General features: G+C 59.7%; 51 protein-coding genes (1 of these 51 only partly in view). 7 read left to right on the top strand and 44 right to left on the bottom strand.

The annotated features are described in order from the left end of the window. From AAEZ09_RS00735 to AAEZ09_RS00720, 4 genes are all read left to right on the top strand, one after another. A protein-coding gene (locus tag AAEZ09_RS00735) for a BatD family protein (protein WP_350597604.1) crosses the window boundary here: on the top strand, window positions 1–179 show its 3' portion. It extends 1,462 nt beyond the left edge of the window; only the last 179 of its 1,641 coding nucleotides appear in the window; the start codon falls outside the window, past its left edge; its stop codon occupies window positions 177–179. A 180-nt stretch (window positions 180–359) separates the two neighbouring features. Next, window positions 360–1,604, top strand: a complete 1,245-nt coding sequence (locus tag AAEZ09_RS00730; protein ID WP_350597602.1) for an exonuclease SbcCD subunit D C-terminal domain-containing protein — start codon at window positions 360–362, stop codon at window positions 1,602–1,604. Then, window positions 1,601–5,242 carry an AAA family ATPase gene (locus tag AAEZ09_RS00725; protein WP_350597599.1) on the top strand — a complete coding sequence of 1,214 codons (3,642 nt, stop codon included), beginning with the start codon at window positions 1,601–1,603 and terminating at the stop codon, window positions 5,240–5,242. Before AAEZ09_RS00730 ends, AAEZ09_RS00725 begins: the two co-directional genes overlap by 4 nt. Further along, the gene (locus AAEZ09_RS00720; RefSeq protein ID WP_350597598.1) at window positions 5,239–5,835 is read left to right on the top strand and encodes a glutathione S-transferase; all 597 of its coding nucleotides are present in this window, start codon (window positions 5,239–5,241) and stop codon (window positions 5,833–5,835) included. The genes AAEZ09_RS00725 and AAEZ09_RS00720 overlap by 4 nt, the downstream gene beginning before the upstream one ends. Before the next feature lie 36 nt (window positions 5,836–5,871). Here the strand turns inward: AAEZ09_RS00720 and AAEZ09_RS00715 are convergent, their stop codons facing one another. The 8 genes from AAEZ09_RS00715 to AAEZ09_RS00680 all read right to left on the bottom strand — a co-directional run bounded on the left by AAEZ09_RS00715 (window position 5,872) and on the right by AAEZ09_RS00680 (window position 12,690). Next, window positions 5,872–6,129 carry a hypothetical protein gene (locus AAEZ09_RS00715; RefSeq protein ID WP_350597595.1) on the bottom strand — a complete coding sequence of 86 codons (258 nt, stop codon included), beginning with the start codon at window positions 6,127–6,129 and terminating at the stop codon, window positions 5,872–5,874. Next, a complete protein-coding gene (locus AAEZ09_RS00710) occupies window positions 6,126–6,338 on the bottom strand; it encodes a hypothetical protein (RefSeq protein ID WP_045058646.1) in 213 nt (70 codons plus the stop codon). Before AAEZ09_RS00710 ends, AAEZ09_RS00715 begins: the two co-directional genes overlap by 4 nt. Window positions 6,339–6,610: 272 nt before the next feature. Then, entirely contained in the window at window positions 6,611–6,790 is a 180-nt protein-coding gene (locus AAEZ09_RS00705) for a hypothetical protein (protein ID WP_045058647.1), read from the bottom strand. Window positions 6,791–6,946: 156 nt separating this feature from the next. After that, the gene (locus AAEZ09_RS00700; protein ID WP_350597593.1) at window positions 6,947–8,122 is read right to left on the bottom strand and encodes a lactonase family protein; all 1,176 of its coding nucleotides are present in this window, start codon (window positions 8,120–8,122) and stop codon (window positions 6,947–6,949) included. Continuing rightward, on the bottom strand, window positions 8,109–8,405 hold the full coding sequence (locus AAEZ09_RS00695) for a DUF5629 family protein (RefSeq protein ID WP_045058649.1): 297 nt from the start codon (window positions 8,403–8,405) through the stop codon (window positions 8,109–8,111). Before AAEZ09_RS00695 ends, AAEZ09_RS00700 begins: the two co-directional genes overlap by 14 nt. Window positions 8,406–8,626: 221 nt before the next feature. Beyond that, window positions 8,627–10,207 carry an aldehyde dehydrogenase (NADP(+)) gene (locus AAEZ09_RS00690; RefSeq protein WP_350597590.1) on the bottom strand — a complete coding sequence of 527 codons (1,581 nt, stop codon included), beginning with the start codon at window positions 10,205–10,207 and terminating at the stop codon, window positions 8,627–8,629. A gap of 10 nt (window positions 10,208–10,217) precedes the next feature. Continuing rightward, window positions 10,218–11,216: an AraD1 family protein gene (araD1, locus tag AAEZ09_RS00685; protein WP_350597588.1), complete on the bottom strand. Its 999-nt coding sequence runs from the start codon at window positions 11,214–11,216 to the stop codon at window positions 10,218–10,220. Window positions 11,217–11,367: 151 nt separating this feature from the next. Continuing rightward, complete coding sequence (locus AAEZ09_RS00680; RefSeq protein ID WP_350597587.1) at window positions 11,368–12,690, bottom strand: MFS transporter; 1,323 nt, start codon at window positions 12,688–12,690, stop codon at window positions 11,368–11,370. A gap of 193 nt (window positions 12,691–12,883) precedes the next feature. Here AAEZ09_RS00680 and AAEZ09_RS00675 point away from each other — a divergent pair, with 193 nt between their 5' ends. Beyond that, window positions 12,884–14,620: an IlvD/Edd family dehydratase gene (locus AAEZ09_RS00675; protein WP_350597586.1), complete on the top strand. Its 1,737-nt coding sequence runs from the start codon at window positions 12,884–12,886 to the stop codon at window positions 14,618–14,620. Between the two features lie 233 nt (window positions 14,621–14,853). On the opposite strand, the gene AAEZ09_RS00670 is transcribed toward AAEZ09_RS00675, so the two are convergent. The 33 genes from AAEZ09_RS00670 to AAEZ09_RS00510 form a co-directional block, all read right to left on the bottom strand. Continuing rightward, complete coding sequence (locus AAEZ09_RS00670; protein ID WP_350597583.1) at window positions 14,854–16,008, bottom strand: hypothetical protein; 1,155 nt, start codon at window positions 16,006–16,008, stop codon at window positions 14,854–14,856. Between the two features lie 303 nt (window positions 16,009–16,311). After that, on the bottom strand, window positions 16,312–16,785 hold the full coding sequence (locus AAEZ09_RS00665) for a hypothetical protein (protein ID WP_350597581.1): 474 nt from the start codon (window positions 16,783–16,785) through the stop codon (window positions 16,312–16,314). Then, on the bottom strand, window positions 16,782–17,489 hold the full coding sequence (locus tag AAEZ09_RS00660; protein WP_350597580.1) for an oxygen-regulated invasion protein OrgB: 708 nt from the start codon (window positions 17,487–17,489) through the stop codon (window positions 16,782–16,784). Before AAEZ09_RS00660 ends, AAEZ09_RS00665 begins: the two co-directional genes overlap by 4 nt. Next, window positions 17,461–18,030 (bottom strand): OrgA/MxiK family T3SS sorting platform protein, encoded by a 570-nt coding sequence (locus AAEZ09_RS00655; protein ID WP_350597577.1) that lies wholly within the window; start codon window positions 18,028–18,030, stop codon window positions 17,461–17,463. Before AAEZ09_RS00655 ends, AAEZ09_RS00660 begins: the two co-directional genes overlap by 29 nt. After that, window positions 18,014–18,742, bottom strand: a complete 729-nt coding sequence (locus tag AAEZ09_RS00650; RefSeq protein WP_350597575.1) for an EscJ/YscJ/HrcJ family type III secretion inner membrane ring protein — start codon at window positions 18,740–18,742, stop codon at window positions 18,014–18,016. The genes AAEZ09_RS00655 and AAEZ09_RS00650 overlap by 17 nt, the downstream gene beginning before the upstream one ends. Continuing rightward, entirely contained in the window at window positions 18,739–19,047 is a 309-nt protein-coding gene (gene sctI / locus AAEZ09_RS00645; RefSeq protein WP_350597573.1) for a type III secretion system inner rod subunit SctI, read from the bottom strand. The genes AAEZ09_RS00650 and sctI overlap by 4 nt, the downstream gene beginning before the upstream one ends. A gap of 64 nt (window positions 19,048–19,111) precedes the next feature. Then, window positions 19,112–19,372, bottom strand: a complete 261-nt coding sequence (locus tag AAEZ09_RS00640; protein ID WP_350597571.1) for an EscF/YscF/HrpA family type III secretion system needle major subunit — start codon at window positions 19,370–19,372, stop codon at window positions 19,112–19,114. 21 nt (window positions 19,373–19,393) lie between these two features. Then, window positions 19,394–20,560 (bottom strand): PrgH/EprH family type III secretion apparatus protein, encoded by a 1,167-nt coding sequence (locus AAEZ09_RS00635; protein WP_350597570.1) that lies wholly within the window; start codon window positions 20,558–20,560, stop codon window positions 19,394–19,396. Between the two features lie 120 nt (window positions 20,561–20,680). Further along, window positions 20,681–21,145, bottom strand: a complete 465-nt coding sequence (locus tag AAEZ09_RS00630; RefSeq protein ID WP_350597568.1) for a transglycosylase SLT domain-containing protein — start codon at window positions 21,143–21,145, stop codon at window positions 20,681–20,683. After that, entirely contained in the window at window positions 21,142–22,809 is a 1,668-nt protein-coding gene (locus tag AAEZ09_RS00625; RefSeq protein WP_350597565.1) for a winged helix-turn-helix domain-containing protein, read from the bottom strand. Before AAEZ09_RS00625 ends, AAEZ09_RS00630 begins: the two co-directional genes overlap by 4 nt. 228 nt (window positions 22,810–23,037) lie before the next feature. Continuing rightward, window positions 23,038–23,304: a phosphopantetheine-binding protein gene (locus tag AAEZ09_RS00620; RefSeq protein ID WP_350597563.1), complete on the bottom strand. Its 267-nt coding sequence runs from the start codon at window positions 23,302–23,304 to the stop codon at window positions 23,038–23,040. Beyond that, a complete protein-coding gene (locus tag AAEZ09_RS00615) occupies window positions 23,301–25,523 on the bottom strand; it encodes a hypothetical protein (RefSeq protein ID WP_350597561.1) in 2,223 nt (740 codons plus the stop codon). The genes AAEZ09_RS00620 and AAEZ09_RS00615 overlap by 4 nt, the downstream gene beginning before the upstream one ends. A gap of 1 nt (window position 25,524) precedes the next feature. Then, on the bottom strand, window positions 25,525–26,586 hold the full coding sequence (locus tag AAEZ09_RS00610; protein ID WP_350597558.1) for an IpaD/SipD/SspD family type III secretion system needle tip protein: 1,062 nt from the start codon (window positions 26,584–26,586) through the stop codon (window positions 25,525–25,527). A gap of 11 nt (window positions 26,587–26,597) precedes the next feature. Further along, window positions 26,598–26,900 (bottom strand): hypothetical protein, encoded by a 303-nt coding sequence (locus tag AAEZ09_RS00605; protein ID WP_350597556.1) that lies wholly within the window; start codon window positions 26,898–26,900, stop codon window positions 26,598–26,600. Between the two features lie 20 nt (window positions 26,901–26,920). After that, window positions 26,921–27,703, bottom strand: coding sequence for an IpaC/SipC family type III secretion system effector (locus tag AAEZ09_RS00600; RefSeq protein ID WP_350597554.1), 783 nt, complete (start codon window positions 27,701–27,703; stop codon window positions 26,921–26,923). A gap of 23 nt (window positions 27,704–27,726) precedes the next feature. After that, window positions 27,727–29,481: a type III secretion system translocon subunit SseC family protein gene (sctE, locus tag AAEZ09_RS00595; protein ID WP_350597551.1), complete on the bottom strand. Its 1,755-nt coding sequence runs from the start codon at window positions 29,479–29,481 to the stop codon at window positions 27,727–27,729. Then, window positions 29,481–29,978, bottom strand: coding sequence for a type III secretion system translocator chaperone SicA (gene sicA / locus AAEZ09_RS00590; RefSeq protein WP_350597549.1), 498 nt, complete (start codon window positions 29,976–29,978; stop codon window positions 29,481–29,483). The genes sctE and sicA overlap by 1 nt, the downstream gene beginning before the upstream one ends. A gap of 149 nt (window positions 29,979–30,127) precedes the next feature. After that, on the bottom strand, window positions 30,128–31,159 hold the full coding sequence (locus AAEZ09_RS00585; protein WP_350597547.1) for an EscU/YscU/HrcU family type III secretion system export apparatus switch protein: 1,032 nt from the start codon (window positions 31,157–31,159) through the stop codon (window positions 30,128–30,130). Between the two features lies 1 nt (window position 31,160). Continuing rightward, the gene (gene sctT / locus AAEZ09_RS00580; RefSeq protein WP_350597545.1) at window positions 31,161–31,943 is read right to left on the bottom strand and encodes a type III secretion system export apparatus subunit SctT; all 783 of its coding nucleotides are present in this window, start codon (window positions 31,941–31,943) and stop codon (window positions 31,161–31,163) included. A 6-nt stretch (window positions 31,944–31,949) separates the two neighbouring features. Then, the gene (locus AAEZ09_RS00575; protein WP_205894011.1) at window positions 31,950–32,204 is read right to left on the bottom strand and encodes an EscS/YscS/HrcS family type III secretion system export apparatus protein; all 255 of its coding nucleotides are present in this window, start codon (window positions 32,202–32,204) and stop codon (window positions 31,950–31,952) included. A 9-nt stretch (window positions 32,205–32,213) separates the two neighbouring features. Beyond that, complete coding sequence (locus AAEZ09_RS00570) at window positions 32,214–32,876, bottom strand: EscR/YscR/HrcR family type III secretion system export apparatus protein (protein WP_350597543.1); 663 nt, start codon at window positions 32,874–32,876, stop codon at window positions 32,214–32,216. Next, complete coding sequence (locus tag AAEZ09_RS00565; RefSeq protein ID WP_350597540.1) at window positions 32,869–33,774, bottom strand: FliM/FliN family flagellar motor switch protein; 906 nt, start codon at window positions 33,772–33,774, stop codon at window positions 32,869–32,871. Before AAEZ09_RS00565 ends, AAEZ09_RS00570 begins: the two co-directional genes overlap by 8 nt. Then, window positions 33,771–34,874: a SpaN/EivJ family type III secretion system needle length determinant gene (locus AAEZ09_RS00560; protein ID WP_350597538.1), complete on the bottom strand. Its 1,104-nt coding sequence runs from the start codon at window positions 34,872–34,874 to the stop codon at window positions 33,771–33,773. The genes AAEZ09_RS00565 and AAEZ09_RS00560 overlap by 4 nt, the downstream gene beginning before the upstream one ends. Next, complete coding sequence (locus AAEZ09_RS00555) at window positions 34,871–35,326, bottom strand: SpaM family type III secretion system protein (RefSeq protein ID WP_350597535.1); 456 nt, start codon at window positions 35,324–35,326, stop codon at window positions 34,871–34,873. Before AAEZ09_RS00555 ends, AAEZ09_RS00560 begins: the two co-directional genes overlap by 4 nt. Next, complete coding sequence (sctN, locus tag AAEZ09_RS00550) at window positions 35,310–36,599, bottom strand: type III secretion system ATPase SctN (RefSeq protein WP_350597533.1); 1,290 nt, start codon at window positions 36,597–36,599, stop codon at window positions 35,310–35,312. The genes AAEZ09_RS00555 and sctN overlap by 17 nt, the downstream gene beginning before the upstream one ends. After that, complete coding sequence (locus AAEZ09_RS00545; protein ID WP_350597531.1) at window positions 36,596–37,003, bottom strand: InvB/SpaK family type III secretion system chaperone; 408 nt, start codon at window positions 37,001–37,003, stop codon at window positions 36,596–36,598. Before AAEZ09_RS00545 ends, sctN begins: the two co-directional genes overlap by 4 nt. A 13-nt stretch (window positions 37,004–37,016) precedes the next feature. Next, window positions 37,017–39,068, bottom strand: a complete 2,052-nt coding sequence (locus tag AAEZ09_RS00540) for an EscV/YscV/HrcV family type III secretion system export apparatus protein (protein ID WP_350597528.1) — start codon at window positions 39,066–39,068, stop codon at window positions 37,017–37,019. A 17-nt stretch (window positions 39,069–39,085) separates the two neighbouring features. Then, window positions 39,086–40,186, bottom strand: a complete 1,101-nt coding sequence (gene sctW / locus AAEZ09_RS00535) for a type III secretion system gatekeeper subunit SctW (protein WP_350597526.1) — start codon at window positions 40,184–40,186, stop codon at window positions 39,086–39,088. A 1-nt stretch (window position 40,187) separates the two neighbouring features. Next, window positions 40,188–41,837, bottom strand: a complete 1,650-nt coding sequence (sctC, locus tag AAEZ09_RS00530) for a type III secretion system outer membrane ring subunit SctC (RefSeq protein ID WP_350597525.1) — start codon at window positions 41,835–41,837, stop codon at window positions 40,188–40,190. Next, window positions 41,827–42,597 (bottom strand): helix-turn-helix domain-containing protein, encoded by a 771-nt coding sequence (locus tag AAEZ09_RS00525; protein WP_350597523.1) that lies wholly within the window; start codon window positions 42,595–42,597, stop codon window positions 41,827–41,829. Before AAEZ09_RS00525 ends, sctC begins: the two co-directional genes overlap by 11 nt. Window positions 42,598–42,745: 148 nt before the next feature. Beyond that, window positions 42,746–43,345: a hypothetical protein gene (locus AAEZ09_RS00520; protein ID WP_350597520.1), complete on the bottom strand. Its 600-nt coding sequence runs from the start codon at window positions 43,343–43,345 to the stop codon at window positions 42,746–42,748. Window positions 43,346–43,425: 80 nt separating this feature from the next. Beyond that, window positions 43,426–49,791: an NEL-type E3 ubiquitin ligase domain-containing protein gene (locus AAEZ09_RS00515; protein ID WP_350597518.1), complete on the bottom strand. Its 6,366-nt coding sequence runs from the start codon at window positions 49,789–49,791 to the stop codon at window positions 43,426–43,428. A 1,383-nt stretch (window positions 49,792–51,174) separates the two neighbouring features. Continuing rightward, complete coding sequence (locus tag AAEZ09_RS00510; RefSeq protein WP_350597516.1) at window positions 51,175–52,269, bottom strand: NEL-type E3 ubiquitin ligase domain-containing protein; 1,095 nt, start codon at window positions 52,267–52,269, stop codon at window positions 51,175–51,177. A 441-nt stretch (window positions 52,270–52,710) separates the two neighbouring features. On the opposite strand from AAEZ09_RS00510, the gene AAEZ09_RS00505 reads away from it, so the two are divergent. Both AAEZ09_RS00505 and AAEZ09_RS00500 read left to right on the top strand, forming a co-directional pair. Next, a complete protein-coding gene (locus AAEZ09_RS00505) occupies window positions 52,711–53,220 on the top strand; it encodes a hypothetical protein (RefSeq protein ID WP_350597514.1) in 510 nt (169 codons plus the stop codon). A gap of 120 nt (window positions 53,221–53,340) precedes the next feature. Continuing rightward, the gene (locus AAEZ09_RS00500; RefSeq protein WP_350597512.1) at window positions 53,341–54,336 is read left to right on the top strand and encodes a hypothetical protein; all 996 of its coding nucleotides are present in this window, start codon (window positions 53,341–53,343) and stop codon (window positions 54,334–54,336) included. 79 nt (window positions 54,337–54,415) lie between these two features. Here AAEZ09_RS00500 and AAEZ09_RS00495 read toward each other — a convergent pair whose 3' ends face one another. The 3 genes from AAEZ09_RS00495 to AAEZ09_RS00485 all read right to left on the bottom strand — a co-directional run bounded on the left by AAEZ09_RS00495 (window position 54,416) and on the right by AAEZ09_RS00485 (window position 57,365). Then, entirely contained in the window at window positions 54,416–56,176 is a 1,761-nt protein-coding gene (locus AAEZ09_RS00495) for a hypothetical protein (RefSeq protein ID WP_350597510.1), read from the bottom strand. A 374-nt stretch (window positions 56,177–56,550) separates the two neighbouring features. Continuing rightward, window positions 56,551–56,796 carry a hypothetical protein gene (locus tag AAEZ09_RS00490; RefSeq protein ID WP_350597508.1) on the bottom strand — a complete coding sequence of 82 codons (246 nt, stop codon included), beginning with the start codon at window positions 56,794–56,796 and terminating at the stop codon, window positions 56,551–56,553. Between the two features lie 32 nt (window positions 56,797–56,828). Further along, window positions 56,829–57,365, bottom strand: coding sequence for a hypothetical protein (locus tag AAEZ09_RS00485; RefSeq protein ID WP_350597506.1), 537 nt, complete (start codon window positions 57,363–57,365; stop codon window positions 56,829–56,831). Window positions 57,366–57,671 lie beyond the last annotated feature (306 nt).

Raw genomic sequence — 57,671 nt, 5'->3', positions numbered from 1 at the left:
CCGCACGCTTCGTCCCGCTGTCCGATGCCCTGGACGGCCTCAACGGCGCCCTGTACAGCGAGACCGGCCAGTATTGGCAAGGTGATGACCTGTGGCGGGCGATCAAGGCGATCCCGATTGCCGAGCGGGTCCAGGACCCGGTGGGCGACAGTGGGTTGCCGCCGTTGTATCCCAAATAAGATCAAAAGATCGCAGCCTGCAGCAGCTCCTGCAAAGGGACGGCGTACACCCGTAGGAGCTGCCGCAGGCTGCGATCTTTTCTGCCTTACGGCATTCCTGACTTTTTGCCAGTAAACTCTCCCCCTTTCGCCGCTTTCATTGTTCACGCGGCCATCACCTTATCTCCAACGGAGTTTGCCTTGCGTCTGTTCCACACCTCCGACTGGCACCTTGGGCAAAACCTGCACGGGCAGGAACGCGATTTCGAACACGGCTGCTTTCTTGACTGGCTGCTGCGCCAACTGAAACTCGACCAGCCTGATGTGCTGCTGATCGCCGGCGACGTGTTCGACACCGTCAACCCGCCGGTCAAGGCCCAGGAACGCCTCTACGACTTCATCGTCAGCGCCCATGAGCAGCAACCCAAGCTGACCATTGTGATGATCGCCGGCAACCACGATTCCGGTTCACGTATCGAACTGCCCGCCCCCTTGATGCGCCGCTTGCGCACGCATGCCCTGGGTCGGGTGCTGTGGCTCGACGACGGCCAGCTCGACGCCGAACGCCTGCTGCTGCCGCTGCCCAATGCCAAAGGCAAGGTCGTAGGCTGGTGCCTGGCGCTGCCGTTCCTGCGCCCGGCGGAAGTCACCGGCGCGCAGTTGGGCGACAACTACCTGCGCGGGATCGGCCAGGTGCACGAATGGCTGATCGCCGCCGCCAATGCCAAGCGCAAGCCCGGGCAGGCGCTGATCGCCATCAGCCACGCCCACATGGCGGGCGGCTCGGTGTCCGAAGACTCCGAGCGCAGCCTGATCATCGGCAATGCCGAAGCGCTGCCGGCCAGCCTGTTCGGCCCAAGCATCAGCTACGTGGCACTGGGTCACCTGCACAAGCCGCAGAAGGTCAACGGCGAAGAACGGATCCGCTACAGCGGCTCGCCGATCCCCTTGTCGTTTTCCGAAATCGGTTATCGGCACCAGATCCTCGACATCACGCTGGATGGCGAGGTCCTGGTCAGCGTCGAACCCAAGCTCATTCCCCGTGCGGTCAACCTGCAGCGCATCGGCCCCGCGCCGCTGGCGGACATTCTCCTGCAACTGGCCGACTTGCCCAACATCGACCTTCTGGCCGACGTCCAGCGCCAGCCCTGGCTGGAGGTGCGCGTGCGTCTCGACGAGCCGCAGCCGGACTTGCGCCACCAGCTCGAGACCGCCCTGCAAGGCAAGGCCGTACGCCTGGTGCGCATCGCCGCCGAGTATGCCGGCAATGGCGGGCGCGACGGTGCCGATGACGCCATGGCACTGATCGAGCTGGACCAGCTCACGCCGCAGGAACTGTTCAGCCGCGCCTGGCAGGACAACTACGGGAGTGAGGTCGATGAGAAGACGCTCAACGACTTCGCCGAGTTATTGCAGGACGTTCAGACCGAGAGCGAACAGCCATGAAGATCCTCGCGATCCGCCTGAAAAACCTCGCCTCCCTGGCCGGGCCATTTGAAATCGACTTTACCGCCGAGCCGTTGGCCAGCGCGGGTCTGTTCGCCATCACCGGGCCTACCGGTGCCGGCAAAAGCACCTTGCTCGATGCCCTGTGCCTGGCGTTGTTCGGCGCCGTGCCAAGGCTGAGCAACGCCCAGGTGTCCGCCAAGGCCCCCGACGCCGACGGCGAAATCAGTACCGGCGACCCACGCACCCTGCTGCGTCGCGGTACGGGCGAAGGCTATGCCGAAGTCGACTTCGTCGGCATCGACGGCCGCCGCTACCGCGCGCGCTGGGAAGCCAATCGCGCCCGGGAGAAAGCCGGTGGCAAGCTGCAGGCCAGTCGCCAGAGCCTGCGCGACCTCGACCAGGATCAATTGCTGGCCAGTCAGAAGGTCGAATTCAAGGTCCAGCTTGAAGCCGTTCTGGGCCTGAATTTCGAGCAGTTTACCCGCGCCGTCCTGCTCGCCCAGAGCGAATTCAGCGCCTTCCTCAAGGCCAACGACAACGAACGCAGCGAACTGCTGGAGAAACTCACCGACACCGCCTTGTACACCCGCCTCGGTCGTCGCGCGTTCGACAAGACCAGGGACGCCCGTGAGGCCCACAAGCTGCTGCAGGACCAGGCCACCGGCGTAACGCCGTTGCCGCCCGAAGCTCGCGCCGAACTCGATGAACGTTTCAACCAGGCGCAGCAGCAACTCAAGCACCAGCAGGGGCAACTCAAGCAGCTTGAGTTGCAGCACACCTGGCTCAAGGAACTGCGCCAGTTGCAGGACGAACAATGGGGCGCCACCGAACAATTGACCAGAGCCCAACAGGATTGGCAGCACCTGGCCGGCGATCGTTTGAAGTTGACCCGCCTGGAGCAACTGGCGCCACAAAGGCACCAGTTCGCCCGCCAGAGCGAACTCAAGGCCCGGCTTGCGCCGTTGGCTGCACAGATTCAGCAGCAGACCCGGCAACAACAGGATCTGCAGGCGCGCCAGGCACAACTCGAACAGAGCCTGGGCAATGCACAAGCAGCGCTGAGCGAGGCACAGGCTCAGCACACATCTGGCGCGCCACTGCTGCGCCAGGCCTTCGAAGCACAAAGCAGCCTCGCCCGCCTGATCAAGGACACCGGCCTCAGCGCCGAACGCAAGCAGCAAGCCGAACAGGCCTGCAGCGAAGGTCAAAACACCATTCAAGGGCTGCTCGATCAGCAGCAACGAGTGGTCGAACGCCTGCAGCGCATTGGCGCCGAGCTTGAGCAAAGCACTCACCTGGCCCCGCTGAGCGAAGCCTGGAATGCCTACCGCGACCGCTTGCAGCAATTGATGCTGATCGGTAATCGCCTGAACAAGGGCCAGGCGGAGCTGGCGTCCCTGGAGCAACACGCCAGCCAGGCCGCTGCAGAATGGGCCGGGCAAAAACACAATCTGGAAGTGCTCTACAAAGAGGCTGGTGCCGAGCCGGAGGCGGTGGCCGAACAGATCCAGTTGCTCGGCAATCTGTTGCAGGACAACCGCAAGCAACTGCGTGCATTCGAGGAACTGACGCGACTGTGGGCCAGCCAGCAGGCGCTCGACCAACGTGTCGCCGAACTGCAGCAGCGCCAGGGCGCAGCCCAGCAGGAACGCGAGCGGCTGACCCAGGACGGGGTCAAGACCAGGAACGAACTGGCTGTCGCCGAACAGACCCTGACCGTCACCCGTGAACTGCTCGAGCGCCAGCGCCTGGCCCGCAGCGCCAGTGTCGAAGAGCTGCGCGAGCAATTGCAGGACGATCAGCCCTGCCCGGTCTGCGGCAGCCCCGACCATCCTTATCATCAGCCCGAGGCGTTGTTGCAAAGCCTGGGCCGCCACGATGAGAGTGAACAGGCCAACGCCCAGCAAGCGGTGGATGCGCTCAAGGAAAAACTCACGGACCTGCGCACCGAGGTCGGCGGCGTCATCGCCCAGCAAAAGGAGTTGCTGCAACAGCAGGAGCAACTGGTCGCGCAACAAGGCAGCCTGGCGCCGAGCCTCCAAGCGCACCCACTGTCGGCCCAACTGTTCAACCAGGACGGCGCTCGGCGCGATGCCTGGCTGGCCCAGCAAAACAGCCAGTTAAACCAGAGCATCAGCCAGGACGAACTGCGCCAAACCGCCCTGCTCACCCTGCAACAGGACGCCGCGCGCCTGCAACAGCAGCTGCGCAACGCCGAGACCGTGAGCCAGCAGGCGACCCAGCACCTGGCCAATCAGCAACGCGAGCTGGCCAATGATCGCCAGCGCCTGGATGAGGAACTGACCGCCTTCAGCAGCCTGCTCCCCATCGCTACGCTGGACGCATTGCGCAATGAGCCGGCCGCGACCTTCATGCAGCTGGACCGGCAGATCACCCAGCGCCTGGAACAGCTTGATCAGCAACGCGACGAACTCAGTGAGCAGCAACAACGCCAGCAGACGCTGGAGAAGGAACAGGATCGCCAACTGACGCGCGTCCAGCAGCTGGAAGCGGCGCTGCAGCAGTTCAACTCACTCGCCGAGCAGCAACAAGCCTGTCAGCAGCAGCTTGCCCAGTTGTTGGGTGCCCATGACAGCGCCGAACACTGGCAGCAGCAACTGGACCAGGCGGTTGAGCAGGCGCGCAATACCCAAGCGACAGTCAGCCAGGCGCTGCAATCGGTGCGCACGGGGCTGGTGCAGTTGGCCGCCGAGCTCAAGGCGCAGCAGGAGCACCTGATCGCCCTGGAAACCGAAGAGCGCGAGCTGAGTGCGAAGATCGTCGACTGGCGCGCCTTGCACCCGGAGCTGGATGACGGCGGGCTTGAACAGCTACTGGGCGTCGACGACCAGCAGCTCGGCCAATTACGTCAACGCTTGCAGCTCAATGAAAAAGCCCTGGAGCAAGCCAAAGTACTGCTGCATGAGCGCGACAAGCGCCTGGCCAGTCATCAGGCGCAGCACAACGGCAATCTTGACGCGGAGCAACTGGTGACCGCGCTCGCCGAGCTGCAGGGCCAGCTCGCCGCCAGCGAACACCTTTGCGCTGAATTGCGCGCCGAGCAGGCGGAGGACCAACGCCGGCAAGCCGCCAATCAGGCACTGGCGCAACGAATTGCCGACGCCTATGCCGAGTACCAGCGCTGGGCGCGGCTCAGCGCCCTGATCGGCTCGGCCACCGGCGACACCTTCCGCAAGATCGCCCAGGCCTACAACCTCGACTTGCTGGTGCACCACGCCAACGTGCAATTGCGCCAGCTGGTGCGGCGCTACCGCTTGAAGCGCGGTGGCAGCATGCTCGGTTTGCTGGTGATGGACACCGAGATGGGCGATGAGCTGCGGTCAGTGCATTCCTTGTCCGGCGGCGAGACCTTCCTGGTGTCATTGGCCCTGGCCCTGGGCCTGGCATCGATGGCCTCGAGCACCCTGAAGATCGAATCGCTGTTCATCGACGAAGGGTTCGGCAGCCTCGATCCGGAATCCCTGCAACTGGCCATGGACGCCCTCGACGGCCTGCAGGCCCAGGGGCGCAAGGTCGCGGTGATCTCCCACGTGCAGGAAATGCATGAGCGGATTCCGGTGCAGATCCAGGTCCACCGCCAGGGTAATGGCCTGAGCACCCTGGAGGTGAAATGACCACGCTCTACTCCTTCCGCCGCTGCCCCTACGCCATGCGCGCTCGCATGGCCCTGCGCTACTCGTCGGTTGCCGTGGACATCGTCGAGGTGAGCCTGAAGGCCAAGCCACCGGAAATGCTGGCACTGTCACCCAAGGGCACGGTGCCGGTGCTGAGCATTGACGGCGCGGTGATTGATGAGAGCCTGGCGATTATGCGCTGGGCACTGGAACAGAACGATCCGGCGGACTGGTTGCTCAAGGATGATCCTGCCAGTCGGGCGCAGACCTGTACGTTGATCGAGGAGAACGACCAGGTGTTCAAGGTGCACCTCAATCACTACAAGTACGCCGAGCGTTATCCCGAACAGCCGATGGCGTTCTACCGGGCCGAGGGTGAGAAATTCTTGAGCAAACTGGATGAGATGCTGGAGCGTAATGACTACTTGTTGGCCGGCCATCCATGTCTGGCGGATGTGGCATTGATGCCGTTCGTGCGGCAGTTTGCGCACGTGGACAGGGAGTGGTTTGCGCAGACGCCGTATGTTCGGTTGCAGGCCTGGTTGCAGCGCTTTATCGAATCAGAGTTGTTCACCTCAATCATGCACAAATGAACTCCCGTGTACCCGTAGGCCCGCGGGTTCGGTGGGTTAGGCCAACACTTCACACATCCGCAGCACCGCGCAATCCACCTGGAACGGCCCGAAAAAATCACCAGCGCGCTTGGCAGGAGGGTTTCCAGCCATGAGCCCCAAGGACTTGGCGGTCTGAATATTGTGAGCCATGTTGTGATTGGCTTCGATTGACCGTGCTACAGCGCCAGCCGAGCCTTGCCCGACGCCTGCCAATGACGTGCCGTTGGTCATGAACGCCAAAAAAGCCACGACCCCGAGTTTGCTGCCTTTCATGACCCTGCCACTCCCGCCACGTCTGGGTGATCAACCACGGCGTTCTGCACGCGGTGTTCAAACTGGATGGCGGGATACGCGACCTGAATCGGTGCTTCGAAATCGTGCTGCATGTGCGCCGAGATACTGACGAACGACACCAGGACCACGTACAGACCGATGGCCAGGTAGGCGCCGTGTTTGGCGGAAGTGAGGATTGCGCTGGCCATGGTGTTCTCCCGTGGGCATGTTTCAGAGCCCACAGGATCAATCAGAAAACCCTGGCCAACCACTCAGCGTTTCCCATAGTGATCATCAGCTTGCTTGATCATTAAACCCGTCTATCACGACGCTTGATAAAACCAATGACCATCGAAAACACACACGTGCGTAACACCCACGCGCGTAGGAGCTGCCGAAGGCTGCGATCTTTTGATTTTATAAAGTCAAAAGATCGCAGCCTTCGGCAGCTCCTACGGGGGGAGCGCGATGAAATTGGATTTCAGGCTTGGGTTTTGTGATCCAGGGCAGCGTAGAAATTGGCGCTCTGCTGCAGGTATTTCTGGGTGTAGCTCTGGGTGTGGGATTTTTTGTTGCTGATTTCCACGCTGGCGCTGGTTGGCAACACAACGGTCGCGGAAATGGCGGATGCGGCAATCACGGAGAAGAGATTGAAGTTCATGGCGGTCGTCCTCGGAGTCAGTTGGCTTGCTTGCCCGGTGGGGCCGTGAAGCCAACTTAACCTCCGAGGGTTGCCGTCCTGAAATGCTTTGTAGCACTTCCAGATATCAGCCTCATTGATAGAACAGCGCAAGCCCCATCAACCGGGGGCTGCGGCCTATTGACGCACCAGGAACTTGAGATCGCTGGGGGCATCCATTGGCAGCTTCTGCACGGTTTTACCCAGCAGACCGCTTTGGGCATCGCGTTCGACCACGACAATCTGGTTGCTCTTCTGATTGGCAATAAGCAGGAACTTTCCGCTTGGGTCGAGGGCGAACTCGCGCGGATGATCGCCTTCCACCGAGCGCCGCTGCAGCTCCTTGAGCTGGCCAGTGGCCGGATCGATGGCGAACACCAGCAGCTGATTGGCGGTACCCCGGTTGCTGACGTACAGGAACTTGCCATCCGCCGAAGCATGCAGCGCAGCGGCGGCTTTGTCCGACGCCGGCTGGCCGGCGGCCAGCTCGACCAGTTGCGTCTGCGCAAGCTTGCCGTCCTGATAATCAAAGACCGCGACTTGCGCGCTCATTTCCATGGTCAGCCAGGCATGCTTGCCATTGCCGCTGAACAGCAAGTGCCGCGGCCCACTACCGGGCGGTAACTGGACGGACGCGGGGGTGGCTGCCACCAGCGGCAGCTCCGGATTGGCCTTGGGGTCGAAGCGGTAGACAAACACCTTGTCGGCGCCCAGGTCGTTGGAAAAGACGTAGTGACCGTCTGGCGAGGACACCGTCGAATGCACGTGCGCCGACATCTGCCGCTCGGGGTTGACCCGACTGGAGGCATGGCTGCTCAACTGCACCACGGTTTTCAGTTTGCCATCAGCGCCCACCGGCAACACCGCCAGAGTGCCGCCCGGGTCTTCGACCACGGAATAATTGCTGACGAACAAGTGAGTGGCGTCTGCGCTGAGGCTTGAATGAGTCGGCTCGTTGCCCAGGCTCTGCACTTGATTGATCAAGGTCAGGGCATGGGTTTTCGGATCGATTGAGTAGCTGCTGACGCGCCCGACCGGGTCCTTCTGGCCGGGGCCGTTTTCGTTGACCACGAACAGGTGACGCTGGTCTCGGGACAAGGTCAGCCAGGAAGGGTTTTCACTCTCGACCACCTGCAGCGGCTTGGCGTCGATCTGGCCGGTGGCGCTGTCGAAGTTCAGGCGGTAGAGGCCCTGACTCGCGCCGGCGGTGTAACTGCCTACCAGCAACGGGTAATCCGTCGTGGGTGCCGCCTGCACACCCATGGCCCCCACACTGCCGGCCATCAGCAACGGCCAGAAATTACGCATCCGCATGCTCGTCGTCCTCCTCATTGTCACCGCCGATGGCTTCCATCGGCACCAGGCGGTGCTCGCCGGAGTCGCCGGTGATGATCCAGCTTTTCAAGGCAGCGTCAAACGTCGCCGCCTGGATTTGCGCCATGCTGAACGCCCACCGCTTGAGCGCACGGCCGTCCATGCATTCGATATGCAGGTTATCGTCGTCATCGAGAGAGAAATCGAAGGCATGCAGCCCGTCGATTTCCAGCATGTCGCAGTGTTCAAGGGCGTTGAGCAAGGTATCGGTCATGGCAGTCAATCTTGAGAAGAAAGACGCAATGATAGCTCAATGCGGTGGTCGGGATTATCCCTGCCACCCCAACCCCGTATCACACACCCTCCCCGTAGGAGCTGCCGCAGGCTGCGATCTTTTGACCTGGCTTTTCGCGATTTCAAAACATCCAAGATCTAAAGATCTAAAGATCAAAAGATCAAAAGATCAAAAGATCGCAGCCTGCGGCAGCTCCTACCGGGGATGTGTCAGAGGGCGTTGCGGGAAGGCTGGCCATCCACCAGGCGCTGAATGCCCAATGGGTTGGCATTTTTCAGTGCATCCGGTAGCAGGCTGTCCGGGTAGTTCTGGAAGCACACCGGCCGCAGGAAGCGGTCGATTGCCAGCGTACCGACCGAGGTACCACGGGCATCGGAAGTCGCCGGGTATGGCCCGCCATGCACCATCGAATCGCAGACCTCGACACCCGTCGGGTAGCCGTTGAGCAGGATCCGTCCGACCTTCTGTTCCAGCAACGCCGTCAGCTCGCCAAACTGCTCGAAGTCAGCAGTTTCGCCGATGATCGTTGCCGTCAACTGGCCGCGCAGCCCATTGAGTGCGGCACCGAGTTGCGCCTGGTCCGCCACTTCGACAAACACCGTGGTCGGGCCGAAGACTTCTTCCTGCAAGACTTCATCACCGTCGACCAGCAGGCTGGCATCGGCCTTGAACAATTGCGGCCGCGCCTGGTTGCCCTGCTGCGTCTGACCCGCCAGGTGCGTCACGCCCGGGTGCGCGAGGAGTCTCTGCAGGCCTTTGCCATAACTGCTCAGAGTGCCGGCGTTGAGCATGGTTTGCGCCGGTTGGTCAGCGATCAAACCGGCAACCTGTTGCATGAAGGCTGTGAATTGCGGCGATTTGATGCCAATCACCAGACCAGGGTTGGTGCAGAACTGACCACAGCCCTGGACCACTGAAGCGGTCAGGTCACGGGCGACGTTTTCTGCGCGCACTTGCAAGGCCAGGGGCAGGACGATCACCGGGTTGATGCTCGACATCTCGGCGAATACCGGAATCGGCTGTGGACGCGCCGCCGCCATGTCGCACAATGCGCGCCCGCCTTTGAGCGAGCCGGTAAAGCCCACCGCCTGGATCGCCGGATGCTTGACCAGCGCCTCACCCACGCCGCCACCGTAAATCATGTTGAAAACACCAGCGGGCATGGCGGTTTTCTCTGCCGCGCGAATCAGCGCGCAGGCCACCAGCTCGGCGGTTGCCATGTGGCCGCTGTGGGCCTTGAACACGACGGTACAACCGGCGGCCAGGGCCGATGCGGTGTCGCCACCGGCCGTGGAAAATGCCAAGGGAAAATTGCTCGCGCCGAACACGGCGACCGGTCCCAGGCCGATGCGGTATTGACGCAGGTCGGGGCGCGGCAACGGCTGGCGATCCGGCAACGCCTGATCGATTCGCGCGCCGTAGAAGTCACCGCGGCGCAGCACCTTGGCGAACAAGCGCATCTGCCCACTGGTGCGCCCGCGCTCGCCCTGGATTCGCCCCGCAGGCAGCGCGGTTTCACGGCAGACCACGGCGACGAAGTGGTCGCCCAATGCATCCAGTTCATCGGCGATGGCATCAAGAAATTGCGCCCGCCGTTCGGCACTCAGGCTGCGATACGCCGGGTATGCGGCAGCGGCAGCATGGGCGGCGGCATCCACTTCTTCGGGGGTGGCTTGGTAAAACTCATGGGGCAACGCCTCACCGGTGGTAGCGTCAACGCTCTGCAGTTTCAGGGTGCCGGCGGCGCTGCGTTGGCCGCCGATGTAGTTGTGGCCAAGAATGCTGCTCATGAATATCTCCTTAAAGAGTGCCAATAGTGCCGGGCGTGAATGCCGCTTCGACGGGCTCAATGCCGTTGATCAGCGGTGCGCCAAACTCGGCCTGGCTGATCTCGAAAACGTCGCCTGGCTGAGTGCGAATACCGTCGGCAAACGACAGGGTCGCGGTACCGAAAAAGTGGATGTGCACATCCCCGGGGCGCAGGAACTGGCTGTACTTGAAATGGTGGTACTCGAGGTTTTCCAGGCTGTGGCACATGTTGGCCTCGCCGCTGAGAAACTCGTTCTGCCACACCACCTCGCCATTGCGCAGGATGCGGCTGGTACCGGCCAGGTGGTGAGGCAATGGTCCGACCCGAAGTTCCGGACCATAGCTGCAACTGCGCAATTTGGAGTGTGCCAGGTACAGGTAATTCTTGCGTTCCATCACATGATCGGAGAATTCGTTGCCGATCGCGAACCCGAGCCGATAAGGCTTGCAGTCGTAACCTATCACATAGAGGCCGCTGAGCTCGGGCTCTTCGCCGGCGTCTTCGGCGAACGGCGGCAGCGCAAACGGTTGGCCCGGGCGCACGACAATGCTGCCATCGCCCTTGTAGAACCACTCCGGTTGCACACCGGCCTGCCCCGCTGCCGGCTTGCCGCCCTCCACGCCCCATTTGAAGATGCGCATGGTGTCGGTCAGCGCCGCTTCATCGCCCGCCTGCTGGTGCATCTTGTCCCGTGCCGAGGCGCTGCCCAGGTGAGTCAGGCCAGTACCGCTGACCAGCAGGTGCGCTGGGTCCGGATGATCCAGGGGTGGCAGGATGCGCAGTGTGGCCAGCAGCTGCGCGTAATCATGGCTGATGCCCAGGCCCAGGCCCAGGCTGCTGGCCTGCTGTTCCAGGCTGACGCCAGCCTCGATCGCCGCCAGCGCCAGGTCACGCATCGTGCGGGCGCCCTGTACTTCACGGACCAGACCAGCCTCGACCACGCCGACCCGGCGTTCGCCGTTACTCAATTCGAATTGAACCAAACGCATGAAACCTCTCCTGTTATTACAACACCACAGTTCCCTGTGGGAGCGGGCTTGCCCGCGATGGCAACGGCACATTCAACAGTGATGTGTCAGGCAGATTGCTATCGCGGGCAAGCCCGCTCCCACAGGGTCAGTGGTGATTTCGTGTTTTGTGTCAGGTACGGGTAGCGCCCCGGGCACTCGCCGCAAACTCACCCACCGGCAGCACATGCTTGCGTTCCAGCAAGCGATAAACCACGCCCGTCAACACCAGGCCGAACACCATCACACCCGACAGGAAGTACAGCCCCGACGCCAGGTTGCCGGTGTACTCCTTCAACGCACCAATCACGAACGGGCCTATGTAGCCGCCCAGGTTGCCCACCGAGTTGATCAACGCGATCCCCGCCGCCGCACTCGCGCCAGCGAAGAACCGCCCCGGCAAGGTCCAGAACACGGCGGTGCAGGAAAACAGGGCAAACGCCACCAGGCACAGCGCCGCCAATTGCGCCACCGGCAGCGTCAGCCAGGCGCTGAGAAACAGGCCGATGGCACCCAGCACATAGAGCACAGCCAGGTGACCGTAGCGGTCATTCAGGCGGTCGGAACTGCGCGGGATAATCAGCAGGCCGATGATGCCGAAGATGTACGGCACCGATGACACGAAGCCGGTGGTCAGGTCACTGCCGCCGAATTGTTTGATCAGCGTCGGCAGCCACAACCCCAAGCCGTAAATGCTCAGGGTTACCGGCAGATAGAACAGCGCCAGGAGTAACACCCGTTTGTCCTTCAGCGCGTGCAGCGGATTACCGTGGCGGGTCTGGCCGTACGCCTGAAGGTCCTTTTGCAACTCACCGGTGAGCCAGTCCTTTTCGGCCTGGTCCATCCATTTGACTTGCTGCGGACCATCCGGCAACCAGCGCAGCACCGGCCAGGTCAGCAGGATCGCCGGGGTGCCGATGACGATGAACAGCCACTGCCAGCCGTGCAGACCCAACACGCCGTCCATGCCAAGCAAGCCACCGGACACCGGGCCGGTGATCATCATCGCGATCGGCTGGGAGAGGATGAACAGGCCGAGGATCTTGCCGCGATGGCGCACCGGGAACCACTGGGTGATGTAGTACAGCACGCCCGGGAAGAAGCCTGCTTCGGCCGCACCGAGGAGGAAGCGCATCACGTAGAAACTGTGCGGCCCCTGGACGAATGCCATGCCGATGGTGATAGCGCCCCAGGTCAGCATGATCCGTGCGAACCATCGCCGCGCACCAAAGCGTTCGAGCATCAGGTTGCTGGGGATTTCCAGGAGGAAATAGCCGATGAAGAACAGCCCGGCGCCCAACCCGTAGGCGGCATCGCCAATGCCGATATCGGCGCCCATGTGCAGCTTGGCAAAGCCCACGGCGGAGCGATCCACATAGGCGATCAAGTACAGCAGGATCAGGAAGGGAATCAGTTTGAGTGTGATGCGACGAATAAGCCGCAGTTCCTGGCTCATGAGATCGGTCTCCGATTGTTGTTGTTATGGAACCTCGGGGGACGCCTCTCGCAGAAAACCGCCAGGGCCATCCCTCCGTTGAAAGCGACTATATAGTAATACTATTTACTCAACAACACTTCCAAACACCGACATTAACGCTTATGTTAAGCGTCAGCTTGGACACTATAGTCATACAATAAGAGAATCGATCATGTCTGATAAAAAACCCACCCTGCGCTCCGCCCAATGGTTTGGCACCGCCGACAAGAACGGCTTCATGTACCGCAGCTGGATGAAGAATCAGGGCATCGCCGACCACCAGTTCCACGGCAAGCCGATCATCGGCATCTGCAACACCTGGTCGGAACTGACCCCGTGCAACGCGCACTTCCGGCAGATTGCCGAGCACGTCAAACGCGGGGTGATCGAGGCTGGCGGCTGGCCGGTTGAGTTTCCGGTGTTCTCCAACGGTGAATCGAACCTGCGCCCGACCGCCATGTTCACCCGTAACCTGACCAGCATGGACGTTGAAGAAGCGATTCGCGGCAACCCGATTGACGGCGTCGTACTGTTGACCGGTTGCGACAAAACCACCCCGGCGCTGCTGATGGGCGCGGCCAGTTGCGACGTGCCGGCCATCGTCGTCACCGGCGGGCCGATGCTCAACGGCAAGCACAAGGGCCAGGACATTGGCTCGGGCACCGTGGTGTGGCAGCTCAGCGAACAGGTCAAGGCCGGCACCATTACCCTCGACGATTTCCTCGCGGCCGAGGGCGGCATGTCCCGTTCGGCCGGCACCTGCAACACCATGGGCACTGCCTCGACCATGGCCTGCATGGCCGAAGCCCTCGGCACTTCCCTGCCTCACAATGCGGCGATTCCGGCGGTGGATGCGCGGCGTTATGTGCTGGCACACATGTCCGGCATGCGCGCGGTGGAGATGGTTCGCGAAGACTTGAAGCTGTCGAAGATCCTGACCAAGGAAGCCTTCGAAAACGCCATCCGCGTCAACGCCGCGATTGGTGGTTCGACCAACGCCGTCATCCACTTGAAAGCCATCGCCGGGCGCATCGGTGTCGCCCTTGAACTGGACGACTGGACCCGCATCGGTCGCGGCATGCCGACCATCGTCGACCTGCAGCCGTCCGGGCGTTTCCTGATGGAAGAGTTCTATTACGCCGGTGGATTGCCCGCCGTGCTGCGCCGCCTTGGTGAGGCCAATCTGATCCCACACCCTAACGCCCTGACGGTCAACGGCAAGACCCTCGGCGAGAACACCAAAGACGCGCCAATTTATGGCCAGGACGAAGTGATCCGAACCCTCGACAACCCGATCCGCGCCGACGGCGGCATCTGCGTGCTGCGCGGCAACCTTGCGCCGCTCGGCGCCGTGCTCAAGCCCTCCGCCGCCAGCGCCGAATTGATGCAGCATCGCGGCCGTGCGGTGGTGTTCGAGAACTTCGACATGTACAAGGCGCGGATCAACGACCCGGAACTGGACGTCGATGCGAATTCGATCCTGGTGATGAAAAACTGCGGGCCGAAGGGTTATCCAGGCATGGCCGAAGTCGGCAACATGGGCTTGCCGGCCAAGCTGCTGGCCCAGGGCGTGACGGACATGGTGCGCATTTCCGATGCGCGCATGAGCGGCACGGCGTATGGCACCGTTGTGTTGCACGTGGCACCGGAAGCGGCGGCTGGCGGGCCGTTGGCGGTGGTGCAGGAAGGTGACTTCATAGAGCTCGATTGCGCCAGCGGGCGGCTGCACCTGGACATCCCGGACGCGGAGCTCACGGCGCGCATGGCAGACCTGCAACCGCCGCAGCAGATGATCCTCGGCGGCTATCGGCAGCTGTATATCGACCATGTGTTGCAAGCGGACCAAGGCTGTGACTTCGACTTCCTGGTCGGCTGCCGAGGTGCCGAAGTGCCACGCCACTCCCACTGATCCCACCCACCCCCTGTGGGAGCGAGCCTGCTCGCGATAGCGGAGTATCAGTCAACAACGTGTTGAAGGTTAAACCACTATCGCGAGCAACCAGGTCGCCATCGTTCGCTTAATGCCTTACCGGAGCGTGAGAAGTTACACACGGCTCTCGCGACGGCCCGATCAAGAGAGCATGCCCCAAGGTACAACAACCAGAACAGTTTGCATCAAGCCTTATTGTGCGTTTAAAAAAATCAATCCGGCAGAGCCCGTTGAACAGCACCCCAAAGAGTTGGACGACCACCATGATAATCGCATATTTCGACAAACTCGTAGTTAATCCCTTGATGCGTGTTAGTGAGTTTTACGAATAACCGCCAGGGTCCTTTTTTAAAGCTATCACCCATGCTCACATGATAAACACAATATCTATTTATTTTCTTTTGCGTTTCTCGACTAAGTTTAAGATCTTGCTTTATTTGCGCCAACCTCTTATTGCACACATCTGGAAATCCCAGTGCACGTTGCCGATTAAACGTCGGACTATAAATAATGCCAGGCTCTTTTTGCGATTCTTCTTTGGAGATACTGTGAACAGGCTCGACAGGAGTGCTTGCCACATCGGTTTTTTTGGAAATAGCACGCTTCCTTAACTTAGTAGCTACCTCTAACGTCTCAGACTCCCCACTCCGCTGAGAAGGCAAGCTCGGTTTCGCATAATCCCAATACTGATGAATGGGCAAATCAGGGTTTACGTGGAAGAAGGGAATATCATGAGCCGTTAGATACCCAAGCAAGGAGCCTCCAGTATCGCTCGGAACTTCTTCATATTGTTCCTTCACCGCCTCCCATTTTGCTCGGAGAGCTTGCATCGCAGGACCTGCGGGAAAGCGAGTTATATAAATATTCGTCTTGGCAAGCGAGTCACTCAAAACTTCAGCCTGACAGAAAAAGCCCATCTCGTTATCTGCAAAATGCTTTCTGACATATTGCCGTATGCTTTCAATCTGGTTTTCCTCAAGAGGAACAAAATTTGAATTTTTATACTGTTGTCGAGACTTCTCAATGGCGTGATTAATATCATTAACAAATTCTGTTGCCGCCTGATCGGCACTAATACAACCTGGTCTGTTGTGATAGTCCTTATAAACCTGATTAACATTTTTTACCAACCTCCCGATCTCGCTTGAGTCCAGGCTGAAAATGTTATCTGGAATGTATTGTTCTATTGCAGACCATAAAGGGGTATCCCGTAACTCTTCGACTTGTTTCTGATAGTTTTCGACAATTTTTTTTCGACCTGAATGGAACGATTGGTAGATGCACTCTGCCAGCGCGCCTCCCGCTGCTCCGACCACGGCGCCTGCAGTAATACAATTCAACATAGATGTTTGGGTCAATGCGGCCATACCCGCCGCGCCCATTACGCCTAAGGTACCTCCTACGAGGGCGTTACCAACTATAGAGGCTTTGCTGCTGTCGCTGTTAGATGCTGAAACTGTTTGCTCCGCCAACCTGTTGGGTCTTGATGCACTCGGTGACGCTACCCTACGGCTTCCCGCTCGTCGCTGAACAAGGGCATTGCCTCCACCATTGCGCCCTACCCGATCCATGACATGCCTCCCCTTGGCAAAGGTTTTTATCTGCGCACCGGACGAGAAATACTGCCATTCCAGTTACGGGCAGGCGCTTTGACCGGCCCACACAGCGGATTACCAGTCCACATTCTCCCGGCTGTCCTCATCCTCTTCGGTCTTGAACACGTCCTGCAAAAACTCCTGAAAAAACATGTGCGCTGCCGACACCGAGGCAAATGCGCCACTGAGTTCCTTGTAAATATCTTCGCCTTCCAGCCCCTCGGCCTTCATGCGTTGCATAATCTTGACCAGCACATCCTGCTGATACTGGGTGGTGTGGTAGATTTTTTCGCCTGCGCCATTGGTGTATTGCTTCAGGTAGTCAACGATGGCTTTTTTACCCGGCCCGTCGGCTGCCCAGGCGATAAACTCGTTATAAAACGCATCGAATTCGGGGTCGGGGCGGACCGTCGACTGGGTGCCTTGAATGCCGGAAATGCCTTTGGCATCCTGTATGCCCAGGCGCTGCACCAACGGCACGACGGCTTCGGCTACCAGCCCTGCGCCAGGCAGCGCTGCGTTCAACAGGATTTTACTGATGTCCGTCATTCAAGCTCCGCTTCCACTTCAGAGGGCGCGCCACTTTGCGTGTCGAGGTTGGCGGCCCATTCAACGAATAATTGCACCGAGGCGTCGTCGAGTTCGCGCACGCTCTCCGGCAACTGCTTGAGCCGGGCCAGCAGGCGGGGCGCCAGGCGCTGTTGGGTCGTTTCGATATCGAGTTCGATGACCTGGTCGCCCTGGCGAAACAGGTAGCACTCACGCTCATGAAAACTGATCCGGGCATCATCCACCCCCTGTTCGGCCAAGGTAGCCTGCAGGGCCGCCAGCGCCGCTTTGCAGCGGCGCGGTAAAATGATTTGCAGCGCACCAGGCAGCCCCGCGCCATGCCGGGTCGACCAGCGTTGCACCAGGCTCTCGAGCAATTGCTCGTCCATCAACCACTCGCCGAGCAACTCACGCGCTGCCTGTAGCAATTGCGCCTGCAACTCGGTTGCCAGCAACCGCGAAGTCAACAACAGCTGGCTGAGATCGCCGGCCACCTGCAACACCCCTTGCGAGTAGCCTTCCTGGAAGGCCTGGGCGCGGATCACGTCGGCCTCGGCCTCGGCTTCGGCCACACAATCTTTGGCCCGCTCCTGCGCCTGCTGCATCAACTGCCGGCGCTCGCGGGCGGCGCTGCGGTCGGCACGGACGATCAGCGGATCATCCGCCGCCGGGGGGTCAATCAGGGTTCGGATGGAGTCGAGCATGTTGTACCGCCAAGACAAAAAGTGACGCATTCGGCTGCTGCGCGGGCATGGCCTGCTGCAACGCGACGACGCGGGGGGAAAACTGCAGGGCCAGGCGCTGCAGCAGCGCCGGAGGAATGTGCGCCTGCCAGGCCAGCAAGGCATTGAGGCCCAGGGCATCGAGCGTTTCCAGCACCCCGTCGGCTTCACGGATCGGGCTGGCGCAACGCTCGCCCAGGCCCAGCCGCGCAAAGCGGCGGGTGGGTTCGTCGAGCACGCGCACGCGCGCGCCGATGGCAAGCTGTGCCCAGCCCAACTGGGCACCCATCAGCCGGGCGACCGCCGGCAGCCGCCGCCAATGCCGCACCCACGCCTCGGCCCAGGAATGCGCCGGCAGCGTCACTGGCTCGGCACTCAGCCCCAGGCCCAGCACCAATGCCTGATCAAGCAGCGCCCGGGCGGCGGGCGCGGTGAACAACGCAGGCAGCCCCCCACGCTCGGCATGCAGGTAGGCAAAAGGCTGGTGCAGAATCAACTCGAGCGCTTCACTGGCCTGCGACATCACCGGCCTCGTCCGCACGTTTGCGTTGATACAGCCACAGCGCCCATGCCGCGGCCAGCACCAGGCCCAGGCCCAGCAACAGATAGAGCGGCGTCAAGTCCCGCGAGCGCGGCTCCGGCGAAGGCGCGGCATGCTGGATCGGCGCACGGCGCGACAGCACCACGGAAATATCTTCGTAGTCGATACCGGCGAAGCTGTTCTTGAGAAAACGCTTGATGTCGCTGATCAGCAATTGCGGCTCGATGTCCGGCTCGTGGGTCACCAGCGCCGATAAATGCACTGGCGCCGCCTTGCGCTTGCTCTCCCCGGACTCCAGGTCGTAGCTGACATGCAGGCGCGCCGAGACCACGCCGCCGATGGTCGCCAGTGACTGCTCCAGGCGTTGTTCCAGGGCGCTGTACAGGCGGGCTTTTTCGGCGCGAGGCGAAGCCACCAGCGAATCCGCTGGAAACATCTGCGCGACTTCGACCCGCGGTTTGGAGGGCAATGCATACAGGGTCAACAGGTCCACCGCCGCGGCAAAATCGGCCTGAGCGATCTGCACCGAATAGCCGACCTTGCCATTGTCGATCTTGCTGGCGCTGATATTGTTGCGCTGCAGCACCGACACCACTTCATTGACCTGCTGCTGGTCCAGGCCTTCGAGCAGGCTCGGTTGACGACAGCCCACCAGCGCCAGGCACAGCAACACCACACAACCGACTGATCTCATGACGAACGCAACAAGGTTTCAGCCGTGCTCACGGTTTTGCGCACCAGGACATTGAGCAGGGAAACGTCGATGTTGTACTGCGCCATCATGATCTGCATCTGACTGAGCACTTCCGGGTTGGTGATGTCCGGGCGCTCGAGCATGCCATTGATCTTCGCGTAGTCCTGTTCGGTGCCCACCGCAGATGTGGCGAAACTTTGAATCAGGCGACTTTCCAGGGAAACCACCGCATTCGGCGCCGGGGTCGACAGTTCAGCTATTTGTAACGAGCTGAGTCCCGCCGGGGCAATAGCGTAATTTGACATAAACAACTCTCATGAGAATCGCCGACAAGTCACCGACCTGTCGACGATGAAACGAATATGACGTTTAGCGGGCGGCGGCAATGATCGCCGAATCGATTTCCTTGAAGCCCTTGATGGTATTGGTCGCCGCATTACGGAAAATATTGTAGGAAGAAAATGCGGCCTGATAAGCAGCCAGGAGTACTGGGCTGGAAGCATCTCCATGCAGCGCTGTTAATGCTTCATCCAATGCGACTTTCAACCCCGTTGCGCCCTTCTCAAACCCATCCGCCTGCTTCCCAAGAAAGTCATCGTGGAACTTGATTGGATTTACTACATCACCCATACATCACCTACCTTTTATAAATTACAGCGGTTTTGGAAAGTACCAGGATGACGGCGTCATCTTGATGTAGCCCTGCGGGCCATATTGAAAAGACTTGCCCTTGAGCCAGTCATCTTTCAATTCGATTGCAAAGTTCACGTAGCGGTCGCCCCACTGTTGATTGAAGCGGGTGACATAACTGTTCAGCGCCTGCAACTCGACATCTTCCAGGCTGCCTTCGACCCGGTAGGTCACGCTGTCGCCATTGGCCTGGCGGGTAAACGGCAGCGCCAGGCGTTGCAGCCCTTGTTCGGCCTGACGCGCCAACAGCCCGTCGTCACTGCTGACAATCGCTACGTCACCGGCGTAGGGTGCGGCTTCGCGCAGCAAGCCTTGCAGCCGCAGTTGATCCTGGGGCGTCAGTACATTGCGCTGGGCACTGACCAGCAACCGCGGCTGCGCCGGGTCAGCCAGGTCGATGCGATGAAACGCCAGGTGCGGCTCCTGCTCCAGCAACAAGGCCTCCAGCCGGGCGCGCTCGCCGTAGGTGGTCAGCAGCTGGGTGGCCGAATAGCCGTTGCGCACCAGCACCTGGCGGCCCCAACTGGCCTGACGCTCGGTAGCGGCGAAGACGTACACCGCCCGATCCCGGCCGTAGAGCACGGTCATCTCGGCGTCGGCGCCACGGATCAGGGCTTCAACGTTCGACACCGGGCCGGGCCTGGACACCTGCCAGGCGAACACCGCGCCCCCCAGCGCCAGCAACAGCGCCAGCCCAAAGCCCAATTGCTGCGCCCGACTGCCTGGTACCTGCACCAAGTCCGGCACGCGCGGCGCGGGCATCACCGGCAGCAGCAGCGCTTCGAGCCATGGCTCATCCGCCGGGCGCACGGCAATCTGCAGGCCCTCGATGTTTTCCAACACCTGAAACGCCAGGCTACGTTCTTCAACCCCTAGCGGGCCGAGCACCCGCAGCCGACAGCCGCTGCGGGCATTCTCTTCAAGCAACACTTCAAAGTTGCAACCGCCCGCTTCCAGTGGAATATAAACAGCGTCGTCGGGCACGCTCGGCACGTGCTCGACGGCGCAGAAGCGTGCCTCGGGGCCCACCAGGAAAAAGTTGCCGTGCTGCGCCAGGTTAAATTCACACCCCTGCAACGGGCCGTTGAATACGCGCAATACACATTGAATTGCAGGGGAGTCCTGCATGCTGTCCACCATCGTGCCCATCATCATGAAAAGCGCCACGCGCCTTGATTTGAACGAGAGGATAAACAGTCCGTTAATGCCAATCCTGATCAGACTCTGCACATTGCCAGGGTCATCCGATCACAATCGGCGGGCGGACCCGCGATGCACGTGCCAGGCGTGATAATGCGTCCAGACCTTGCGTGCGTAGCGCAGGCGCAAGGCTTCGCGCGCAGGCGAACTGCCTGCGTTGTACGCCCCGACCGCCGTCCAGTTATACCCATGGCGGGCGACGAATTCAGCCAGGATCAAGGCCCCCGCCTCGACCGCGACACAGGGATCGGACAGCAGCAAGGGTTCGGTGATACCGCGCCGGGACAGGCGTGGCAGGTGCTGGCTATTGATTTGCATCAGCCCGATATCCCGCGAACCGTCGCGATTGACGTGAATGGCATCGACCTTGAAGCCGGACTCCACCTGGGCAATGGCCATCAGCAATTGCGGCTCAAGGTCATGCCGCCGGGCAGCCTCCTGCCAACAGTCGGCCAGTACCCCGCCCGCCCACAGCAGGCTCGCCAGCCCGGCGACCACGGCCCGGCGCCTCATGCCAGCAATCGCTCGGCCGGTTGCGCCAGCCCTTGCAGGCGCGGATCGCCCAGCCGGGCCCGCCACCACGGGCAGGATTTACCCTCCAGGTCACGCCACAGCCCCGCGACCACACGATCACCGTCGAGCCGGCGCAGCACTGGCAGTTGCGCCGGACACAAGGGCGGATGCTCCGAGGCCTCGCACCAGCGCTGATAACGTTCGCGCGCAGCGCCCTTGTCGAAGGCGGCCTGCACATAGCACACCACCAACTCGATCTCGCCCGCCTGCCCCCCCAGCAACCCGCCATGCTCCAGCACCCGCAGCGCCGTCAGCGGATCACCGCCGACGTCCAGAATCAGCGCGTGCATGGCATTGATCACCGGGTGCCGCTGGCCCAGCACGGTGATCGCCTGGCGAATCACATCGAGCGCCTGCAGCGCGTCGATCTCCAGCTCGATTCGCGCGCGCAACAACCACGCGGCCACCGAGGAGCAATCGTGCCTCAGGGACTGCTCGATAGCGTGCAATGCCTGGCCGAAACGCCCGCAGCACCACAGATGCCAGGCGTAGTGGTACTGCGCCCCGGCCCGGTCAGCGCCCAACAGCACCGGCCGAAACAAGGCTTCGGCCGCATGCGGCACCCCCTGCAGACTGGTCAACAACGCCAGCCTGGCCGAGGCCTGGGTATTTTCCGGTTCGAGCGTAAGCGCCCTAGTCAAGGCCTTGTACGCCTTGGCCAACGCCCAGTGATGGTCCTTGAGCCCCAGATTGGCCATGGCCAGGTAGGTATCTGCCAGGCCACACCACAAGGGCGCGTAACCCGGGTCCAATTGCTGGCAGCGCAGAAACTCGACCAATGCCTCGCCCACCCCCTCGGGCGTATAAGCCTGCAAGCCGAGCAGCCCATTGCCATAGGCCAGCGCCAGCGGATGGGAACTGCAGGGCGGCACCGGCGCACGCAAGCCCGGCAGGCGATCGGCGATCAGCAACACCACTTGCTGCATCGCCTGGTCCAGGCGAGTAACCTCGACCAGCACCTCACTGTGCAGCAACACATGATCAGCCCCACGCACCAACTCGACGGAGCCGGTCCAGGCCAGGTCGCGCTCCACGCAACGAAAACTCAGGTAGTAATCGGCCTGCAGACGCTCGACCAGCGCCAGGTAGCCGCCTTCCTCGACACCGGCGGTGACACCGGCCGAAAACACGCACAGGCTTTCACCAAACGTCGTCGCCAGTTGCCGCACGACTTCACGGTGCACGTTAAACATGCAACCGTCGCCGTGCCCGGCCACCGGCAATACCAGCAACGACGGCACCATTGACACGGCGCCACCCGACGCACTGCGGCGTTCGGCCACCTCGCCGACAAACCGATAACCTTTGCCATACAGGGTCTTGATGTAGCCATTATCGCGCCCAAATACCTTGCGCAAGGTATAGATACAGCGCGTCAGGGACTCTTCGGCAATATCGCAATTGGGCCAGACGTGGGACAACAGCAGTTCCTTGGACACCAGGGAGCCTGCCGAACTCAACAATAAACGCAGTACGTGCAATTCCTTGGGCGGCAGGTGCAGTTGATTGCCCTTGTGCAAGAGCAAACCGTCGCTGCACAACTCCCAGGAACCGAAGATAAACGAGTTTGTTGACGATAGATCCGCAGTACTTCCCGAGCTCACGTTGACTCCCTCCACGTTAAATGAACTGCCCATATTCAAGCGCTAGACTTAAACTGCGGGGGACATCGCCCCACATGTGCGGCGGACTATAACAAGGGCGGTTCGGGAAGGCGCATGGGCCACGGGATTTTAGTACTCTTCCTACAAGCCAAGGCGGCATGTAACAAGATAAATAGAGGTGTAATTAAACGGCGCGCCCCGGCAAAGGGCGCGCCCATTAGTTAAATATCAAGTTTTGGAAATATCCAAAGTTTGTAGGACCAATCTGACTAAGTCCTCTACCCGGCGTATCCTGGCAACACCCTCGGTGGGCAGTTCAATGGCAAGCGCTTCGTTGATATCCAGTACGATCTCCAGCAGGTTCAATGAGTCGGCACCGAGGTCTTCGACCAGGTGATGGCTGGGTTGCAGCGTCTCTCTATCGACTAATAGAGTTCTGCAAATGATGTCGGCGACGACCCGCTCGTGGTCCACTCGCAACGTTGCGAGAATCATATATGACGCGTCCCTCCAGTCTCTCGCGCCGAAATAGAACCTATAAACGAGCCTGTTTCAAACGGAGCGACTCCGCCGAAACGACGATTTGCACTCTTGGCATGGAGCACATCCCCTGTAAGCACATTTTTCTGTTGAAGCTGTTTATATAGCGACTCAAGCTTGGCGCCAAATGCCGGCGACTCAGTGCATGCCTGAATGTATAAATCATGTATTTTCCCGGTGGCTTTGGAGGGATCGTCCCCTCTCTTGATAAAGTGTTTGAGCTCTTGCGCATCTCTGCCAAAGCCTTGAATAGCACTGGCTACTTGCGCATAAAAGCTCGCCTCTACCCGGCTCATTTCGCCTCGTTTCTGGATCGAGATCTGACTGGCAAGAAACGGCGCTTCAACAGGAAGATTTTTGATCTTGATTTCAAATTCTTGCCGCGTAGCACCGGTCGCAGGCGCGTGGAGCTCTATGGCGTTCTGCGGCGACACTCGTTCACTCCCAAGATCAAGGGAAAGACTGGCATCGAACGAATCCGTTTGTGTGGAAGAGTCAGAGCCGATTGAAGAGACGGATTCCGACTGGCTCGGGCGCCGCGCTCGGTTTTCGACCAAATCGTTGTTCTCGCCGCGAACAGCTTCCGTATTAGAAACCGTAGAAAACGGGTCTATCCTGCTCGGCCTCGCGTCGGTGGCCCGCGCACTCATCCGTTGGGCTGCCTCTCCGATGACTGCCGTGTAATTCCTCGCTGGCTCCGGGGCAGAGAACATAGCCAATCCACGCCGATCTACTACATCTAATTCAGGGGGCAGCGGCGGGGGCGTTGGCGTTGGCGTTGGCGTTGGCGTTGGCGGCCACGGTAAAGGAACTGCTACGCTGAAATCCACACCAGAATCAGTTTGTACAGATTCTGAAAAAACAATTCCTGGTTGCGTAGTGCTCGTCGTTACAACATTGGCGGCCTGTTGTGAAACCGTGTCCTCGACGTTAGCTTCATCATCCCCCCCATGCACCTCTGTCCACTCAACTGTAATTTCTTCCGGTGACGATTGTAAAAACGGAACCTCCAGATTCAACCGGTCTCCGGGCTGACCCTCGGGATCATCGCCAGACAGAACGCTTTCAGCAGTCACAACATCGATTTCACTGCGGTATCGATGCGGTGAACCCGCACTATCTGGATTCCTGACTACTAACAGTTGCTCCGTGAGGGTAACATTATGCCGATGCATGCCAGCTATCAAATCGAGGGCTTTGCCAAATACTTCGGCCATGTTTCCAGTGTCGACGTTCACATCTATGTCACCTACCCTGGCGTTACCACCGCGTATGTTAATGCCATCCGTTGATGGCCACGCCCTGTCGCTCTCCAAGGCATCGGGTGCCGACCGTACACGCCCTTTTTCACCGCCCGGGTGCGCTGCTTTGGCGGAGCCAGGTTTTTCAGGCATGTCAAGGTCAAGCAGGAGGAGCGAACGGTTAATAAGCCTGGCGAAATTGTCACTCGGCCTTTCATTCGTAAGAGATAGACGCCCTTGGTCATCAAGTTTGCGCATAGCCAGATCGCTGGTGTTACCCCTGGCCCGGATGGTTTTTACCCCCTCTGCGTCCAGCTTGAACTCTCTGCGGCCATGTCTCTGGCCATGTCTCTGATTGTAAGCTTTAGGCAAGCCATCATGCAGATACATGTCACGCAAATTATCCTTGGTTAACTCCCTCGCCTCAGGCCGGGCCGTTAACACTTCACCGATAAGTTTCTCGATTTTTTTCCCCCGCTTATAAAGCCCGCCGTCCTTTCCATAATCTTGATGAACGCCTGCAGGGTTGCTCTTTTTATCCCTGTTGTTCTTCAAGTTTTCGCCGAGCGCTTTTTTAATGCTATGCTCCGCAGATTTATAGCTTTCAACTGAATCAATATCCGACACCATAGACAACATATACATGTTGACCACCAACTGGGCCTGATATTTACCATCTGTTGATTGGTTGTTTGCAACTGCCGCCACCAACCTTGGATCGACGCCAGGCATAAAGTGCGCACAGGCTTTATGCGCAAGGTCCCGGTAAGCGTCAGCAGTGGTACTGGGTGTGTCACTGCTCAAGATTTTTTCAAAGTTGACTTCAGCGTTGTTACATCCGCTTTGCAGCACCTCGACCACCGACCGAGTAGGGATGTGACTCGCGGTGTTAGGTACGAATGTAGCTGCAGCGGATGTGCTTGGAATATCCATATCAGGCGATCCCACTAGCAATAGCCTTGAGCATTTCTGCGTACTGGCTTAGTTGAGAGGAGAGAATCTTGTTGAAGTTTTCATGGTAGGAGTTGGCGTTGCCGTACTTGGTGGTGAACACTTGGAGCTGGTTCTTCAACTCGCCTTCCAGACTGTTGAAGCCGGTTTGCCAGGCTTGGAATTTAGCGGAGTCAACCTTGATCACCCCCCCCACAAAAGGCAATGCGTCCAATTGTTCTGCCATTCTATTCAAAGGCGAGACATCCATCAGTAGAACAAACTGCCCGCTTCCGGCAGGTTCCTCTCTAATATTTGGTGAGTTTTCACCCATGCCCATAGCTTTTGCCCACTTCCGCACCTCAGCCTCTGTCGCGCTCGGTGCATTCGGAAGAGGGAACAACACCGTTTGAGAATGTTTATCGATTAAATTTCTAATGGTGATATAAAAATCGTAGTTGATCTCGACTTGCTTTCCGTCACCATCACCCTTTATCCACTGACCCATCTTCGCCATGACTTCTGTATTGAACTCCGAATAGAAGTCCGAATACGTTTTTAGCAACTCCTCATACACAGCTAGGTATTCGCCGCGAATCTGACCAATCATCGCCAGCAACTGTTCGAAAAAATCGGAACTGCTGTTCGGCTGGTTCAAGACTTCATGAGTCAGGGGCGCCGGTGTCTCCAGGGTGCGTAACTGCGCCAATGTTTGGCCCTCGAACATGCGCACATCGCGGGTATCGACTAGCCCAAGCAAGGCGAACTCGCGCAAACCGGCTTCGAGCAGGTGAGCCTGCTGCCCCACGGCAACGGCACTGTCGGCGACGTCTTGCAGTTGCTGCGGCGTGCCAATGCGAGCGAACGCCTTGACTGCGGTGGCGGTGTGTTGCTGGCGCTCGGCCAGGCGACCAAGGGCGTGCAGCACCTGTTCCGGACCCTGGTACTGCTGGCGCTTATCCAGCGCATCGCCCTGCTCCTGGCCATCGGGGGCGTGCGCCAGGCGCGTTTGCGCATCAATCGGCTTGGTGTAGGCGCCGCCGGTATGAGTGACTATCTGCATCATCAAACTCCAGGTCAGGCGCGCGCGTTGGCGATGGTGCTCATGGTCGAATTACGGCTCTCGACAAGTTGCATCAGGGCCTCGAAGTTCTTGACCAGCATGGCGCTGTCCTCACTGACCGCCTGATTCGCCACGTCGCTGACCGACTTGTTGACGTTCTGTTCGGCCTGGTGCAATACCTCTTTTTGCCGCTGGTTGTACTCTTCCAGGCGTACGGTAGAAGTCACCACCGAACTCAGGATATGGGCCAGAGAGCTCAAAGTACCTCCAATGGTCTTGTCTCGCTCGATGCCTTTCTGACGCAGTTGGGATTGCACTGTCGCATCCTTATTCTTGGTCACCGCGTTGCGAACATCGGCCTCCAGCGTCGCGCGCTCGGCAGCATCAAGTTTGCCGCCGGTATTGTGATGCTCGATCGTGTCCAATTCGCCCGATGCCCGAACAACCGATGCCTTCTTCTGCTCGAACGCGATCTCAGACGGTGTTTTTTGCAAATCCACCCGAAGTTCCTGAGCCTGCTGATTACGACTGGTAGATTCAATCTTGTTGCTCTTGATATCAGCGTGTTGCTTTGCTTGCCCACGGATTGACAAGCCCGCCCCCCCACCGCCATCGCTCCCGCCACCACCGCTCCGCCGAGGGCGGCGCGCATGGCCGCTTCACCACCAGCCTTGATGGCCACGCCCTGGGCTTCGGCAGCCTTGAAAGCAATCTGGGTGAACACGCCACTCATGGCGGCACTGGACTGGCGCGCGACATTCAGCGCGACGATGGCCGACACCAGTACCGACATGTGTTTGTCCCAGGCAGCAGGGTCGAACGTCAGCGAGGACTTTGCGGTGTCGCCCAAGCCCTGTTTGGCCTCTTCCTTCCTGGCCAGGTCCACCAGGAAGTTCTCGGTTTCGGTGAAGGCGGCTAGCGCCATGTCATCGAGTTGCTGCACCGTATACCCGGACTGGGTCATTGCCGCCCCGGCCTGCAGCACCTGGGCATCCAGGCGGGGGCCGACACTGCCGGTGGACATGGCTTGCTTGCTGTCGACGGGCGCTTTGCCCAAGACCTGGGTATCGATGGGCAGGCTGCGAATGACCGGTGCTGCATTGATGATGGAATCAACCATGATAATTTCCTCGAAGATAATATTTAGATATTCTTTGCTATGCTCAGCATGGTGCTGGCTGAGTTTTCCTGCTGACCCGTGCCCTTCTTGTATATTTGGTCCACCGTCTTGATGCTCTCGCCGAAGATCTCGACCATCTTTTCGCTGTAGGCTTTCATGGTTTCCTGGATCGCCATGGTCACTTGCACCTCGGCAAGCTGCTCGGCGGCTTTTTTCTGGTGCATGCCCGACTTGACCCCCATGGCGGACTCGGCCGTCACGCCACCCGCCTCGATACCCGCCGCGCCTGCACCGGCTCGATTGCTGTACATGGCCAGAGAGTTAGCGTCGGACTTGAGGCCGACATTGGTGCGAATCTTCGTGAGGCCACTGGTCACGCCCTTGCTCAGCGAGCGCGTGGCCTGCTTGAGCATGTCCGGCGCCATTTTGCTGGCCATCTTGCCGAGCATTTTGCCCAGGCTGCTGCTGGCGACCCGGGCACCTGCGCCCTTGCCCACGGCCACCACCACGACCATGGCCGCGACCATGGCCACGGCACCGACGATAGCGCCCAGGATGTTTCCGGCCATCTCCGCCGTTTGCGCGTCCACGCCCATCTTTTTGAGGGCATCGCCAATGGTTTTGCCAATGGCTTGAATCATCGGTGCCAGGACCTTGTCCATCAGCGGTTGCATGGCCTTCTCCATGATGGAAACACCGGTGATGGCCTTGCCGATCTGGTCACCCACGGTCAGGGCCAGGCCAACGCCCGCCAGCACCAGGCTCGCGCCGCCGGTAAACGCGGCACCGACGATACTGGCCACGATCAGCACCGCGCCAAGGATCTTGCCGATGCAGCCCATGGTCTTGCTTGCGGCTTCGGCCTTACGCACCTGCTCCAAATACTCATCGGACTTTTTCTCGAGGTACGCCTGCCGGGCGACCTGCATCGTGCGGGACAGCTCCAGCTCGTTTTCCAGCTTGGTTTCGGCGCTGCTGCCCATCAATTCGGCGAGCTTCATCATCAACTCAACCTGGGTGGCCGCCGCGTTCAACTGCCGTTTCATGCCGTCGATTACAGCTGCATCAGGCTTGACGATCTTTTCTTCTATCTCGGTGGCCAGTGCCTCGACGTTTTTGGTGGCCTGGGTCAAGCTGTCAATGGCCGCGAGGGCTGCCGCTCCAGCCTTCTCCACACCTTGCGCCGCACCCTTGACTTTCAGTTGGGCCATGTCGCGGGCAATCAACGCCTTGGCGTACTCGGATGAGTCAGGCGGCGTATTGGCCAGCGTTTGTTCGGCCTGCTGCAATTGCTGCTGCGCACTGTTGAGCCTGTCCTTCGCGGCTTCCAGGTTTTGCGCCGCAACACCCGCTCCAGCCAGCGCGCCCTCCAGCGCGGCCACGGCGGCCTGGTATTTTTCCGACAATTCGACATTACCTGCGGCCGCCGCGTTGGCGGCCATCTTCAGCATCTGCATGCGGCTTTTGAGAGCATCGATTTCCACCGCTCCCAACAGGGCAATCAGCGTGGCCATCAGCAAGGTAAACTTGTCTTCGGCCTCCGGATCACCGCCCTTCACCGGCACTCTGGGCGCCGCCAGTTGCGGGCGCCCGGGCGCCGGCCCGGTGTCGCTGGTACTGCGGTAGTTGACGCCCTGCATGTCAGTAAAGACCGTATCGGCCAGGCGCTGGTACGCCTGGGTATCGGCGGCCTTGCCGGCGGCATCGGCATAAATGGCCTGCTTGGCCTTCAGGTCGGGGGATGCCGGTACGGCCCGTAAAAATGCTTGAATGTCCATTACAACTGCTCCTCTGAATGGTCGGCTTCGACGTCGCTCAGCGCCGCCAGGTAGGCCTGGGCCTGCTCCCGCAAGCCTGGCTCCTGGACTCGCTCCATGACGTATTCGAAACACAGCTTGGCTTTACCGGCGCGGCCCAAGGCTAACTGGCACTGGCCGGTGTACAGCATCGGCCGATAGTCGTTTTTGCCCTGGGCGAAGGCGACGGCGTAAAGATCGATAGCCTTCTGGTAGTTCCGTTTGAGTTGATGCACCGCGGCCAAACCCATCCAGTACTGCGGGTTGTAGAAGTCATAGATGCACAAAAAGTGAAAAAACCGTTCAGCGTCGTCCAGGCGGCCCTGCTCGTAAAACTCATAGGCAAAGGCATACAGGCTGTCCATCTGCTCGCTGCTGACGCCGCGAATGTCCTTGAGCGGCGTACCGTCAAGCACGGCCTGCACCACCTGTTCGGCGATCCGGTCTTCTTCCTGTTCGGTCTCTTGGCGACGACTCATGGGGTAACTCACTCCTGAATGTTTCGTCAGCGGTGCTGACATGGGCATTAAGCCAATTGAATAAAAAGACAGCCGCCATAAAGCGCTCATAAGTACTTACATTTGCATGAGCGCTCCCGGCGCAACGGCAAGTACATCCGTCAACGGCCTTACGCCTGCTCGACTTGCTCGAGCCAGACCAGCAGGCGCAGGACGTTCTCGATCTCTTGCAGCTGGATGAAGGTGTAGCGCTGGTGGGTCTTGAAGATGCGCCGGGCCAGGGCCACGTCGGTGATCACCGGCACGCCGACTTCGGCGGCGTATTTGCGCACCGCCAGCGCCCGCTGGTTGGTTTCCAGCAGCGAGATAAACGGCATCACCGTGACTTCGGGCTGGAAGTAGATGCCGACGGCGATGTGGGTCGGGTTGGCGACGATCACCCGCGAACCGCGGATGTCGGACTTGACCTGTTCAGACAGCAACTCCATGTGCAGGTCGCGGCGCCGACCCTTGATTTCCGGGTTGCCGTCCTGTTCCTTGTGCTCGCGCTTGACCGCCTGCTTGTCCATCTTCAGGTCCTTGATGTACAGCCAGTACTCGCACAAGGCGTCGAGAATCAGGATCAACAGGATGCAGCCGAGAAAGGTCAGCAGCAGCACCAGCAACAGGTGCGCCCAGATCGGGAACAGGTCGATGGGCGTGGCGTAGAGTTGCGCGAACAGCAGGTGGCGCTGGGTCCGCCAGACCACCCAGAAGGCAATGGCGAAACAGCCCAGGTACAACAGCGACTTGACGGTGTCCTTGACCGTGCGCAGGCTGAACAGCTTCTTGAAGCCATTGACCGGGTTAAGGGCGCCGAAGTTGATTTTCAGTGCTTCGCTGGCGATCGCCATGCCGGTGGTCAACAAGGTCGGCACGGCGCTGGCCAGGAAGCACACGGCAATCAGCGGCAGGATGATCTTGAGCATCAACACGCCAAGCGCGGCGGCGTAGTGCTGCGGGTCAGCGGCAAAACCGGCGGCAAGCATGCGCCGGTACACCTCCATCACCTGCAGCAACAGGCCATTGCCGGCGAGGTAGATCAGGCCGCAGAGCATCAGGCAACTGGTGGACAGGTCCTTGGCCTTGAACGTCTGGCCTTTCTTGGCGGCGTCGCGACGTTTTTTCGGCGTCGGCTTTTCGGTTTTCGAGGCGCTGGACATCTCAGCGCGCCACGGGCTGGATAAACCAGTCGACCAGTTGCGCGGGCTTGTCGCGTCCCATGCGCTGGATCTCGGACGGCAGGTGCGCGCCGAAGTACAGCAACAGCACCAGCAAGGCAATGGCGCCCTTGACCGTCAGCGACATCGAGAAGGCATTCATTTGCGGGGCGAAGCGCGCCAGCAGGCCGAGCAAGGCTTCGGACAGCAACAGCGTGGCTACCACCGGCGCGCTGATGATCAGGGTCTTGCTGACCAGTGGGTCGAGCAGGCCGAGCAGTGGCTGCACGCGCAACTCGCAGCCGTGCAGCGGCGAGCACAACTGGTAGCTGCGGCCGAGGGTCTCCACCACCAGGCCCATGCCTCCGGCCTCGAGGTAGATCACTGCGGCGAACATCTGCAGGAAGTTGGCCAGCTCCGAGGTGTCGTCGCCGTTGGCCGGGTCCACGGTACTGCTGAGCATGGCGCCGCGCTGGTTGTCGATCAGGTTGCCCATGCCATGCAGCACCCAGAACGGCCAGGACAACAGGCAACCGAGTACCACCCCCACGCCCGCCTCACGCAACAGCAAGCCGTAGAAACCGAGTGAATCGAGGCGCGGCAGCGTGTCGGCTGTATAGGGCCACAACGCCATGCCGACCAGCACGATCACGGCGTTGCGCGGAGCCCCGGTCAATGAACGACTGTTGAGAAACGGCAACATGAAAAAGATTGGCGCCAGGCGCGCGAAGCAGATCGCGGCCCCCGCCAACCAGCCGTGCAGGTCGACAAACAGACTGATATTCATAGAGGGTTATTTCAACGCCAGGTGCATGACTTCGCGGCTGAACGCGAGCAAGGTCTCGCCATACCAGCCGGACAACAGAAACAGGCAAATCGACACCGAGAGCAATTTGAAGCCGAACGGCAGGGTTTGCTCCTGCAGCTGGGTGACGGTCTGGAACAGCCCGATCAGCAAGCCCACCAGGGTGGCGACGATAATCGGCCAGGCCACCAGGATCAGGATCAGGTACAGGGTTTTATTGCCGGCGAATACCAGGTCATTCATCGTGGTTACTCATTGCGCCACGGACAGGTACTGCCCGATCAGGCCGGTGGAAAGCAGCGACCAGCCATCGAGCGCGACGAACAGCACCAGCTTGATCGGCACGGAAATGATCACCGGGCTCATCATCATCATGCCCAGGGCCAGCAGGATGCTGGAGATCACCAGGTCGACGATGACAAACGGCAGGTACAGGTAGAAACCGATCTTGAACGCGGCCTTGATTTCGCTCAGGGCGTAGGCCGGCAACAAGGCAAACAGGGACGGCTCCAACTCCTGCTCGACCTCATGGTCCGGCGCCTCCTGACCCTCGCGGGCGAGTTGGGCACGCTCGAAGAACTGCGCCAGCTCCGGATCGGTGTAGCGGATCAGGTAGTCGCGGTAGCTGCCCAGGCCGTTGTCGGCAAATGCCACCACCGCATCGATGCTGGTGAACTCGACCTGATTGTCCTTGTAGTAGTCATAACCCTGTTGAATCACCGGGCTCATGACAAAAACGGCCAGCATCAAGGCCACTGCATTGAGGGTCATGTTGGAGGGCACCTGTTGCAGGCCCAGGGCATTGCGCACGATGACGAACACGATCGAGAACTTGATGTAGCAGGTGCCGGCGGCGATCAGAAACGGCAGCAGCGAGGCCACTGCCAGCAGTCCGATCATTGACACGTCATTCATTGCCCGGGCCTCGATATACCTCACGCAATTCAAGCCCGAGACGCTCGTCCATGCGCACCAGTTCGCCGATGGCGATGCACTGGTCGCCGACGCGAACCTCGACCTGTTGCAGGGCCTCGGGGCCCAGCGGCAATACCTGGCGCTCGATGAAGTCATTGAGTTGGGCCATGCTCAAGGTGAGCTCGGCAAGCACGAACTGCAGCTTGACCGGCAGCGGTGACACTGCGCATTCGCTGAGGTCGGACGTGACCTCCTCAGGGGTAAGTTCCATATGCAGACCTTCTTCGATAAAAGTGAATTGACCGATACGGCGCCCCGCCAGCCAGAGCTGGCGGCGTTGCTTGAACATCAGCACGTCGCCCTCGGCCAGGCGGCGCAGCTGTAAAGGGGTGAGTTCGGTTGAGCCCAGCACCACGCGCAATGTCTGTTCCAGGCGCCGGGTCCAGGGTTGCAGCGCCCGCGGTTCGCGAGCGGTGTCAGCCGGCAGGCCCAGTACCCAGCAGGGCCCCTGGTCGGTGGCGATACACGGCAGCTCGGCCGCTTCCAGGGCTGCACCGTCAACGCTCTGGACATCGAACAGGTGCTGGTAGTCGAGCAACAGCAGTGGCAGTTCCAATGGACGTTCCAGCAGGCTGAAGAGCTCGAGCAGGTTGTTGTCGACGAAGCTGCGCCCCAGCAGTTGCGACCATTGCGGCCAGATGGCCTGCAACCATTGATCACTGTCGATCAAGCCCTGCCACAGCCCGAGCCGACCTTGCGCATAAAAACTGATGTAGCGCCCCTGGCGCGGCACCCGGCTCAGTTGCACCGGATGCCCGTCGCGCCGCCAACGCGCCACGGCCTGGCTGCGCTGGTACTGCAGCCGCGGAACATTGCGCAACAGCGGTGTGCGCGTCACGGTTGCATGCCCTGCACGGCCAGCATTCGCGCCAACGGCTGTGGTGCATCGTCTTGCGGTTCATCGTCGCCTGCGTGGTGCTGGCGATGCTCGTCGTGCGCCTGCTCGTGTTGCTCGTTCAGTTGCCAAATTGTTTGCGGGGCCAACTCCAGGCCGTCGCGCAGATGGCCGGACACCTGGGCATTGCTGGGGCTGAGCAACAGTTGCTGGGGCATGTCGGCCGGCGCCTTTTGGATGGTGACCACACCGGTGATATCGCCTTTGCTGAACGGCACTTGCAGGTAAGGCTGCGCGGCTTTCTCTGCGGGGACCTCAGGCTTGCCGGTCGGCGGCGGGTTAAAAGCGGCCTGCGGCGCGGCTTGGGCCCGTGCGGTGCGTTCAAGGCCGGGTTGCAACTGTTGGGCGCTCTGGGGCGGCGGGGTATCGCCGTCTGTGGGCGTTGACCCAGGCTTGGCGCCAGGCTTTGCCGTCGTCGTCGGCGAAGCGGTGCTCGCCACGCCTTGCAGCATATTGGCCGGCACCGGTTGCGCCGGGCTTTCGGCCACTGCGGCCGACCCGCTGCCCGGCAAGCCAGGGACATCACTTATCGGCAATGGCCTTGCCGCTGTCGTTGCCTGCGGTGGCACGGGCTTGATCGCCGACGGCTTCGGCGGCTCGAGAGCAGCGGGTGGCGCTGGCAATTGTGTTGCCGGGGTCGTTGGCACCGTTCGCGCAGGCCCGGCCAATGATTGCGCCAGCGCGGGCACTGCCATCGCGACAGTCACCGCGCCTGCTACCTTCATGGGTATGGAGGCGCCCCCCCTCGCGGCCAACGGGCCTTGAACCGTCACGCCCCCCGGCATCGACGGCACCCCGGGCGCTGCGGCGACCGAGGCTTTTTCCGGCGCGCCACCGCGTGTCTGCTTGAGCCCTGTCGCAGGCCGTGACAGGGGCTCGGGCAATGGCTGCAGTTGCGCCAGCCATACCAGCGCCCCTTCGGGCAGGTCTTGCGACTCATCGCGCTCGGCGACAGGCGGCCGACCGGGGTGTTCGCCGGGCTCATCCACGGGCAATACAGCCACCACCGGACGGGTTACAGGCGCAGCAATTGACGTGCTCATTTTTTCTTCACCACTAATTCTTCGATGTCATGTTCTTCAAGGCGCCAACGGCGCGCACGATGCTCGGCGAGCAGGCGTTGTTCCAGGTGCTGGTACTTCGCGTGCCGGCCCAGCAGGCTTTTGCGCTGCTGCTGCAAATCATCCAGTTGCTCTACCACTTCGCCATGGCGCTCCAGCACCCGGGCCCGCTCCAGGCCGAGGTTGGCGATCTGGCGACGGATCACCGCCTGGCGCCGCAACTGCGCGAACAACTGCGAGTGGCTCACGGTTTGTGCCTCCATGCGGCTGCTGAGCAACAAGTCCTTGAAGCCCTCGGCCTGCTGGTCGATAGCGTCCAGTTCCTGTTCCAGCGGGCTCAAGCGGCGCCGGGCAGTGCCCAGGGCCTGCTCACAGCGCTGCTGGCGATGATCACTGAAGCGCAGCAGGCGGCGGACTTCAATCAATGAGGCCATGCAGGCTCTCCAGCGCCAGGGACGGCGCGCACGGCTCTGCCAGGTCCTGGCGCAGCCAGTCGAGCAGGGCCTCGCGCCGGTCCATGGCATGGTCGTTGGCGGGGTTTTCGCCTCGGCGGTATTCACCCAGGTCCAGGAACACCTGCAGCTCTTCGAGGCGGGTCATGACCTCGCGGGTGCGTGCCGCCAGTTGCTGCGTCTCGCGCTCGGTGACCTGATGGGCCACGCGGCTGGCGCTGCGCAGCACGTCAATGGCCGGAAAATGCCCGCTGGCCGCCAGCTTGCGGCTGAGGTAGATGTGCCCGTCGAGGATCGAGCGGATTTCCTCGGCAATCGGGTCCGGCTCGTCATCGCTTTCGAGCAGTACCGTGTAGAACGCGGTGATACTGCCGGTAGCGGTGACGCCGGGACGCTCCAGCAAGCGTGGCAGGGAATCGAATACCGACGCCGGGTAGCCGCGCCGCGCCGGCGCCTCGCCGGCGGCCAGGGCCAGGTCACGCCGGGCCCGGGCATAACGGGTCATGGAATCGAGCAGCAGCACCACGTTGTAGCCCTGGTCGCGAAAGAATTCGGCGATTGTGGTGGCTTGCAGCGCAGCGTTGCAGCGGTCCACCGAGGAAAAATCCGACGTGGCGTAGACCACCACGCAACGGGCACATTTATCCGATTGGCGCAGGGTCTCGACGAACTCGGTGACCTCCCGCCCCCGCTCGCCGATCAGGCCGACGACAAAAATATCGGCGTCGCTGTGGGCGATCAGCATGTTCATCATCGAGGTCTTGCCGGAGCCGGCCGCGGCGAAGATGCCGATGCGCTGGCCAATGCCGCAGGTCAGCAAGCCGTCGATCACCCGCACGCCGGTGGCCAGCGGCTGGTCGACCGGACGGCGCTGGTGATAAGCCGGCGGCGCCGCATCCACCGGGTAGTCCTGGCCATCGAATGCGTCGCTCGGCGCCAGCCGCTCGACAATCACACCTTGCGGGTCGACCACCGCGCCAAGCATCGCCGAGCTGCAATGCAGGCTGAGCAAGGCGCCGGTGGGCACGATCAGCGATTCGCGGGACAGTCCCCGCGCCTCGCCGAGCAGGCTCAGCAGCACCGCGTCCGGACAGAAGCCGATCACCTGCGCCCGGGCGCTGATGTGCGGGTCGCGCCAGTCGCGGCGGACTTCGCAGACCTCGCCAATCACCACGTTGCCCAGCGCCGCCTGGATCAGCGGCCCATTGAGGCGCAACGGGTGAGCGCCATGGCGCTCCAGCAGCAGCCGGTTCATTGCCGTACGAGCTCGCACAGCGTGGTCAAGGCCGCCAGGTAATCTTCAATGGTGCTGGCCAGCTGCTCGGCGCTGTCGTAGGCGCTCTCGGCGAGCAATACCCGGACTTCCAGCTCACCGTCGACCTCCGCCAGTTGCATCTGCTCGGTGTGGGCAAACGCACAACCCTGCATCAGAAAGCGCAACAAGTGTTCCGAACAATGCCCCAGCAACATGTCGCCCGATTCCACCAATGAACTCCAGAACCACAGCCCATCGTTGATCACGCCCATACGGATGTCGGGCAGGTTGGCGAGTTCGAGTTCGATGGTGCTGTGGCCGTCGAAGCTTCCGATCTGTTCATCGGTGCAACCGCTTAACTGCAGTGCGTCGCGGAGCAAAGAGGCAATATCGATATGTTGCATAGAGAAATCTTCCTTACAGGGTCTTGATCACGTTTACGGAAATGCTGTCGGAAATCTCACCAAAGGAAACGACATCCAGCTCACGGAAGCGGCCTTCGATAAATTTCTTGATGTAGCGCCGGATATCCACCGATGCCAGGAGCACCAGGTCTTTTTGCGCGAAGTGCAGGCTGTCCAGGCCCAGGGCCAGGCGGTCCATCAGTTCTTCGCTGGCGGCGGGCTCGAGGTTGAGGAAACTGCCGGCGGAGGTCTGGCGGATGCCCTTGCGCATCACGTCTTCGAACTCCGGTGACAACAGCAGCACGCGCAGGTCGTTGCCATGGGCAAACTTGTTGCTGATATAGCGCCCCAGACTGCCGCGCACGTGTTCGACCAGGGCGAGCACGTCCTTTTCACGGGACGCCCAATGGGCCAGCGACTCGAGGATCAGTTTCATGTTGCGCACCGAAATACGCTCGCCGATCAGGCGCTGCAGGATCTCGGCGATCTTCTGCACCGTGGCATGGCGGTACACTTCCTTGAGCAGGTCGGGGTAACGCGCTTCCATCTCGTCGAGCAGGGTCTTGGTTTCCTGTACGCCGAAAAACTCGTTGATGTTGCGTGCGAGCAACGTCACCAGGCAGCGATAGAACTCGTCATAGGCGGGCCGCAGCTGGTGCCCCAAGGCCTGCAACTTGTCGCGGTGCTCGGGCGGCACCCAGATGCTCGCCTGCTTGTTGCTGTCCAGGCCGGTGCTCAGGTCGAGGCCGAGGTGTTCGAGTTCGGGCTTGTAATCGACGATACGCAGTCGGTCGAAGTGAATATCGAATTGATCGGCGCGCACCTCGTTGATCAATACCGCCACCTGCCCTTCCGGCAGCGCCTCGGCGCCGCGCAGCCGCGGCTCGGGAATGCGGATGCCGTAATCGACGAAAAACTGGCTGCGAAAGCGCTCGCACAACTGTGCCTGGCGCAATTCTTCCAGGCGATGGCTGGGCACCAGCAGCATCAGGGCAATGGTCTCGGTGGCCATGTTGTCAACGTCGTCGATCAGGCCCAGCTCACCGCCCGGCTCGCCATCGGCCGGCGCCTGGGCAGCGGTCGTCGAGCGGCTGGCCGCCTTGCCCTTGGCCCGGTGGCGAAAGTACAGCAACGCCACCAGTGCGCCCGCCAGCAGCAGGAACACGCCGACCGGAAAACCGGGCAGGATACCGACCCCGATCGCGAGAAAAGCGGTGACTCCGATCACAAAGGGATTGCCCAGCATCTGGGTCATCATGTTGCGACCCAAGTTGGCTTCGTCGCCGTTGACCCGGGTCACGATAAAGCCGGCGCCGATGGCAATCAGCAGCGCCGGAATCTGCGCCACCAGGCCATCACCGATGGTCAGCAAGGTGTAGGTGTGCAAGGCCGTGGTCATGTCCATGCCCAACTGCCCGACACCGATGGCAATGCCACCGAGGAAGTTGACGAAGATAATGATGATGCCGGCAATCGCATCACCCTTGATGAACTTCATGGCGCCGTCGAACGAGCCATACAACTGGCTTTCACGCTCCAGCGTACTGCGCCGCTCACGGGCCTCCTTGGTGTCGATCGAGCCGGCCTTGAGGTCGCCGTCGATGCTCATTTGCTTGCCGGGCATGCCATCGAGCGAGAAGCGAGCCGCCACCTCGGCCACCCGCTCCGAGCCCTTGGTGATGACGATGAACTGCACGATGGTGACAATCGAGAAAATCACGAAGCCCACCACCAGGCTGTCACCAATCACGAACTCGCCGAACGAGGCAATGATTTCGCCGGCATCGGCCTGGGTCAGGATCAGCCGGCTGGTACTGATGGACAGCGCCAGGCGGAACAACGTGGTGATCAGCAGCAACGCCGGGAACGTCGAGAAGCTGAGGATGCGCTCGATGTAGAACGAGCCCATGAAAATCAGGATCGCAATGACGATGTTGAGGCCGATCAGGAAATCCACCAGCACCGTTGGCAAGGGGATGATCAGCATCGCGATGATCATCACCATCAGCGTCAGGATCAGCAGTTCCGGCCTTGAAGTAACGCTACGCAATAATTTATCTAACATGTTTACGAACCTGGAAGCTAGGAGTTGAAACGGCCCACAAGGGCGGCATGGCGCTGGATGGTTTCGTTGGCGAACACCAGGTCCGCCAGATGGGTAAATTGCTCGGCGACACGCTGCAAAGACTCTTCATCGACGAACAGGCTCACGGGGAGCGACAGGCAGGTCAGGCGCAAAAACTGCAACAACTGACCACGCTCGCCGTGGTCGACCAGCAGCAACTGGTCACCGAAGATCCCGTGCAGGAACTGCTCGAGTTCATCGGGGTACTTCAGCAGCCCCAGCAGGAACACCAACCAGTCAGGCTCACTGGCGTTGTGCCGGCGCACCAGTTCATCGTCCAGCAGGCGCTGAATGAAGATCACATCGGCGGAACGCAAGCGCTTGAGCTCACCCAGTTTTTTTAACAACTGGCCAAACTCCTCGCGCGAACAGCTAGGGTCCTGGGCGTCAATATCGGTGAGCAAGGCGGCTTCGATAAACTCCAGGACCGAGCCACGGTGTTGATGCCCGTAGAGGGTTATCCAGTCTTCATAGGACTGGGCGGCGCCTTCGTCGGACTCAAGGAATGAGCGGTAGGTGTCACGCATCAGGCTGGCGCGCAACATCAGCGCCTTGCCGAACATCTTGGCCTTGAGGGCCGAGTTGATGCCGGCCTTCAGGCGTTTCGGCTCGGCCTGGTTCAACACTTCCTGAAGAATGGTTTCCAGGCGCTGGCGGGTGGTATCGGCCAGGTCCCTGGCCCGCAGCAACTCGCGCAGCACCAGCACCAGGTCACTGTCATCCGGAAACAGGCCGCGCGCCTGCGCCAGCAGCCATTCGATGCTGCGATCAGGCAGCTGGGCCAGCTTCTGGACCTGGCTCGCCTTGGGCGCCACGTCCTCCTCCAGTACCCGCTCGAAGCTGTCCGCCAGGCCTTCGAACTGGTTGCCGAAATCCCCCCGGCGACGAAACTGCGAACGTAGCGAGGCGGCCATTTCATCGCTGTTCTCGACGAACTGCGCCACCGCCGCCGCCGGGGTCGCATCATCGGCCGGCTCTTCTTGCTTGACCGGCATCTGGTTATTCTGCTGCGCACGCGTCAATTGCATGCGTGAAGAAATACCGCCGATGGTGGCCATCTCAACGATCCATTGCGCGCAGCACGGCGCGGTCGGCGGCATCACGGGGTACGGCCCCGATGACGTCGGCGCCGATCTGCGCCGCGCCGGGCGCAAGCGGGGTATCAAGCTGCTTGGGCTGGATCAGGAACACCCGCACGGTGTTGGATTTACGTGCCTGGCGATAGCTGAACAAACGGCCCAGGTACGGGATATGCCCCAGCACCGGGATTTTTCGCAGCACCTCGCCGCTTTCATCCCGGGTGAAGCCGCCTACCAACAGGCTCTTGCCCTGGGGCACCCGGGCGACCGTACTGATGCGGGTACGGCCCACGGTCGGCAAGCTGTCCGGGCCGGAGTTTTCAGACTCAATCGCGTCGCCGTCTTCGATGTTCAGTTCCATCTCGACTTCGCCGGCCGGCGAAATCCGCGGCAGCACGCTGACCAGCGTGCCGTAGGTGACATGTTCGAGTTGCGAGTTACGCTCCCCGACCAGCTTGGCGTAGAAGGTGCGATTGTTGTCGAAGATGGCCGGGACATTCTCCTGGGTCAGCACCACCGGGCGCGATACCACGCGCGCCCGGTTATCGGTTTCCAACCCGGCGACTGCGGCCATGAACGAAGGGCCATCGAGGGTGCTCAGGGAACCCCCGTTGAGCGAGGCCTGCGCCTGCGAACCGACCTTGAGCGATCCGCGCCAGTTGACCCCCAGTTCGTTCAGGTCGTCCTTTTGCAAGTCGATGATCCACAGGGTCAGCTCCACATGACGCTTGGGCTCATCCAGGGCTGCGGCGAGGTTTTCGATAAATCGCACCTGCTCAGGCAGGCCCTTGACCAGCAGGCTGTTGGTGTCGGGGTAGGCCACCACGCGGATATTGCCGGCGGCCAGGTCGCGGGCAACGATGCGCGGCGCGTCCGGTTCACCGGGCGCCGACTCAGGGGAGCCCAGCCCTTGCAGTGGAAAATCCGGCATTCTGCCGCCTCGCCCGGACTCCTGGCTGATGGCGGTTTCCACGCCACGGGTTTCGCCTGCCAGCAGGGTTTCGATGGCAGTGGCCATCCCGGGGATGGTGATTTTCTGATCGCGCAACTCGTACTGGCGGTCACCGACAAAGGTGTTGTGCAGATTGATCACGCCAATGCGCTGCTGGCCCAATTGCAGGTCCGCGCTCTGGGTGTCCATGAACCGCGCTGCCTGCATCACCAGGTCAACGTAGATCGGTGGCCCGGCGACGTAGAAAGTACGCAACCCGTCATTGCGCAGGGGGTAGCGCGCATCCAGAAGACCGGAGCGGCGCAGGAAGCCGTTGAGCTTTTCGACGGTAATGGTGTTCAGGGAAACGACGGTACTCTTGGCTTCGGCGGCTTCATAGACGTACAGCGACTGGCCATCGCTGTACCAGATGAGCGCCATCTGCCGGGCAATACGCTCCAGGGTCTGCTGCGGCTCGGCCAGGGAGAATTCACCGGTTATGGTGCGACGGGCCGCCGCCTTACTGAGCACGATCGGCTTGCCCAGTGGCGCCGACAAGGCATCGAAGAAGGTCCGCAGGCTTTCCTGACGAGCGACGTAACCTTCCCCTTCCCGGGCAGGCGCCGCCAGCGCGGTGACCGGCAGCACACAACACAGTGCCAGTGCGACGGCGGGTGAACAAAAGCGTTTAAACATCATCAACTGAATCGTCCGAAAGTCGGGTAATGTCGATCAAACTGCTCGGCGCAACGCCGACCAGCTCTCTTACTTCCCTGGAGAAATGCGAAGAGGAGGCATAACCGTGTTCCAGGGCGATATCGGTGAGCGAACCGCCCCCCTCGACCAGGGTCAGGAGCGCCTGGGCGGTGCGCCATTCGCGTAACTCCGGCTTCGCTGCACCACCAAGCGCCTGCTGGCAAAGCCGGCGAAAGTGCGAGACCGAGACGCCATAGCGGCCGGCCAGGTCTTGCAGCTTTTCACTGCCCACCCCCTGCTGCAGCAGAAAGCCGAGCAACTGATAGCTCTCGCACTGGCGTAGCAACCGAGCAAACGCCTGATAATCCCGGCCCTCGCGCAAGGCGAGCGAGAGGTACCAGAAGTCCAGCGCCCCCCCCGTTGCCTGGGATAAACAGCCACTGCCCAGCCACGCCCAGGGCTGCTCCGGTGCAGACTGGCTATTGGACGGCACACCCTGATCGATAAAAAATTGCAGCTTCACCAGGCTCATGCGTGACACCGGCAACAGCCGGGCGCTGCCTTCCAGCACCTGCAAACCTGGCTTTGCGGCCAACAGACCGGCACTACCAGGCGGCAGGCACCACTGCACCGAACTGTCACGGTGCCCCAGATACAAAAATGACGAGCCATTGCGAATGCGCACGACATGCTCGCCAGACTTGATCGAGGCGCACCAGCCTTGCAGCGTTGTGATCACTTCTGACGATTCATCTGTGTGCATGCCCGACACCTCATTGCTTGCCACGGGTATTTCCCGGCGGGCATTGTGTGGGGGGCGGCAGCCACCAATCTTGATGAGAAAGTGATGACAGAAACGGATCAGGCGGGGCGGCCCTGTTATTCGCAGAACGGCGTAGCGCCCCGACCCATTAGCCTCGGGTCACGGCCTGAGTTAAAGTGCCAAGAATCGGAGAGGATCTGTTGGGGCGGTCGTCGCCGAACGATTTATATAGCTCGATCAGACCATCAAGTCTTATCTGCGAGGACAGGGCGTCGCCCAACCGGGTCTTCAGTGTTTGCGCCTGGGACAGGCGATCTCTATTGACGGCAAGAATCTCATTCATACGCTTACCGTTATCGCGCGCCGCGTCAGCAGCGGCCTGCTGAAAGTCAAGCTTGCGCTCATCCAAGCGGTCTTCCAGCAGGGCAACCTTGGACTCGGCTTTTTTATGCGCCCTGTCGCCGGGCCTGGAGTGAGCGATAGCCTCGGTGTCGAAATTGATTCGACGCCCATACGAGTTGCCGATATAGAGATACTGACGCCCGCCACAGACGACACCCCGCAACTCCCGAACCAGCGAAAGCGATTGCCTTGCCGACCCGCCCGCCCCTGAAGCCTGGACACCAGAACCCGGACAGTTGGCCACCGACACCACCATCCCAGGCATCCCCCCGCTGACAAAACCGCTATCGCGCGGCGCAGCCCGGTAGCTGACCCCTTGCACCTGCAAACCACTTTCAGGCTTCATTGCAACGCCCCATCCTTAGACATGATTCGCAACCATAGGACCAGGCGGGCACGGGCACTTGCATAAAACGCTCGCTGCTTTTACACATTCAAACGCAGGTCTATTTCCTGCATTTTGTTGTAAACCGAAGCCACCCTGTCGTCGCAGCTTGCGCAAGCGCTATCGGCCGCCCTGAACGTTTCCCGGCGTAACTCAGTATCGGCCGCCAATCTTTCCAGCCATGCTGACACTTCCTGCCTGAAGACAACGTCTTCAAAACTTGACGACTGATAAAGCCGCGCCAGAAAGGTGGAAAATTCAGTGGCGTACGCTTCGCCATCGAGGCCGCCCCACAGGCTGCGCAGAGCCTCCCCTTCACGCGCAACGGAGCATATCGCCACCATTTCACCCAGTGGCCGGCCATACCTTGTAGAAGGCTCATCCGCGAGATCAGTAAACTGCACAACGGCTTGATCCGGATACCGCCATGCGATGTCTGCTTCGAAGCCGTGTAAAGCGCGATCACTGATAAAATTATCGATCATATTGACTTTCACGGGGGTCGCAAGGTCCGTTACAAAACGCGGTATTTCCCTGAAAGCGTTGACCTCCAGTTGCAGCTCTTCCAACACTGGCAAGCGGGGCATTGACGTCAAGCCGCGCAATTGATTGCGCGAAAGGTCCAACTTCCATAGTTCAGGCAGACGCACATTCCTTAGAAAGGACACGTCGGGCAGATTATTACCCTGCAGGTTCAATTTATGCAGGTCAGGCATCGCAGCGGGAAAAGTCAATTTTGTCGTCTGAAGGTGCGGATTGGAGGTAACGGACAGCGTTTGCAATTCGTCCATGGAGGCGCCCAATACCAACTCGCGCAACTGCGGATTAGATGAAATGTCCAGCGTTTGCAAACCGCGGATGCCACGCCCCACTTTCAACTCGCGCAACTGCCTATTGTTGGTGATCTTCGCCGACCGCAGTTTGGGCAGATAGGTAAAATGGAGCACTTCTTCGTCGTTGCAATTGCTGATATGAAGTTTTGCCAGCTCATACATTCTGTCCAGCGACAACGGCTGCTGGAACCTGATGCTCTGGACGTGAAGTTCCTCCAGCCGGGGCATGTTTATCGGCAACCGCACTTCAAGCGGTGTGGTAACGGCGCTATCGCTGACAATCTTCAAAACACTCAAGCGCCGCATATCCGCGGGTAGAAGAAGGCGCTGCTCAAGACTGTCAGGGCTGAACACGATTTCGAGCCGAGACATATCCACAGGGATATCCTCACTCCGGTAAATATTCATCAGCGACTCCGGCTTGACGCTCCCGATTGCCCACACCGGCCTTCGCTCTCTCTCCAGTACCGCCGCCAATACAAGCTCTTCGCATAGCTCCCACACCGGGGTATCTTCTTTGTCTAACGCAGAAAATTGTTTAAACAGGTAATTGTATGCGCGCTCAAGATCGATACAGATACCTTCACTGACCAGTACTTGCTGCAGCGCGAGACGACGCGCCTCTGGCGTCCGCGCCATCACACTTCGATACGCCTTCCAGGACTCGAACTGTGTATAGACACCCGCCCAGGCGGGCGTCCTGCCGCCCTTGATTCTTGCGTTGAGCAACGCCATCTTCAGAATATCGCCGTCGGCGGGAAACCAGAACGCCGCCAGGTACTCGCGCACTGCCTGATCATCCGCGAAAGCGCCGGATTCGATCAACTTTTGCACCCTGGCTTCAAACAATACATCTTTGGGAAATACAGTGAGCACCACCTCGCGACCATTGATCCTGTCGGTAAGCAGACGCTCGCGCGTCTCCTTTTTAAGGACATAGAATTCCCTCAAATAGGCGCGGGTGACGTCGGCGTCGGCGAACGCCTGCATGTCACTCAGCACGTCCTCTGGCGAATAGTACTTAAGAACGGTTTCTCCTCTCGCGTACTTTATTCCCCAAAGAGGCCATGGAGTCTTACGCGGCCCGCTATACTCGAGCCTGTCGTGCCACAACCACTCAGCCAGGGCCGGTGCATTCGAGAAATCAAAATCCTCGGCCATTTGCCTGAGCGTATCTGGATCACCACTGTTTTTGAGCGAGTCAAAGGGCGTCTGCCCGAACAGCCCATAGGCACGCCATCCATCACTTTTATTCTTCAGAAACTCAAAGGATGATTTAGGCAGCGGTTTATTATTCGCGATCGCACTATGTAGCGCGCGGATTACCTCCGCGTTCGACTGATTTTCGGGGTCAAGCGTGAACAGCCGCAGATACGCCTCCCACTGATCCTCGCTGCTGAATCCGGAAGAGCCTGCGCCCTTGCCCAGCAAGCTCGACTGTTCCTCGCCACCGAGACTGGAAGACCCTGTTCCCCCGCCCGGCAAGCCCCCCTCATCAGCCCGCCAGTGCCCGTCGCGGTAATGTACCGGCGCGCCCTGCCCATGCGGCCGTTGTGGATCGCGCACGCGTACCGTTGCCCAGCCATTGTTCGAATACACCTCGTACACCTTGACCTGGTCCTGGTAGCGATCCTGGATATAGTGCTTGCCGTCATGGCTGTAGAAGGTGCCTGCATCGGCCTTGCCCGGACGCGGGGAGAGTGCCGTCAACTGTTCACGGGTGACATCGCTGCGCGCCAGGGCTTCGTTGAGCTGGCCAAGCGGAGTAAAGGCCGTGTCGCGTTGCCGGGCCATAGCCTGCACAGCTTGACCCAGCTCGGTGGCACTGCTGAAGTGCGCTTTGCCGGCCCAGTCCAACAACCTGTGAAGCTTGAGCGCGCCCAGGCCTGGGCCCATATCCAGCACATCCAGTGCCAGGAATGCCACGTCCATCAAGGCATCGTCGAGCCTTCCATGTTCCAGGTGGTGCAGCGCACTGGCAGCGTCATGGCCGATCAGCCCCAGGGTGAGCGCGGCGCAGGGGACTGTCGCGATCCCCAGGCTGCCGGCCATGCAGGTCACGCCTGCAGCACCTCCCACACCCTTGAAAAATTGATCGAGTATCATCTCCTTGCGGCTGGTGCTGGCCTCGTTGGCATTTTTGATGCCGTCCCACAGCCACTGGTCGACGTCCCGGCAAAAGTCGTCGATGGGGACGCTGGACACCCTGGTGTTGCGTTGGTCGCGCTGAGCCTGCTCGACGTTGATCTTGTCCTCCAGCAGGGCGCGTGCCTGCAAATCGTCGTAGTACGCGCCGGAGGTGCTTATCAGTTGCTGGTAGTCCGAGAGCTTCAGCAGTTCCGGGCCGTAAGGGCCCTGCAAGTACACGTAGTCGCTGCGTTGTGCGGCAGCGCTGCGCTGCTCCTGGGCGCGCTGGCGCAACGACAATACCAGCACCTCGGGAATCCGCAGCCCGTTGACCTGAAGCGCCTGCAGGCTGGCCTTTCCCGTGTCCGTGACCGTCACCGTGCGCAGGCCATCCACCAGGGTCCTGAATTCCCCGGCGGTGTATGGGTCGATCGTCCCGTCGACGCGTGCCTGCTCCAGCGTCACCTGCAGTTGCTGCTGGATCAAGGTGCTCCGCAGTTGGGCGAAGGCCTGCCCGCGCAGGTCGTTGGGCGCGAGCCATTGCTTCAGGTACTCGATGTACTGGTTGCCGGCGTAAGTGCTGCGCAGATAGTGCTGGACGTCCTGCTTGACGGTACCCAGTGCCTGGACCACGGCTGGATCGTCATGCTCAAAGCGGGCATCAGCGAGGAAATTATTGCTGATAGCGAACACATTATCGCCATGCCGGCGGTAGCCTTCCAGGACCCAGTCGGTCCAGTTCAAGGTCTGGCCATTGAAGGTGATCAGGACGGCGTCGGCATCGACCGTGGCATTGGCTGCCAGCCCGCCCTTGCCCTGCAGGACCTCGGTCAGTTTGCGGGTTTCGGTTCGCCGGGTGAAGGCGCGCAGGGTGGGCAGGTTTTCGTCGACGAAGGCCATGTACTGCTGCTCAGTGCGCGCGGCGGCGGCCATCTGCGTGGCCAGTTGCGGGCTGGCGGCCAGCCGTTGCAGCCGTGCCTGCTCGCTGTCCAACAGTTCCCCGGCCCGGTGCCCAAGCTTGTCCTGCAGGCTGGCGCCGGGGTAGGTGTGCAATTGGAAATCCCCGGAGGCCCAGAGATCCGCTCGTCGCCCGCGTTCATCGAAGGTTCGCCGCAAAGCGGGCCGCTGTGCGGGAAGCGCGTTCTCCAGGGCCAGTTCGGGCAGTCCCTTGGGAGCAGGCGCGGTGGGCGCGGTCGGGCGGCTGGTGGCAGGGCCTGGCGTTGCCGGTGGCCGGACCTCGGCGCGCAGGGACTGATGCATACGCTTGAGATCCGGGTGCTGGAACATTTCCTGCTGCGAACTGAACGCCTGCACCCGCCGCTCGGCGGGACGGTACAGCACCACGCCGTCCTCCTTGCCCCTGGCATCACGCCGCACAAACACCTGCCATTGCGCCAGTGGCACCGAGACGGCATCCGCCCCTTTGCCGATGGCCAGGCGCAGGCTGCCGACAGCCACCCGCGGGTCGTTGTTGAGGGCCGCCATCACTACGGCCAGCCCGTCCATATAAGAGCCGGCAGGGCTCAAATCACCCTTGAGCCTGCTTTTCAGCACGGCCAGTTGCAGCTCGTTTTGATTGACCTCGGCCAGGGCTTGCTGCAGGGCGGGCCGTTGCGCCTCGAACTGCGCCAGCGAGTCATACTTCAGGTTGGCCAGGCGCTGGTAACCCTCGTCCAGGGTCTGCGTGGTCGTCAGCCACAGCGCCTGTTCGCCGGCACTTGCATTGTGCAGCCAGTGCCCGGGCGGCAGGCTGCTCAACAGCTCGCGCAAGACCTCTTGCTGCAACCACTGATCCTGCTGTTGCGCACCGGACGATGCCTGATCGAGCAAGGCGACGACGTCCTCGGCCAGGAACCGCTCAGCCGCCTGCAGGCCTGTCCCGGCGGCGCGTCGTTGACGCACGGGCACGATTTCCTCAAGGGCATCGAATTCGTCGAAGTCGGCGTCAGCTGCGGGGGTTGCAAGGTCCAGCAGCGGTGCCAGTGACTCGCCAAAATCCTGGTGCAGCTGGGCGCTGACACGGGCCAATAGCGTATTGGCATCGGCGGCGGCGCGCGTTGCCTTGAGCGCCTGCAAGGTCGACATCAGCTCGCCCTCGGGCGTGAGATGCCAATGGTTTTTCAGCTTATCCAGCAAGGCCTGTACAGGGGGTGGATGCTGGGCGAATATAGGCTCGCTGGCGGGCTGGATCAGATCGGGATCGCCGGTCATGTACTGGATGAAAGCCTTGGCGCCTTTTATCACGGCGAAGCCGCCGGTGACAGTGCCCACCGCCGCCGCCACCGCCATCACCGGCACAGGCAAATGCCGGCCCGCCTCGGCAATGCGCTCGGTGGTCGTTTGGTATACCGCGCTGGGGGCCGTATAAAGCGGCGTCTCGACATCCGTCTCACGCACGGCAGGCTGGCTTTGTTGCAATAACCAGCTGAGGGCGCCGCCAATCGCACTGGGCACTCCTTGCAACGGGCTCGCCAATCGTCTCCCGTCGTTGGTGAGCGACGATTCGCTGCGGCCCGGTTGCGGATTGTCTACGTGCACCAGCGCATGCTGCAGCATCCCCGTGCTCGCTCGATCGGACTCAAGCCAGCGCTTGTCTTCGTGCCACCGCGCCAGGATCTCGGCACTGACCGTGCCCTTATCCCAGGCGATGCGCAGTCGCGCACCGGGCGAAGGGGCGACCCATGAGTTCACCGAGTCAAAAACCTGCTGCGAATAGTGCCTGAGGCTCGCGCAGTTGCCAGTCAGCCGATTGACCTCCAGCAGGATGCGCGTGGATTCCAGCGCAGGCGTGCCGATAGACTCGCGCAGCCAGCCAGTCAACAGTTCATGGCCGTAGCCGAGCATCGCCGCAGCCAGCAGGCGCAGCGGTATCATCGGCTGTGGTATGGCGCACAAGCTGCCCAGCCCATACAGCACCACCAATGGGGACATGCCATGCTCAATCGCCTGGTTGACGCCTTCGAGAAACTCACTGGGCGTCGCCGGGTGCGACAATTTGGACCAGGTCGACTGCCAGTCGTGAGCGAGGGTCTGCGCGCTGACCTGTCCTGCGTAATACTGGCGACACTGCCGGACTAGCGGCGTAAGTGGTTCCAGGAGGTTCAGCATGTGTGTGCCCCCCTGCTGCAATGCACAGGCAGAAAAATGAACCAACCACTCACTCAGAAGGTTCGCCTGATCGGGCGACTTGACCGCCTTCGCCAACTGCTCCTGAACGTCGGGAATATGTTTCAGGGGAACGCCCGATTCCAGTAGCGCAAGATAGCCGCGGTGCGAGCGCAGGTTTTGCCCGCAGGCGCCAGACAACCCGACTGGCCGGTCAGGGGAACTGCGGCTACCGCGCAACTCGGACGACGCACCAGTGCCTGCCGGCCTTGATCCTTCGCTGAGAGCGTTACCCTTGTTGACATTTGAAAGATCGGGCGGGGGCAGGTTTTCGATACCCATGCAGCGCTTCTCCATCGATTTGACTCAGTTTCCCTGAGGCGTCCTCGATACGCCGAAACAGGCGCACGGAATGCGGGGAGACGGGCAATGGGGGCGCTCAGATCGCTGCGAAGGGCAGCGCGCCGGGTTTATCGCCTAGTGATGGGCCTACGACTTGTACAAAGCGCGCATCCGGCACCAACCGACTGCGATACCCGTACGACAGCGATTTACAAGGTGCACAGGTGCCAGACAAGGCTCAATGATTCGGCAGTGAAGAATCCTGCGTAGATCCAACAAACCGGCGTGCAAGTGTATGCTCGCTAACGGTTGTCGAAATATGAGGGTGCACAGGGTCGAGCGCCCAAGGCGCCATCGGGCGACGGCGCAAAAGAGAACTTCCTCAGGTAAGCGTATGCAGTCTGATGGTGGTCAAAGACGCTGGCAGCGACCAGTTGCTCGACCTTCTCGCGAATTTCTGTGGACCTCTGATAGCGGGTAAGCGAGTCTTGCAGAGCACCCTCGGTGATCCGTCGAACAAGCCGCGATTATCGCTGCTCGCCCAGGACCTCAAACCCCCTCACATAAGCCGAGACGGCGGGCTCAGTTTATAACGCTGCGCCACTGAGCTGCCTCTGGCCGCAGTACAGGCTTAATACTGCGTTGCACTTTGCGTATTTTATTGCCCAGGCAGGCCACCCCCCCTCCTGACTGGGCAGCGGGTTGAACCAATCGTGGACAAACCAGTTTTTTAGAAGATCGCCAACAGGCCCTGCCGGAAAATCGAACGGATAAAGAACTGTACTGATGAGTACCTCGGTGAACTCGGGTAATTCGACGGCCGTTGGAGGCTCCGACCCGACCAACCCGAAATTCCACCAATCCAGCGGGGTCGTAGCGTTCGGCGAAGCACCATCGTCAACACGCCAGCGACCGCAGTGCCAGCGTAACGGCAGGCCTGGGCCATGCGGCCATCGCGGATCACGCATCCGTGTCGTCACCCAGTTATCTAGCGAATACACCGCAATGTCCCGTTTGTGACCCTGGATATAATACCCGCCGCTGCGGAACCACATGTTGCTAGTGTCGGGTGCGCTCGGCACGGCGTGGGGCACTCTCAAGTTGCGCGAGGTGTCACCCCGGTTGCTGGGGACCGCCGCATAGGGTCTGGCCAACGCATTGACGGGTGACATGTGCACCCCCTGCAACTCGGTCGCTGTCAGCCCGACAGGATGAGCAATAGTGCTGCGGGCTCCCATTCTTGAAACCGTGCCAGAACCCCGCGCATTGTGAGTTACGTCCATGCAGTTCTTCTCCTTTACAACCCGGCTGGCGAGGTGCCCCGGATATTACCGGCCGCAACCATTGTCGACGCAGCCCGCACACATACCTGCCAAATAATGCTCAAGCCTTCCTGAAAAACGCATTGATCATCGGTTGATAATGGTTCCGGATCAACGTTTCAGTCACCTCGCGGCGACCGGTCCTTATCGCATTCTGATCATCTTTGAGCACGCCCAAACGCTGTTCGAGACAAACCGCTAACGCTTCCTGATCCGGAAGCAGCACCGCCTGGTGCAACAGTTCCTGCGCCCGATCGAATCGCTCGGCAAACCGCTGCTTCAATGCCGCCTGCATCTCTGGCAAGTTGGCCAGCCAGTTCTTGAAACCACCGTTCGTTCCGCTCTCTTTTTCAACGACGTAGAGCCTCGCCCCCTCGATTTGGCCTGGCGTCAAACGTGAGGTTGCGCCCACCCTCAGACTCCCGGCATAGGTTGTCAGGCCCAAACATTTACTCACTCTGCCTACCAGGCTCAGGTACACATCAACTGTCGCTTCAGGATGGAAACACCCTGCAACGCGTTCAAGCAATTGCAGCAGGTACTGGCTGCGCAGGTCCCTCTTCAGGCGTGCCGGATCGCTGGCGTACAAGCCCCGGTTCACGTCGAACCACAAGCTTGCTTCGTGCATCCGGTTGAACGTCACAAACTCGGCACCGCCCCGTTCGGCGACGCACAGCAGGAACACTTCCTTGCGTAACTGCGGCTCGGCCACCAGTTTATCCAGCCACGGCGTGAGGTTAGCGGCCACGGATCGAAAGATTGGCTGGTTATAAAACTGCAACAGAATATCGGCGAATCTGGACGCACCCTGCTCGCCCGCAAACTCGCGCCATTCTCGCGCCTTGACCGCAGAATGCTCCCGAGGGTAATACGTCAATACAAGCCGCTCAAGAACGTCGGGGCAGGAGCAACAAACGGCCGCCTGAAGCGGAGCGCGGGGATTCTCCAGCGCTGGCGCCCCGACTCGCTCACGGACGGTAGACGCCTGGCTTGATGGTACGGGCGACATATCCGTCGGCGACGTGCGGCTTGCCTGCATTTCATGCACCAAGCGCCCCTGACCACCCGGTGCGCTGTTGTTGCCTTGCTGGTGCCCCGGAGTGTTTACCGGTACCGGCGCTTTAAACACAGCACTGCCAGCGCTGGTGCTATCCATGGTTGAAACTCCCTGAAGCAGACTTTGGTGAGTCCAGCCCGACCCTACTCCCCGTCACTGAATAATCGGTCCTCTCGCGATCAAGAGAGTCGTCGCGCAATCTTGAGTGCTGCCATTGGCTTCGACTTGCACAAAAGGCGCATGCAGCCCGATCAGACTAACTAAATTTCGTCAGACATGAATCAGCCCGGGCTCGGCGGAGCGTATGGAGCGCTTTGTGCAGGCGGTGCTGCCAAGACATGGATAGCCTGCAACGCTTTTGCGCCGATGATCTTCGCGTGATCCGCCTCAATGCTGCGATGCCGATATGCTGCGCCCCCTCAACAGCGCTGCCAACTGCCCGGACACGCCCCCTCTGGCGATATAAGTGAGCGTTTTATGCAAGCGCAAAAACAGAGAGAGGCACAGCGTTGATGGGTATTCCGTAATAAGTGAACACACATGGAAAATTCATCCAACGTAGCGCGTGGAACAACTTGTGGTAGTTCGACTCCTCTCGCCCCGAGCCAACACGTTGCGCCACACCAAAGCGTATCTGGCTGCACTTTTTCAGCCCGCAACGTTTCAAACGATCTGGCCCCGATAAAGAAAGGCGCTTTACCCCATCGAACCCAGCCTTCAGATCAATTAACCGTAAAAGATATATCAAAGACTTACTACGAGATGATTAACAAGGCCAAAAACCTGAGGCGTACGCTGAACGCTGAGACCGCCAAGGGTAAGGGCGCTGAGTCTGTACTCCACGCAAGAAATCAATTGACCCAAGACCTTCTTCAGGGCAAGCAACAACTGAAAGGCATGATTGACAACCTCACTATAAAGAACACCCCATCAACCACCGAAAAATACCATGAACTAAAGCAATTGTTAAACTACGTTCAGGAAGTACTTATAGAGCTGGACAGCCTGCCTAAAACCTCACACAAGAGCGCGAAATTTAAGAGACCTTGATATTTTCTTGTGCACGAACTTATTGCGCGAGAAGCGACCTTGACGATGAGCATATGTACGCATAGCGCTCGAGAGCAGTCGTGACGTGAATGTATTTATTCATACTTGGAGCCAGCCGCCATGACAACGGGCATGCGAGCAACCTACAACACCATTAACAACACTTTCCGACACCGTGCTGACACCACGAAACTTTCGATCTCGCCCCCTCCCAAAAACAATGCGCGGGGTTTGCTGGTATCAGTAAACAACATTAGTAGTACTTTAGCCCCTGTGATCGAGCAGCCCTCCTCCCAAAAATCTACATCGCTATATAAAAAGGTTACTCATTTTTTCCAATGCAAGAAGTTGACGGCACCCCCAGCGTTTGTTTTTTTTGGTCAAACTTTTAATTTTGACGTTGACACCATAAGACAATCAGATCCGCGCGATGAATCACACATGCAAACCAGGGAGCAAATAAACAAGCTTGATCAGGCCATTCTGGACTTAAGACGCCACTGCGAGGCTGAGGTCTTGAAAATCGCCAAAGGGAATGAATGTGTTTATATAATCCGGGACCTAAATGAAAAATTTTTTCAACTGGAAAGGATTGAATCACAACTTCAACGTTTGAAAGTGGGTTTTGGCAAGTATCGCGCTCACGATACCGGCTTGAACTGTTCAATCAATAATTGTGCGAACTCTAGACGAGAGCTCAATATGATGATTGAAAGCTATCACGCCAAACAAAAGCCGATCTCGAGCGAGCAGATAAAACAGATCTGTTCTCAGAGCAGACTCCTTTGCAAGAAAGCTGAAAAACTTTATAAAAAAAGCAATGATAATAAATTACGAAAAAAGGCATATGACGAACCGCAGAAAAAATCGCTTATCGAAAAAATCAATCACGCCCGGACGGCACTGGAACGGGCAGGCAATACAATCGAAAACAACAGGCCCTGGTATTCCAGAAACGAGCGCATGGAAGTAAATATCGCATTCACAGCCATTAAAGAGGCTGCTCGCAGGCTGAATTTTGGAGAATATGAAAGAAGTCTGAATGATGTTGCCTCATTAACAATTCCGCGTGCAAAACTCAAAAGTCCTAATAACCCTACACAATCCAACTGGTGAGCTCGCGACCGTCGCACCTTGGGGGGCTGAACATAGATGACGGGGTTGGCCCCACTGGGCAACGGGCGCCAAGGGCGTCCTACAGGAAGATCTTCTTGAACAGTGAGGTGTAAAAAGTACCGTAATGGGTACCCTCCCCTGTGGCCCCCCTTTGATCAGGCTGTTTCAAATGCGCTTTGGCGAAAGATTCGGCAGGTGTATCAGCGGCCGGGTAATGCACATGGGCGCAGGCCCAGAGGTAGCCGCTGACCGTTATCTCAAACTCATCCAGGAAGTCCGTTTGTTTGAGCTGCTTATTTTCGACCGGATCGAACACCATGCGCTGACCGGGCTTCCTTCTCACTCGCTGGGTAATGCGCAGTAGCTCGAGATCATTCAAATACATCAAGTGCTCAGGGGTCGGCGGGGCGCGTAAAATCAGCTTAATGCGTATGCGTTGCCCTTTCTCGACAAGACCCGCCGCTCTAGTCTCCAGGATTTGGGCCATGGTACCGGCTCTCTCGCGATCCGCTGCATTGAGGAACCCCTGCTTGCTCTCTTCGACTTCGGCGGCGCAGGTGCGGAGCCTGTTGGCTTGGTACTCAAGAAGATCATATGCGCTCCTGGGACTCGACCCAGGTTGACGACTGGTGTATTCGGCCATTTTTTCGCCTTCGGCGACTTCCGACAACAGGTTGTCCATCTGCTCGGACAACTCACTCAAACTGACTCTACTGGCGCCGGTTTTAGCACCACTGGCCCTGTCGGGAGGCGAATACTTGAAGAACAGCTGCTGGTTAGGCGAACGGATATAGGTTGCCGTGCGCTGACCATGACTATTCAAAATATCAACGACATCAGCATTGTCCGAGCGTGGCTTGCCCTTCAGGGTAACCACGGCGCCCGAATAGTCATCCGCTGGCGTCTTGATATCGATTCGGTTGGCCGGCGTGGCGCTGGCAGCTTTTTTGGATTTCGATGGGGTAGGCTTTCCAGGAAGTCGCTTGGACATCTGGCTAAAGCTTGAGATGCGCACACTCGATTTATCCGGTGTGGGGCTGGGTAACTCATCGAGCTTGTTCATTAAACGAGCTTGCTCTTCTCGCAAAAAATGCCGAAGACGCTCGATTATAGAAATCACATCGCTCTGGGCAGCGATAGTCTCTTTGATCGGGTCCACCTTACCCATCTTATCCAGCAGAAATCTCTCTAAATCGTTAAATCCAGGCACATCTTCGAGCCTCTCAGTGTATGAGTGTTTTAACCATTTATAGGTATCACCAATCGACTGATAGGTCGCATCCTGGCTGAGCAACCCGTGAAGATGTGCTTCTATTTTGTCCCTCTGTTTTGATGCAGAAAAAAGTTTGGGGTCATGCAAATCCAACCGTCTAATGCCATGGTGGATTTCAACCGCATAGTTCAACTCGCCGACAAGGCCCTGACTTTTGCGCGCTTTTCCCTGCTCGAAATAAGTCCTCCTGATAGGTTCCTGCTGCAAGATACCGTCCAAGCACTCCAACGCTTGAACCCACTTTTTATCGAACTTAACAAGCGCCAACCTCGCGGCCTCTTTCTCCTGTTGCAGTTTTTGTTTTCGTAGCGGATCAGACATCCCACCTTTGAGACCGCGTGGGGCATGGCCCTTACCAGGGTTCGGACCGTCACGCGAAAACCGGTCCGAGCCGTGGCGCGAGGCCGAGCGGGCAGCGCTCCCCGAAAGCAACTTTTCAGCGCTGGAACAGTTCGCCGTTACCACCAGGTCCTGCTTCAAGGCATTGCACCGCTGAGGCCCGAACTCCTTGCGTGCATTGGCAACGCATCCCCGAATACTCGTCTGCGTGCCGTTAACACTACTCATGGTACTCTCCTGAGTTAAGGTGATTTGATCAAGTCCGCTCCTGTGCGGAGCAACCTCCACGAGCGACAGACACCGCGATTAAATGCCAGGCGCCCAGGCAACTTTTTTCAAAAAACGCTCAAACTCAAGTCACCGACGTGCTGATGTACGCAGTCAGTCCGAGTTGACCGGATATATATCAGCGGCTGAAAGTTTTAAATCACCGTGACGTGTCGCGCCGCTGATGGTCGGGGCATAAGCTCGTCACCAACTTCAAAGTCAATCCCCACGGTGCCGTTAAGCTCGGCTACGCCAGGAACACCTTTGTGTGTGTTGACATGCGCTGGAAGAGTTCTGATGCCTTAAGCGTGAGCTTAGCGTGACCCGAGCACGAACTATGAACGATTTATGTCAGCCAGGGGCGGACCTTCACTGGACTGCCGCGCCGCCCACCGCCCCCCCTCCAGCAGTTTATCCAGGACCAGCTCCTCGAGCAGCTCCCATTTGGGCGCACCTTCCTGGTCGGCAATAGCGAATTTCGACAGATACGCTTCAGCTTGAGCGAAGTCACCACCAAAACACCCATCGGCCAGCACCTGCGTCAAAAACGGCTGGCGCTCAGCGCTCGGCCCTGACTTCACCTGCCCTAAGTATTCCTTCCAGCACCCCAGGTTCACGTAATTGCCCGCCCAGGCAGGGGTCCTGTGGCCATGGGTTCGGTCCGACAATAACGCGATTTTAAGACATCGCCATCCGCCGTTTGCGGTAACGTGAACTGCCGCATGTAATCTTCTACATGCCTCAACATGTCGAAATCTTTTATCAATAACGATTCCTTTGCCTTCTTTAGAGTTTCAGGATTGAACAAATGTTTACACATAAGTGGTGTATTAAGACCTTCGGTAATCCGATAATTAAGCTCCTCGCAGGGAACAGTTTTATCCCAGCCTCGAATTTCCCTCGCATAAGCCAGGATGGCGGCCTCACAGGGAAAAGCCCCGCTATTGAGCAGTTTCGGGACAAGGAACAGCAACTGTACTGCGGGGGGCTTCGCGTATTTTACGGCCCAGGCAGGCACCCCCCCTTGATGCTCGGTCAGAGGTTCTGACCACTCGTGAATAAACCATTTCTTCAGAAAATCGCCGTAGCCCCTTGTTTGTTGACGTACATGCAGTTCTCTTCCTGTTAACCCGGCCTTGATGGACCTCACTGATGGCCTGCATATTCAAGTCTGTACCTGGCTTCAACTTGCACAGAGCGCGCATGCTGCCAAGGCATCCAGGCTAAAATCCGCCTGGCATGTCACAACGCCGTCTTCCAACTGCCAAGTGTTCTGGCCAATGGCTCGAATGAGCGCTTTGTTTTTGCCGTTGCATGAAACGAGTGAGCTTGGCACTTTCCTGGCGCCGGATGAACGCGTGCAATGGCGGCAAGTCACTGCAAATTCAGTGACAGGGTGTGGAAGCCCTTATATCGTTAGGCGCGTCACGCGCTACCCGTTTGGCGTTTTTTATGG

Origin of the sequence: Pseudomonas sp. 65/3-MNA-CIBAN-0223, from assembly GCF_040310425.1 — a bacterium.
GTDB classification, from domain to species: Bacteria; Pseudomonadota; Gammaproteobacteria; order Pseudomonadales; family Pseudomonadaceae; genus Aquipseudomonas; species Aquipseudomonas gregormendelii.
Note: the sequence above shows the minus strand (reverse complement) of the source record. Positions and strands in the feature narration are given on the sequence as shown.

Bases quoted from the DNA above. Each gene is read 5' to 3' on its own strand.
- AAEZ09_RS00710 (WP_045058646.1), bottom strand. From the start codon at position 6,338: ATGGCCAGCGCAATCCTCACTTCCGCCAAACACGGCGCCTACCTGGCC.
- AAEZ09_RS00700 (WP_350597593.1), bottom strand. From the start codon at position 8,122: ATGCGGATGCGTAATTTCTGGCCGTTGCTGATGGCCGGCAGTGTGGGG.
- araD1 (WP_350597588.1), bottom strand. From the start codon at position 11,216: ATGCGTTTGGTTCAATTCGAATTGAGTAACGGCGAACGCCGGGTCGGC.
- AAEZ09_RS00560 (WP_350597538.1), bottom strand. From the start codon at position 34,874: ATGAGCACGTCAATTGCTGCGCCTGTAACCCGTCCGGTGGTGGCTGTA.
- sctN (WP_350597533.1), bottom strand. From the start codon at position 36,599: ATGAACCGGCTGCTGCTGGAGCGCCATGGCGCTCACCCGTTGCGCCTC.
- sctT (WP_350597545.1), bottom strand. From the start codon at position 31,943: ATGAATATCAGTCTGTTTGTCGACCTGCACGGCTGGTTGGCGGGGGCC.
- AAEZ09_RS00570 (WP_350597543.1), bottom strand. From the start codon at position 32,876: ATGAATGACGTGTCAATGATCGGACTGCTGGCAGTGGCCTCGCTGCTG.
- sctE (WP_350597551.1), bottom strand. From the start codon at position 29,481: ATGGACATTCAAGCATTTTTACGGGCCGTACCGGCATCCCCCGACCTG.
- AAEZ09_RS00675 (WP_350597586.1), top strand. From the start codon at position 12,884: ATGTCTGATAAAAAACCCACCCTGCGCTCCGCCCAATGGTTTGGCACC.
- sctI (WP_350597573.1), bottom strand. From the start codon at position 19,047: ATGTCAAATTACGCTATTGCCCCGGCGGGACTCAGCTCGTTACAAATA.
- sicA (WP_350597549.1), bottom strand. From the start codon at position 29,978: ATGAGTCGTCGCCAAGAGACCGAACAGGAAGAAGACCGGATCGCCGAA.
- AAEZ09_RS00505 (WP_350597514.1), top strand. From the start codon at position 52,711: ATGGAAAATTCATCCAACGTAGCGCGTGGAACAACTTGTGGTAGTTCG.
- AAEZ09_RS00495 (WP_350597510.1), bottom strand. From the start codon at position 56,176: ATGAGTAGTGTTAACGGCACGCAGACGAGTATTCGGGGATGCGTTGCC.
- AAEZ09_RS00725 (WP_350597599.1), top strand. From the start codon at position 1,601: ATGAAGATCCTCGCGATCCGCCTGAAAAACCTCGCCTCCCTGGCCGGG.
- AAEZ09_RS00705 (WP_045058647.1), bottom strand. From the start codon at position 6,790: ATGAACTTCAATCTCTTCTCCGTGATTGCCGCATCCGCCATTTCCGCG.
- AAEZ09_RS00715 (WP_350597595.1), bottom strand. From the start codon at position 6,129: ATGAAAGGCAGCAAACTCGGGGTCGTGGCTTTTTTGGCGTTCATGACC.
- AAEZ09_RS00545 (WP_350597531.1), bottom strand. From the start codon at position 37,003: ATGCAACATATCGATATTGCCTCTTTGCTCCGCGACGCACTGCAGTTA.
- AAEZ09_RS00665 (WP_350597581.1), bottom strand. From the start codon at position 16,785: ATGACGGACATCAGTAAAATCCTGTTGAACGCAGCGCTGCCTGGCGCA.
- AAEZ09_RS00660 (WP_350597580.1), bottom strand. From the start codon at position 17,489: ATGCTCGACTCCATCCGAACCCTGATTGACCCCCCGGCGGCGGATGAT.
- AAEZ09_RS00540 (WP_350597528.1), bottom strand. From the start codon at position 39,068: ATGTTAGATAAATTATTGCGTAGCGTTACTTCAAGGCCGGAACTGCTG.
- AAEZ09_RS00585 (WP_350597547.1), bottom strand. From the start codon at position 31,159: ATGTCCAGCGCCTCGAAAACCGAAAAGCCGACGCCGAAAAAACGTCGC.
- sctW (WP_350597526.1), bottom strand. From the start codon at position 40,186: ATGGCCACCATCGGCGGTATTTCTTCACGCATGCAATTGACGCGTGCG.
- AAEZ09_RS00600 (WP_350597554.1), bottom strand. From the start codon at position 27,703: ATGGTTGATTCCATCATCAATGCAGCACCGGTCATTCGCAGCCTGCCC.
- AAEZ09_RS00720 (WP_350597598.1), top strand. From the start codon at position 5,239: ATGACCACGCTCTACTCCTTCCGCCGCTGCCCCTACGCCATGCGCGCT.
- AAEZ09_RS00610 (WP_350597558.1), bottom strand. From the start codon at position 26,586: ATGATGCAGATAGTCACTCATACCGGCGGCGCCTACACCAAGCCGATT.
- AAEZ09_RS00500 (WP_350597512.1), top strand. From the start codon at position 53,341: ATGACAACGGGCATGCGAGCAACCTACAACACCATTAACAACACTTTC.
- AAEZ09_RS00630 (WP_350597568.1), bottom strand. From the start codon at position 21,145: ATGAGGCGCCGGGCCGTGGTCGCCGGGCTGGCGAGCCTGCTGTGGGCG.
- AAEZ09_RS00615 (WP_350597561.1), bottom strand. From the start codon at position 25,523: ATGGATATTCCAAGCACATCCGCTGCAGCTACATTCGTACCTAACACC.
- AAEZ09_RS00575 (WP_205894011.1), bottom strand. From the start codon at position 32,204: ATGAATGACCTGGTATTCGCCGGCAATAAAACCCTGTACCTGATCCTG.
- AAEZ09_RS00635 (WP_350597570.1), bottom strand. From the start codon at position 20,560: ATGCAGGACTCCCCTGCAATTCAATGTGTATTGCGCGTATTCAACGGC.
- AAEZ09_RS00525 (WP_350597523.1), bottom strand. From the start codon at position 42,597: ATGCACACAGATGAATCGTCAGAAGTGATCACAACGCTGCAAGGCTGG.
- AAEZ09_RS00655 (WP_350597577.1), bottom strand. From the start codon at position 18,030: ATGTCGCAGGCCAGTGAAGCGCTCGAGTTGATTCTGCACCAGCCTTTT.
- AAEZ09_RS00640 (WP_350597571.1), bottom strand. From the start codon at position 19,372: ATGGGTGATGTAGTAAATCCAATCAAGTTCCACGATGACTTTCTTGGG.
- AAEZ09_RS00620 (WP_350597563.1), bottom strand. From the start codon at position 23,304: ATGATTCTCGCAACGTTGCGAGTGGACCACGAGCGGGTCGTCGCCGAC.
- sctC (WP_350597525.1), bottom strand. From the start codon at position 41,837: ATGATGTTTAAACGCTTTTGTTCACCCGCCGTCGCACTGGCACTGTGT.
- AAEZ09_RS00555 (WP_350597535.1), bottom strand. From the start codon at position 35,326: ATGGCCTCATTGATTGAAGTCCGCCGCCTGCTGCGCTTCAGTGATCAT.
- AAEZ09_RS00690 (WP_350597590.1), bottom strand. From the start codon at position 10,207: ATGAGCAGCATTCTTGGCCACAACTACATCGGCGGCCAACGCAGCGCC.
- AAEZ09_RS00510 (WP_350597516.1), bottom strand. From the start codon at position 52,269: ATGGATAGCACCAGCGCTGGCAGTGCTGTGTTTAAAGCGCCGGTACCG.
- AAEZ09_RS00680 (WP_350597587.1), bottom strand. From the start codon at position 12,690: ATGAGCCAGGAACTGCGGCTTATTCGTCGCATCACACTCAAACTGATT.
- AAEZ09_RS00650 (WP_350597575.1), bottom strand. From the start codon at position 18,742: ATGAGATCAGTCGGTTGTGTGGTGTTGCTGTGCCTGGCGCTGGTGGGC.
- AAEZ09_RS00515 (WP_350597518.1), bottom strand. From the start codon at position 49,791: ATGGGTATCGAAAACCTGCCCCCGCCCGATCTTTCAAATGTCAACAAG.
- AAEZ09_RS00670 (WP_350597583.1), bottom strand. From the start codon at position 16,008: ATGGCCGCATTGACCCAAACATCTATGTTGAATTGTATTACTGCAGGC.
- AAEZ09_RS00520 (WP_350597520.1), bottom strand. From the start codon at position 43,345: ATGAAGCCTGAAAGTGGTTTGCAGGTGCAAGGGGTCAGCTACCGGGCT.